The organism is Sphingomonas sp. AX6, assembly GCF_902506605.1.
Classification (GTDB): domain Bacteria; phylum Pseudomonadota; class Alphaproteobacteria; order Sphingomonadales; family Sphingomonadaceae; genus Sphingomonas.
Genome location: NZ_LR733979.1, coordinates 732395 through 785729 on the forward strand (window position 1 = coordinate 732395; position 53335 = coordinate 785729).

Sequence of the window (53335 nt, forward strand, 5' to 3'; positions counted from 1 at the left end):
ATGGGGTTCAACCACCGGCTGGCGGGGTTCGCAACGGTCGAAGCATATTGGGACGCCATGATGGACAGCGAGCGTGCTCACCTCGACGCATTCGTCGCCTTCATCAGCAACGCCAAACTGGTGAATGCCCTTCGGCAGATCAGCAACGTCCACGCCGCCAACATCCCGTTCGCGCGGGGATATAACGGCACCGGCTACGCCAAGAATCAGTATCATGTGAAAATCGCGAAAGCGCACAAGAAGTGGAGCGGGTCATGACCCTGATGAGGTTCTGGTATCTCCCCGTCATCGCTGCGCTGCTCGCGTTTGGCGCATGGGAGAAAGTGCGGGCGGACAAAGCGACTGCGATTAATGATCGCGCCGTCGAAGCCGTGGCCGTTGTCTACGGATGGTCGGACGGTCGCACCATCGCGCGCGATCAGGTGCCGATCGCGATCCAGCGATTAGGCACAACAATCACAGATACGCGGCGCGCGCGCGAACAGGCCGCCCGCCTCGATGCCGAGAATATCAACCGCGTCCGCAATGCGCAGGATGCGATTACGAAGGATGTCGTCGATGATTATGAAGCCCGCATTGCCGCTGCTCGGGGCCGCGCTGACGCTCTCCGCCTGCAACTCGACGCCCAAGCCCGCGCCGATCCCGGTGGTGGCGGAGACGCGCCAGTGCCCGGCCTTCGCGACGCCGCCGCGCGAATTGATGAAACCGCCGGAGAAGGTGGACTATCTGTCGCCGAGCGGCTGATCGCCACCGAAACCGCACTCCGCCTTATTGCACTTCAGGCTTGGATTGAGGCGCAGGCGGGGCTTCACCCTGACGGTATGGGTTCTTCTTCCCCTGCCCGGTGATCGTGGTCAGGCGCTCGAACGTCGCGCGCCACACAATCCACATGTCTTCATCCCGGTGCGGGATGCGGAGGTGTGCGTGGATCGCCCTATGACTGTTTTCGAGCGCGATGCCGCGGGATACCGACCCTTCCGATAGCGCACGCCAGAAGTCGTCGAAAACGCGCCGGTCGCTCGGCTGGATCGAATGCAGATAGGCGAGCGCAAACTTCACCGCGTAGCTTTGCGGGTTCTGAAGATAGCGGGCGGTGTGTACGGCTTCTTCGAGGGTCAATAGCGCCGCGCGGGTAAGGACCGGGTCGCTCATTGCAGTGGTGGGGTCCACGGATCCCGCGCACCCAATTCGCGCTCGTCGATATCCAGACATATGGCCAGATGCCGGCGCTCGTCTTCGGGCAGACGTCTGGGCGTGCCCCGCCGAAGGTACTGTTGCAGATAGGCGGGGTTGCGGCCGATCAGGGTCGAAAGCTCTGTCAGGCTCTTGCCGCGCTGGCCTGCGCGTTGCTCCAGCTGGTGGCGGGGGTCGCATTGGTGCACCGAATCACTCCTTGTCCGAACCAGAACAGGGAGAGAACAAAACCCAACATTGCAAGGGTGGTGCTTGTTAAGGCGCGTGTGAATCGACGTTTTCGGACGAACGTTTGTGCTGGACCCTTCGCGCCATGTCGGCGAGCCGCTCGAATGACGCAGCGGCCTTGTTGTACCGCTCTCGCTCCTTTGCCAAGTCCGTCGATGCGGCTTGTTTGCGGCAGGATGCGGCCTGTTCCAGATAATGATCCAAGTTTTCGAGTAAGCTTTTTGGCATGCTCACCTGATAGCCGATTTTCGCTTCGAGGAGAACCGACGAGCTGCTTGAGCGCCCTTATCGCACAACCATTAGCTGCGACGGAAACGGCTGCGCGAGCGCGACGGCTCCCTCATAATCAGTAGTCAGCCAGTGATCGTAATCGGCCTCGTCGAGGATCACCGGCATCGCCTTTGGATGCAGGGGCGCAACCAGTGGGTTGGGATCGGTCGTCAAGAAGGCGAACGCATCGCCTTCCTCGGTCGGCCGCCAGATCCCGGCGAACGCCGCGACTGGGCGATCGGACACGTCGAACCAGTGTTCTTCGCGGCCCTGGCCGATCTTGGGCTCGGCAAACTCGGTGAACGGCACCAGGCACCGCCGTGCAGGCGTGGTGAGCATTGACTTCCAGAAGCTGCTGGTCAGGTTGCGGACGTTGGTGATCCGTTTGGTGACCGTCGTGCCGGGACGTTTGCCGGCGGTCGTCAGCGGCACGCCCCATTGCATGGTTTCGATGATGCGTGCGCCGTCCTCAATGCGCGCGATTGCCGCCTGCCGGCGCGGCCATGCGTCGGTCTCGGGCGCCGTCGCACGAACGGTGAAGCCAGCATATTCAGCCCAGGTAGGGATCGCGTCCGGGTTCAGGCGATAGTGGTTGCACATCGCCGGATCAGAATTCGAGGTCGCGCCGCTGCATCTCTGGGATCAGGCGTTCGACCTCTGGGTCGCCAACTTCCTGCGACGTCGCGAGATACACAGCCAGCAGCTGCGTATCGGTGAGTTGCTCGATCTGATCTGCGCTAAGTGGTTCGGGACTCGTCATCGGGTGAACATAGCCCCAGCCGCGTGCGAGGCCAACGCACTCACCACGGTCAATTTAGAGACACGTCCGCCACCGGCATCGGCAAACCGATATCGGCCAGAGCGGGGGTGCCGTGCGTCAACACGGCAACCGACGAGGGGGGCCTCGTCACGCGCGGCTGGCCAAGCCGCTAACGCCCCGCACCCGTCGAGCGGGTGGGGCTACCTAGAGCAAGAAAACCTATGGACACCTTAACGACCGTTCGGCCGACGAATCCGGCAGCCCCGTACTTGGGGGGCAAGCGCAACCTGGCAGCGCGCTTGATCAAGATCATCGCTGCCACTCCGCACGAAAGCTATGTTGAACCGTTCGTGGGGATGGGTGGCGTGTTTCTGCGCCGACCGTTTCAGGCGCGCGCGGAGGTGATCAACGACATCTCCCGCGACGTCTCGAACCTCTCCCGCATCCTGCAACGCCACTATGTGCCGCTGATGGACATGCTCCGCTGGCAATTGACCAGCCGCGCAGAGTTTGACCGTCTGAAGGCTGCGAACGCTGACACGCTCACCGATCTGGAGCGCGCCGCGCGCTTCCTATACCTCCAGCGCATCAGCTTTGGCGGGAAGGTCAGTGGCCGGCACTTCGGTGTCGATCGCCGGACGCCTGCCCGGTTCGATGTGACAAAGCTCGAGCAAACGCTTGCCGATATTCATGAACGGCTGGCGCGCGTGACGATCGAATGCCTGCCCTATGCCGACCTGATGCGCCGCTATGATGGGCCGGGGACGCTGTTTTATCTCGATCCGCCCTATTGGGGCTGCGAGCGGGACTATGGCGAAGGCGTATTTGATCGCGATGATTTCGAGCGGCTGGCGGGGCAACTGTCCCAAATCAGCGGTCGGTTTATTTTGTCGATTAATGCGACGCCTGGCGCGCGGGAAGTATTTGGTCGGTTCGCGATCGAGGACGTCACCACCACGTACACGATCGGCTCCGCCAGCGGTGCAGGAAAGAAGGTCGGCGAATTGATTGTTAGCAACAGCCTCTAACGTTGAAGGCTCAGACCCAGCCGTCACACCTTCGTGTCGATGGCGGCTGGGCTAGCCCCAGCATGAACCGAATCGGTATTTGTACACTCTGGAACGACAGCGTTCGGTGCGGGGACTAAATGGCCGGAACTGGGTGGGAAGCGGTCAATGCGGGCTCAGTCCTCAAAGCCGCCCTTCCGGTAGCGCCACATGTACCGTAGTCGCGTCCAATCGCCGACGAACGATTCAACGATAGTGGGTAAACCGATGAGTATGTAGACGGGCAGAAACCATTGCCCCACCCTCTCTAACGCGCCGGTAGGCAACATTATCAGGCATGCGACTGTAAGAACGACTGTGGGCCAAAAGGTCCATCGCGCCAACAGTTCGATTTTGCTTTCCGCCACGGGTTCACCATCGGCCATGAAGCATTTCTGTCCTAACTGCCGAATGTCTGCAATGGGGTCGTTTGCGGAATGACCGCTTTTACGGCTCTTGGACCTAGGCCGATCCGTTCCGACAATCAGCGTAAGCCATTGATATGCCCACAAGGCAAAAAAGAGCGAACCTGTCGGAACGCGAGCTGACAAAAGGAGAGAAATCACGGACTTTTAATCCGTGGAGTGAAAACGCCCCCGCAGTCGATGCGGGGGCGCAGTAGTCATTTCTTCGGTTTGGCCGGCGGGCGTTTGATGGTTTCAACCACCGCGCCCTTCTTGTTTGCTCGCGCTGCGCTCACTTTCATGAACTTGCCGGTACCTGCGTTACGTCCGATCTTCATCATAGCCTCCATATTGATGGTGAGGCTTTCACGCGCTTTCCCGAGGGTACCGGCCGCAGCCGAAGCTGCGACCGGGAGTGAATGTGCTACTCGTCGTCAACGAGCCAGCAGAACGCGCGCTTGCCATATTGGCGAGCGAAAATGCGAGTTCCGTCCGGCAGCGTTTTCCACGGGCGACACACCCACCGCTTACCGCGGGGGGGTGGCGACATGAACGCCTCCGTTTGTCAGCTGCCCGATGATCTTTGCGTCGCGAATCTCGTTGTGCTATGCACAAGCTGCTAAGCTGAGCTTCGATACGCGCACCTACACAGGGGCAGCGGTTCTGAGCAGGAAAAAAGAAGGGGTCCGACTAATACTCGGGCCCCTTTTTTATTGTTTAGGCAGCCTCCATCTGAGCTTCTTCCCAAAAGTGGTTATGTTTGAAGCTTATCGGACGCTCAGGACCTTCATCCAAATCGTCCAAATTCTTCGGCATTTCCATAATGAGCTGCGCGAAAGCGTCAGGTTCGGTCACTCCAAGAATCGTTGTAATTCTAAGCAGTCGGTCCTCGGGTCCTGGAATGTTCACTTTATCCTTCTCCCAGCGAGCAACTGTTTGGACCCCAGTTCCCAACCGATGGGCCAACTCTCCCTGTGTCATGTCAAGTGCGCGACGAATGAAGCGCACCTCTCGGCCCATTAACCCCTTACGATGACAAACAATATGGCGCGCGATAGCCTTATGAAGGCCTTCAACGTCTTCAGGCTCGATCAAATCCTCGCCATTGCGATGGACGATCGTAAAGCCGTCAACGAGCCAAATGTTATCCAGACCACAGTCTTCATACAGATGTGGCCTCTTGGTCTGCTCCTTACCTCTAGAACAAAAAAGTTCGTTATTCATGACTGTTGATCCCATAGGATGTCTTCTACGAATGCCCTCCCTTCACTTATAGCGACTGTTATGATCCCGCCTTCGCGAAATCCCTTGACGCTGAATGTTATACCGCATCGCCACTCTCCCCTTTTATCGCCTCGTTTAACCTGGCCGACTAACTGCCCTCGGCGAAGGGCGCGAATGATTAGAATGTCAGTTAGGTCGTGGCGCTTCATTGAACGCCGAGCACTACCCATCATAACCACCCGACCAGCTTCAGCAGCCCCACGCACCCGATCTTGCACCCCCTCGAAAGGAAGCGAAAATTGGAAAAGCCTGGCCTCACTCGACTGCATGACGCCTATCATTATGATAGGTTCCCTCCGCCGTCAACAAATTCTTAACCGTCAAAATTAGCGTAACGGTCCGCACTAAGCACGCAGCAAGGTCCTCGCCTCCGGCATCGCTCCCATCAGCAAATCGGACCATACACGCGCCAGCTCCCAGCGGCGGTCCATATGCGCCGCACGATTATAGGCGCCCTCGACCTTATCCTCGACGACGTGCGCCAGCATGAGGTTGATCACCTCGCGATCGTCGGCCCGGCCGTGCTGTCGTCGCCACTCGTTCATGATGGTCGAAAAGGACGAGCGCCAACCGTGAGTGGTGTGCCGCTTGTAATAGCGCTCGCGACCAGCCGTTATGATCAGCTTGCGCACCGCGTTCTCTGACATCGGCTGATGCGACCGCCATGCGTTCGGGAACACATAAGGCAGGTTGCCGGTCAGGTTGCGGATCGTCTCGAATATCTCGACGGCGGCCGGCACCAGAGGCACGATGTGCTCGAACGCCTCGTCGTCCTTTCGCTCTAGCGACAGCTTCATAGTTGCGGCCGGGATGCGCCAGGTCGGGTTTGGCCCGTCCAGACCCTCCAGCTGATCCCATTTGCAGTGTCGCTGCACCGCCGACCGGACGGCCGTCAGCGCGACCAGCCGATGCGCCAGCTTCGTGATTGGGCTGCCCGGCTCCGCCTCGGCGTCGCGCATCAACTGGCGAAGTTCATCGATGTCGGTGATCGCCGGTTGCTTAGTCGACTTCGGCTTCGGCTTCAGCAGCGACTTGATCACCGCAGCTGGATCGCCTGTGCGCAGGCCGCCAGCCGCGGCGTATGCGAACACGCCCGACGCGCGCTGCCGGATCCGGTGCGCCGTCTCGATCGCCCCCCTGCCCTCTACCTTCCGCAGCGCCTGGAGAAGGAGCGCCTCGGTTACGTCCGCCACCGGTAGAGCGCCGATCGCGGGGAACAGGTCGTCTTCCATGCTCTCGATAACATTGCGGGCGTGATGCGCGCTCCATCGCGGCTGGTTCAGTTCGTGCCAGGCACGCGCGACCGCCTCGAAAGTGTGGTCGGCGCTGAAGGCCCGCTGCGCCGCCGCGACCTTCTTTTCGACGCTGGGGTCGCGGCCTTCGCGGAGCAGGCGCTTCGCTTCGTCACGCTTCTCGCGCGCGGTGGACAATGACACATCGGGATAGCTGCCGAAGGTCAGCAGCTTTTCTTTCGGGCCAACACGGTATTTCAGGCGCCAGCTGCGATGGCCGCTAGGCGAAATGAGCAAGAACAGGCCGCCCGAATCCGACAGCTTGTACGCCTTCTCCCGCGGCTGGGCCTTCTTGATCTCGACGTTGGTCAGCATCGGCAGTCCCCGGTCTGGGGGTATCGATACCCCCATGTGCGTTCGCTACCCCCGTGCCGACCCCCGAATCGGGGGTACTAGCGCCGGTTTCGACCGGACAGTCCCGGACGATCCAGCGAGGATAGTCCGGGTTTCTTTAGCTGATTTCGGATGGTGCCGGAAGCGCTCGGCGGAACATATGGTGGACAGGGCTGGATTCGAACCAGCGTACGCTTGCACGGGCAGATTTACAGTCTGCTGCCTTTAACCACTCGGCCACCTGTCCATTGGGGCCGCCATCTGGGCGAGCGGCGTCCATTGCCGATGCGCCCGGCATGTGTCAACGCCTGACGCGCGCCTTTTCAACCCTTTTCCAAGGATAGCTCCCCATGTCGCGTCGCGGTCACCGTCCCAGCAAGCCCCAGTCGGGGCGTCCGCGTTTCTGGGGAAAACATGCCGTCACCGCGGCGCTCGCCAATCCCGAACGCGTGGTCCGCAAGATCTGGGGCACGAAAGAGGCGCTGGGCGCGCTCGACCTGCCGCCGGTGCTGCCGATCGTCTATGCCGATGCCGCCGATCTGGGGCGGCTGGTGCCGGGCGACGCGCCGCATCAGGGGCTGGTCGCCGAAGTCGATGCGTTGGAAGACGTGTGGCTCGCCGACCTGATCGAACAGGGCCGCGACGATATGCGCCCGCTGGTCGTGCTGGATCAGGTCACCGATCCGCACAATGTCGGCGCAATCCTGCGTTCCGCCGCCGCCTTCGACGCGCTGGGCATCGTCACCCAGGATCGCCATTCGCCACCCGAATCGGGTGCGCTGGCCAAGGCTGCATCGGGTACGCTGGAAGTCGTGCCATGGGTGCGCGTCGTCAATCTGGCGCGCGCGATGGAGGAAATGGCGGAAGCCGGGTTCTGGCGCATCGGCCTGACCGGCGATACCGATCTGGCGCTGAAGGACGCGCTGGGCGAGGCGCGCGTCGCACTGGTGCTGGGGGCCGAGGGCGAAGGCATGCGCCATAATACCCAGGTCCACTGCGATCAGCTTGCCAAGTTGCCGATCGGGCCGAAGGTCGAAAGCCTGAACGTGTCGAATGCCGCGGCGATCGCGCTCTATGCGGTGGCGTCGCGGGGGTAGAACACACCCGTCACCCCGGCCAAAGTGCCGGGGTCCACCGGGCGGCCCGGTTCGCGCTCTGAGGATTGGACGCAGCGCAAGCGGCTGAGTGGACCCCGGCACTTCGGCCGGGGTGACAAAAAGAGTTAGGGGTCGGCCCTCAATCCTCCGCGGCGATCTTCACCCGCAACCCGTTCAATGCGCTCGTGAACTGGATCTGGCACGCCAGCCGCGACGTTTCATCCCGGTCCATCGACGAATCGAGCAGGTCGTTCTCATCCTCGCTCATGGCGACCAGTTTGCCCGCAAATTCCGGGTCGACATGGACGTGGCAGGTCGCGCACGAACAGCAACCGCCGCACAGCGCCAGCAATTCGTCGAAGCCATTGTCCCGGATCACTTCCATCACCGACAGTCCGACTTCGCCCTCGACGGTGCGTTCTTCCCCATCGCGGGTGACGACGATAAGCTGCGGCATATAATCCCTCCACTGGTTCGCCCGCCGCCATGCCGCGCGGACGCGTCAAACTCAAGAGAAACGCCGATGGGCCTGACCGCAGACCATTTGAAGACCGCGCTCGATGCGCTGGCCACGCGCGAGCCCGCCTTCGCCGCCGGACTGGCGCGCGCTGGCTATCCCGAACCCCGCATCCGCGAACCCGGCTATGCCACCTTGCTGCGCACCATCGTCGGCCAGCAAGTCAGCGTGGCGGCAGCGGCATCGGTGTGGAACAAGCTCGATGCGATTCTGGACGGTCGCGCCGAAGACCCGCACGCGCTGCTTGCCGCCAGCGACGAAGCACTGAAATCGGCGGGACTGTCGCGCCAGAAGCTCGGCTATGCGCGCAGTCTGGCCGGGCTAGTGACGAACGGCGAACTCGATCTCCACAATCTGCCCACAGACGACGAGGAAGCGATTGCCGAGCTGACCCGGATCAAGGGCATCGGGCGCTGGTCGGCGGAAATCTATCTGTTGTTCGCCGAAGGACGCACCGACATCTGGCCCGCGGGCGACCTGGCGGTGCAGATCGAGGTCGGGCGGTTGCTGGGCCATGCCGACCGCCCCAACGAGAAGCTGACCCGCGAAGTCGCGGAAGGCTGGCGTCCGCATCGCGGCGCGGCGGCGATCTTTGCCTGGCACCATTACCGCGTCGATATGGACGTCATCTGAGCAACCGTTCGTCGCAAAGCCGCACGAACCCCTCCCCTTGTCCCGCCCAAACTGATATAGCGCGCTAATACACCGAAGGGAGGCGCCTATGCATACAATAGGGGGCGCACCGAACGGGCTGGCAGCGATCCTCTGCCTCAGCTTCGACCACCGAGCCGAACTGGCGGGTCTGCGCGCGTTCAAAGCGGCGCTGGCCGACTTGCCGTTCGTCGTCAGCGCGGTCGAGGTGTCGGGCGCCTGCGACCTGATCGTGGAGGTCCGTTTTGCCGACATGGCCGATTATCGCGCGCGGCTGGACGCGCTGTCCGAGCCGCTCGCGCACTATGTGACGCGGATCGAAACCAGCTTCGTCTGTGCGCCGATCGACGTGCCGCAACCCTCGGGTGCCGATCCCGACCCGGTATTCTGGGTCCGCTGCGACGACGGCCATCGCCGGATCGCCGCGCGCGATATCGACCGGGTAACGGCGGAGCGCGATTATGTGCGGTTGCATGTGGGAATTTCGAGCTGGCTCTATCATGGGCGCATTCACGAATTGGCGGACCGGCTGTGTCCGTCCCCCTTCATCCGACTGCATCGCTCCGCATTGGTGCGGCACGATCATATCGACCGCTTCGTCCACCACGGACGGCGCTGGACCGCGCGACTGGTGGACGGAGCCGAACAACCGGTTTCGCGTGGCTGTGTCCCTGACATGCTGCGAATGATCGGCGACCGTTCGTCGATGCACGCGCCGCCTTCGTCGATTTCGGTACGCCCGGTCGAACCGCGACCGACGGCGGTCGAAAACCTCGTGCGTTAGTCGCACAATACACCCAGTCTCCCTCCATGGTCGCGGATTCGAGCATGTGGAGGAGAGAGAAGATGACTGCCGAACATATGAAATTCATGGTCCGGTTCGTGACCGCGATCGGTGCCGTACTCGCAACCGGGCTGGTATTGTCCCCGGCGATCGGCGCGGAAAAGCCCCAACAGAAAAAAGTTGTCGTAACGAGCGAGCGATTGCCCACGCGAGTCGTCCAGACCATCGACCTGAACTTGGCGTCGGATCAAGGACGCGAGCGGTTGCAGTGGCGAATCACAGGGGCAGTGCGTTCGCTGTGCGGCGATAGAGGCCGTGAACCGCTGACGATCGAGTTGGATCGGCGCAACTGCCGCAGCTTCGCCTTTGCCAGCGCAAAGCCGCAAGTCGAAGCCGCCATCGCCCGCGCGCAATATGCCGGACGGAGCGCAGGGCCGATCGTGGTCGCCGCGCGCTAACCCCCGGTTCCCGAGCGCCGGTGGCCGTCCTATTCGGCCGCCGGCATCGGGCCTGCGAGCAGCAGCGGGTCAATCCGCGCATCCCACCATTTCATGCCCCAGTGCATGTGCGGTCCGGTCGCGCGTCCGGTGCTGCCGACGGTGCCGAGGCGCTGGCCGCGACGAACGGTGTCGCCTTCGCGCACGTCGATCCGGTCCATGTGCAGGAACGCGCTGTTCAACCCCATGCCGTGGTCGATCATCAGCAACCGGCCCTCCAACGTGAACTCGCCCGGCGTTGCCAGCACCACCACGCCGTCGGCGGGTGCCATCAGCGGCGTGCCGGTGGGGCGGGCGACATCGACCCCCGAGTGATAGCTGCCGGGCTCGCCGCGATAGATGCGTTGCGCGCCGAATAGCCCCGATAGGCGCCCCGTCACCGGCCACAGGAATTGCTGACGCCAGCCTTGCGCGCCCGTATCCTTCGCCCGTGCGGCGTTGATCTGGGCGAGTTCGGGGGCGCGGCGGCGTTGGAATTCGGCGCTGGGTTGGGAAATGCGGGCAAGCGAATTGAGCCGCTCGATCCGCCAGGCCCGCGGGGCGACCGCAATGGCCTGGGTCACGCGGCTGCCGTCGCGACGCTCGGCGACCAAGGTCGCGGTCGCGGTCGCATCGCGATCGAAAGCCAGGACGAAGCGGCCATCGCTTGCGAACCGCACCGGCGTCGCGTTCAGCGTCAGTCGGGTCGTCCCCGTCGGCACGTTGCCCAGCATCAGACCGCCCTGGATCGCCTGACCCTCGAGCGCGATTCGGGTGGCTCGGGGCAGGCGCGCGGGCGTCGTCAGCGCGACCGGCGTGACTGCAACCGGCGTCGCTGGGGCGACCGCCGGGCTCCACGATGCGCGCCGCACGGGGGAAGGCAGCGCCGATGCGCAACCAATCAACAACAGCGAAATGGCGGCGCCCGCCCCCCAGCGCGCCCAGTTCATCACGCGGCGGCCATCGCTTTGGTCGCAATCTCGGCGCTGGCATAGGGTTGCTGCGTCTCGACACTCCAATAGCGGAGTTCATCAAGGGGGATTTGCTCGCCGCTGACCGCGCACACGACATGGTCGCCGCTTGCCAGCATCCGAAAGCCGTTGGCCATATAATGGAGCCGCGCCGCGCGGCTGTTGTTCGACATGAGCATGGATTTCGTCCGTTCGATTTCGGGTCAGAACAGGTCGGGCTGTTCGGGCACGGTCCCAGCATAGGATTTGCCGCCCGCGCGCTCAACCTTTGCATCGACCTCACCGTCCCTGAAGTGGAGACGGAGCGCACCGGCTGCGCGCGCTTCGGCGGCAGTCGCGGCGACCTTGCCGCTGGTCCGCGCCTCGACCCAGGCATAGCCACGCTCCAGAGGACGGTTGGGATGCGCCGCCACCAGCAGCCGCTCCATGTCCGCCAGCCGCTGCCGCGCCGACCCCAGCCTTGCCTCAAGCGCAGCGGGTCGCAATGCGCCCGCCACCCGGTCGAGCTGCCGCCGCGCCACATCCGCGCGCCGTTCCAGCCCGCGCCCCAGCCGCTGGGCGGCATCATCCACCCGCTGGCGTTGCGGCCCCAACAGCGCGTCACGCTTCGGCATGACGCGCACCAATGCGGCAAGCTGTTCTGCTCCGCGTTCCCGATACCGGATCGCGCAACGCTCGGTCCGCGCGCCCAACGTCGTCAGCGTGTAGGTGAGGTCCGCGAGCACCGGCACCGCGATTTCCGCCGCCGCGGTCGGCGTCGGCGCGCGAAGGTCGGCGGCGTAATCGCCCAGCGTCGTGTCGGTCTCATGCCCGACCGCCGAGATGATCGGGATCGAGCATTCGGCGATGGCGCGCACCACCGCTTCCTCGTTGAACGCCCACAAATCCTCGATCGACCCGCCGCCGCGCGCGACGATCACCAGATCGGGCCGCGCCACCGGACCACCCGGCGCAATCGCGTCGAAGCCGCGGATGGCCGCCGCGATCTGTCCCGCCGCGCTCTCGCCCTGCACCTGTACCGGCCAGACGATGACATGGCTGGGAAAACGGTCCTCCAGCCGGTGGAGGATGTCGCGGATGACCGCGCCTGTCGGCGACGTCACCACCCCGATCACACGCGGCAGATAGGGGAGCGGGCGGCGCGCCTTGCCCTTGGCGAACAGCCCTTCGGCCTCGAAGCGCGCCTTGTTCTTCTCAAGCAGCGCCATCAGCGCGCCTTCGCCCGCCACCTCCATCTTGTCGATGACGATCTGGTATTTCGAACGTCCCGGATAGGTCGTGACCCTGCCGGTCGCCACCACCTCGATCCCGTCCTGCGGCACGAACGCCAGCGCGCCCGCAGCACCCCGCCACATCACCCCGTCGATGACCGCATCGGCATCCTTCAGCGTCAGATAGACATGGCCCGATGCTGCGCGCTTGTACCCCGAAATCTCGCCCTTCACCCGGACATGGCCGAATTCGCGCTCGACCATCCGTTTCAGATTGCCCGAAAGCTCGCCCACGCTCAGCGGCGCGGCGTTGTCGCCGGGCGAACTCTCGGCTAGCAGGCGCGCAGTCGTATCAAACAGGGGATCCGCCATGAACGTCCTTCTGATCGGGTCGGGGGGCCGTGAACATGCGCTGGCGTGGAAGCTGGCGCAATCGCCGACCCTGACTAAGCTTTACGCCGCGCCGGGCAACCCCGGCATCGCGAACCATGCCGAAATCGCAGACATCGCGGCGACCGACCAGCGTGGGATCATTGATTTCTGTCTGAGAAATTCGATCGAATTCGTGGTCATCGGCCCCGAGGCGCCGTTGGTCGAGGGGCTCGGCGACAATCTGCGCACCATGGGCATCGGCGTGTTCGGCCCCGACAAGGCGCCCGCGCAGTTGGAGGGGTCGAAGGGCTTCACCAAGGATCTCTGCCGCCGCGCCGATATCCCCACCGCAGGCTATGCGCGGGTCACCTCGCTGGACGGTGCCCGCGCCGCGCTCGGCGATTTCGGGCTGCCGGTGGTCATCAAGGCCGACGGTCTGGCTGCGGGCAAGGGCGTCACCATCGCCATGTCGCACGCGGAAGCCGAGAAAGCGATCGCCGCCCTGTTCGACCGCCCCGGCGGCGAAGCGGTGATCGAGGAATTTCTGGACGGCGAGGAAGCCAGCCTCTTCGTGCTGACCGACGGCACCAACCTGATGCCGTTCGGATCGGCACAGGATCACAAGCGCGTGGGCGAAGGCGACACCGGCCCCAATACCGGCGGCATGGGCGCATACAGCCCCGCCCCCGTGCTGACCCCTGCGCTGGAGCAACAGGCGATCGACGAGATCGTGCGGCCGACGGTACAGGCGCTGGCCGACATGGGCATGCCCTATTCGGGGGTGCTCTATGCCGGGCTGATGCTCACCAATACGGGTCCGAAGCTGATCGAATATAACGCCCGGTTCGGCGATCCCGAATGTCAGGTGCTGATGGCGCGGCTCGACGACGACCTGCTCGACATCATGGTCGCGACCGCGACCGGCAAGCTGGGCGAGCGCGCGTCTGCAAAGTTCAGCGATCACCATGCAATGACCGTGGTGGTCGCCGCCAAAGGCTATCCCGGAACACCCATAGCGGGCGGTGCGATCACCGGCATCGATGCGGCCGAAGCCAGCGGATCGGTGACGGTGTTCCAGGCCGGGACCAAAGCCGATGGCGATACGCTGCGCGCACAGGGTGGCCGCGTGCTGACCGTCACCGCGACCGGCCCCGATCTGCGTGCGGCACGCGACTCCGCTTATCGGGGCGTCGCGGCGATCGGGTTCGATGACGGCTTTTGCCGCAGCGACATCGGCTGGCGCGAACTGGCGCGGGGCTGAACGTCATTTGGTTGTCGCGCCCTGCCGGTCTATCACCGCAGCGGGGCCGATCATGCGTAAGGGTGCATCATGGAAGAAAAATCGCTGCAATCGACCTCACCGCTCGGCGCTGTCGACGTGATGGGGACCATCACCACGGTCCATCTGATCCTGATCGCGCTATTTGCGGTCGCGGCAGTGATGGTCATCGTCTGGGGTGCCAAACGCCGCCGCGCGAAGCGGCACGCGCTGGCCGAACTCGAATCCGAAGGTCGCCTGCAAACGGTCGATAGCGATGCGCCCGCGGCGCCCGCCGAAACGCTAACCGAACCGGCACGCCAGGCACCGCAGCCGGTCGAGCGGGTAGCCGAGCCCGCAGCCTCCTCGCCGGTCATCGCGCCCGTATCCGAAGCGATTTCGCAGCCGGTGCCCGTCGCACCGCCGCCGCCGCCGATCGTGGAGACGCCGGTCGAGATCATCGCTGCCCCGGTCGCGGCACCCGAGCCTTCAGCCAACGCTGGCGATCTGACCCGGCTAAAGGGACTGGGTCCGAAAGTCGCCGCGCGGCTGGCCGAATTGAACGTCACCCGCATCGCTGACCTCGCCGCGCTGAACGATGCGCAGGCCGCGGACCTCGACGCGCAACTGGGCAATTTCAGGGGCCGCATGGCTCGCGACAAATGGATCGAACAGGCGCGGCTGCTGGATGCAGGCGACATCGCCGGTTACGAAGCTCAGTTCGGGAAATTGGGCTGAGCCCGAACGCGACTTTACCCCATCGCGCCGTCTATCAACCCAATCCGTTTGGGGGTACATCGCAAGACCGGGCCTCGGCCGAACCAATTAATCCCGCTGTTCGACCAGCAACTTATCGATCTTGCGTCCGTCCATATCGACGATCTCGAAACGCCAGCCCTGCTCGGTGAAATGATCGCCTTCCTCGGGCAACCGCTTGATCACCGACAGCGCCAGTCCCGCCACGGTCGCGAAATCGCGGTCTTCGGGCAGGTCGATGCCGATGCGTTCGGCGAGTGCGTCGGCGGGCATCTGACCCGACACCAGCAGCGATCCGTCCTCGCGCTTCACGACATGCGGCACGTCGTCGGCATCTGCGTCCGACGCGAAATTGCCCGCGATCGCCGCCAAAAGGTCTGCCGGCGTCACGATCCCTTCGAAATGGCCATATTCGTCATGGACCATGCCCATCGGCACGCCCGATCGACGCAGCACGGTCAACGCGTCCATCGCATCGACCTGATCGGGCAGTACGGGCGCCTCGCGCATCAACGCGCGCAGCGACAGGGTTTCGCGCTTCACTAGCGCGGCAACGATATCGCGTGCCTCGACCACGCCCAGCACCGCATCGATCGATCCTTCGGCGACGATCAGCCGGGTATGCGGCGTTACCGCCAGCCGCGCGAACAGCGCGTCACTGTCGAGATCGGCATCGACCCATTCGACGTCGGTGCGCGGGGTCATCACTTCGCGCACGGGGCGATCCGCCAGCCGCACCACGCCCGAGATGATCGAGCGTTCATGCTCCTCGATCACGCCCGATTTCGTCGCCTCGGCGACCAGCAGATGCAGTTCCTCCGCGGTAATCCGGTCCTCGGATTCGCGGTTCATGCGCAGCAGGCGGAAGACGAGGCCGGTCGATTTGTCGAGCAGCCAGACGAGCGGTGCCGCGACTTTCGACAAAAAGATCATCGGCAGCGAAATCAGCACCGCGATCGGCTCGGGCGAACGCAGCGCGAATTGCTTGGGCACCAACTCGCCGATGATCAGCGAGGCGTAGGTAGTGAGGCCGATGACTAGCGACAGGCCCAGCACATTCGCGGTCGGATCGGACAGCCCGAGCCATAATTCCAGTCGCTCGGCGACCGGCTGGCCCAGGCTTGCCCCCGAATAGGCACCGTTGATGATGCCGATCAGCGTAATGCCGATCTGGACCGTGGACAGGAACTTACCGGGGTCTTCGGACAGCGCGATCGCGGCAGCCGCGCCCTTGCTCCCCTTTTGTGCAGCGCCCTCTAGCCGGGCTTTGCGTGCGGAAACGATGGCGAGTTCGGACATAGCGAACACGCCGTTCATCGCCACCAGACCAAGGATGATCGCGACGTCGAGCCAGGGGAAAGGGAGAGGGTCTGTCATGGGTGACTGTGCGAACCCTTAGCCGCAAGCGGGCTTCGCGTACAACCGGCAATCACCACCTGTCCCGAATGAACAACGGGTCAGCTTCGATGCGAAGGTGGAACAACTCTGCGCGGCGCGGGTTGGGTGGGCATCTCTGGCGGGTGTAACCCCGAAAGACGCCAGCGTAAAAGGAGGACCGAATTTATGAAGATGATCCAGAAACTGTCGATGACCGCCGCGATCGGCGCGCTGACCCTGACCGCTGCCTGCGTCACCGATCCGGTGACCGGCGAGCGCAGCATTTCGAAGACCGCGCTGGGCGGCGTCGGCGGCGCACTGGGCGGGTATCTGCTCGGCGATCTGGTCGGCGGTCGCAACGATCGTACCGCAAAGATCATCGGTGCCGGTATCGGCGGCCTCGCAGGTGCCGGGATCGGCAACTACATGGACCGTCAGGAACGCGCGATGCGTGAACGGACGGCCGGCAGCGATATCGACGTCGTTCGCCAGGGCGACGATCTGTTACTACGCATGCCGTCTGGCATCACCTTTGCCACCGACAGCGCGAATGTCGCACCCCAATTCCGCCCAACGCTGAACGAAGTCGCGGCAGTTCTCGCCGAATATCCCAACACCTATGTCGATGTTTATGGCCACACCGATTCGACCGGTTCGGACGCTTATAACCAGGGCCTGTCGGAACGTCGCGCCGCGGCAGTCGCCAATTACCTGTCGTCGCAGGGCGTGGCCTCGGCTCGCCTCGGCACGCGTGGCTTTGGCGAAACCCAGCCGATCGCATCGAACGACACCGAAGCGGGTCGCGCGGAAAACCGCCGCGTCGAAATCAAGGTCGTGCCGATCGCCGAGAGCGACTTGCGCTGATCTGATACCGAAGCGGTGAAAATGTGCGCGCGGGGCATGCCTCGCGCGCCCATTTTCATGATACCGTCCGCTCGAATCATAACCGGGAGCGGATGCATGAAGACCGAACGGATCGCCCTTTCCACCGGCATCACGCTGAACGTCGCGACCGCAGGCGAGTCAGGCGCACCGCCGCTGATCTTCCTCCACGGCTTTCCCGAATCTCACCGCACCTGGTGCCACCAGATCGCCGAATTCGCGAAGGACCATTTCGTGATCGCCCCCGACCAGCGCGGCTTCGGCGCGTCGGACCAGCCGCAGGACGTGGCGCAATACACGCCCGACAAGCCGGTCGCCGACCTGATCGCACTCGCCGACCATCTCGGCATCGACCGATTTACGCTGGTCGGCCACGACTGGGGTGGCGCCATCGCGTGGATGGCGGCGCTGAACCGGCCCGACCGCATCGAGCGGCTAATTATCGTCAACGCGCCCCACCCGCTCGTTTTTCAGAAATCGCTGATCGACGACCCCGCCCAGCGCGCCGCCAGCCAATATATCACCGCGTTCCGATCGCCGGGTATCGAGGTGCATATCGCCAATATGGGCGTCGAGACCTTTTTCGACACCAGCTTCGCCAAACATGCCGACCCGGCGCTGTTGACGGAGGAAAAGCAGCATTACATCACCGACTGGTCGCGCCCCGGCGCGATAACCGCGATGCTCAACTGGTATCGCGCGAGCGCGATTACCGTGCCCGCGATGGACGAGGACGCGGCGATGCCCGCCTTCGTCACTACCCCCTTCCCGCCCGTCCAGCCGCCGACGCTCGTCATCTGGGGAATGCAGGACAAGGCGCTTCTGCCCGTCCAGCTTGAGGGGCTAGGGGATTACGTCCCCGACCTGACCATCACGCGGATCGGCGACGCCGGGCATTTCGTGCCGTGGGAAAAACCGGAAGCCGTCAACGCGGCGATGCGCGACTGGCTCGCCGCGCACTGACGCGCGTCAGTCGATCCGGTTAAACGTGCCGAAATCGGGACGCGGGCTGCGGTCGAAGATGGTTGAGGGATCGCCCTTGCCGAAGGTCGCGATGAAATTGGCGGTCACGCCCGGCTGATCGGCGAAGAAGGCGGCATTGACCTTATCGCCATCGAACCCCGACATCGGCCCGGTGTCCCAGCCCAATGCGCGCGCGGCGATGATGAAATAGGCACCCTGAAGCGTGCCGTTGCGAAACGCGCTGGTCTTGCGCGCGGCCTTTGCGTCGGCGCTGTCGCCGTCGAACCAGGATTTGGCGTCGGTATGCGGAAACAGCCAGGGGAGCTGTTCGTGGAAATTCTCGTCCATGCCGATGACGACGGCCGCGGGCGCGGCGCGGATCTTGTCCGGATTGGTGCCGGTGGCGGCGTCGGCAAGCCTGTCCTTCGCATCCTGCGACAAACACCAGACGAAGCGCGCAGGCTGCTGGTTGGCGGAAGTCGGCCCCATCTTCACCAATTCGTAGATCGCGCGGATATCCGCCTCGGTGACCGGCGTATGGTCATACCCATTGTAGGTGCGCGCAGTGCGAAAGATCATGTCGAGCGCGGTGTCGTCGAGCGGCTGGGGCATCGGCAGTTCCTGTAAGTTAGCTAGGGTCGCAGACGGCTCAGACCGCGCGGACTTCGGTCACTTCGGGGACGTAATGGCGAAGCAACTGCTCGATCCCGCTTTTCAGCGTCATCGTCGAGGACGGACACCCAGAGCACGCACCCTGCATCTGGAGATAGACCTTGCCCTGGTCGAAGCCGCGAAACACGATGTCGCCGCCGTCATTGGCAACCGCCGGGCGGACGCGGGTTTCGATCAATTCCTTGATCTGCGCGACGATCTCGGCGTCTTCCGGGTTTTCGGCGAACTGAGCATCGGCTGAGGGCACCGCGATCCCGGCGGCCGATCCTGCGCGGAACAGCGGCATGTTGGCCGAGAAATGCTCCATCAATATGCCCAGCACATCGGGCTTCAGGTCGGGCCAATTCACCCCCGGTGCGGCCGTCACCGAAATGAAGTCGCGTCCGAAGAACACGCCGGTCACGTCGCCGAGCGAGAACAATGCTTCGGCCAGCGGCGACGCTTCGGCTTCCTCGGGCGCGGCGAAATCGCGGGTGCCCGCCTCCATCACGACCTGACCGGGCAGGAATTTTAGGGTGGAGGGGTTGGGCGTGGCTTCGGTTTCGATAAGCATGGATGGCATGTGGCGTGAGCGGGCGGTGGGATCAAGGCAAGCGACGGCAACGAAGCGTTTTCCAACCTCCTCGTTCAGCAAGGCGCAAGGTGGGCGCGTCATCCTCGCGTGCCAAATCATTGCCGCTGGCGACACCGTGCTTCACCGCCTAGATTGGACCTTATGAATAGCCTTTCCCGGCGTCTCTCGCGCCTTTCGCTCGTTTCCCTGCTCGCGCTTTCGGTCGCGACCCATGCGCAGACGGTGCAAACCGCGCCGCAATCCGCAGCTGTCGCCGCGCCGCAATCGTCGGGCACGCCCTGGCTGTTCCAGGGCAGCGACATTCCGCCCGATCCCGCCTGGACGTTCGGCGTGCTGCCCAATGGTGTGCGTTATGCCGTGCGCCGCAACGGGGTGCCGCCGGGCCAAGTGTCGATCCGCGTTCGCGTCGATGCCGGATCGCTGATGGAGCGCGAAAGCGAGCTGGGCTATGCGCATCTGCTCGAACATCTCGCCTTTCGCGGTTCCGAACATGTGCCCGACGGCGAATCGAAGCGGGTGTGGCAGCGGCTGGGCGTGACCTTTGGGTCGGACAGCAATGCTTCGACCACGCCGACCAACACCGTCTATAAGCTCGACCTACCGACCGCGACCGACCAGGGGCTGGACGAATCGATGAAGATCGTCGCCGGGATGCTGGAGCGCCCGTCGATAACGAACGCTGCGCTGACTGCCGAGCGTCCGGTGGTGCTGGCCGAACAGCGCGAGCAGCCGGGACCGCAGATGCGTTTCGGCGAAGCGCTGCGCGGGCTGTTCTTCGGTGGCCAGCCGCTCGCCGAACGATCCCCCATCGGCAATATCGAAACGCTGGAGGCGGCGACCGAACAAAGCGTGCGGGCGTTCCACCAGCGCTGGTATCGCCCCGACCGCACCGTCGTCGTGATTGCGGGCGACAAGGACGCCAAGCTGCTCGAACAGATGGTGGTCAAGCACTTTTCCGACTGGAAGCCGACCGGCGCGGCGACCCCGACCCCGGATTTCGGCGATCCCGATCCGTCGCAGCCGACGACCGCGGCGACGGCGGAGTCGTCGTTGCCCCCCGCGGTCAGCTTCGCTTGGCTGCGGCCCTGGTCGATCACCGCCGATACGATCCTGTTCAATCAGGAACGCCTGACCGACCTGCTCGCGTCGCGCATCGTCAACCGGCGGCTCGAAAGCCGCGCGCGCGCCGGGGGAAGCTTCCTGCGTGCGGGTGTCAGCCTGGACGACATTTCCCGCTCGACCAACCTGACCTCGGTCTCGGTCTATCCGCTGGGCGACGATTGGGAAGCGGCGCTCAAGGATGTGCGCGCGGTGATCGCCGCCGCGACGACGCGCGCGCCGACCCAGGCCGAAATCGACCGCGAACTCGCCGAAATCGAAAACGCGATGAACCAGGGGGTCGCTACCGCGCCGGTCGAACCGGGATCGCGGCTGGCCGACACGATGGTCGAGGCGGTGGACATCAACGAGACCGTGGCGTCGGCGCAGGTCAGCTACGACATTTTCAACGAGGCCCGGACCAAGGGCATGTTCTCGCCCGAGCGGGTGCTCGCATCGTCGAAGAAGATCTTCGACGGCGCAGCGCTGCGCGGCATCGTCAACACCCGAACCCCCGACAATACCGCCACCGCCAAGCTCGGCGCGGCGCTCAAGGCCGAAGTCAGCGGTGCCGAGGCGCTTGCCAGTGCCGAGCCAGTGTCGATCGACGACCTTCCGCCGCTGGGCACCCCCGGCACGATAGAAGTGCGTCAGCCGGTGCTGAGCAATCCCGAAATCAATATCGAAGCAATCCGCCTGTCGAACGGCGTCAGCGTCCTGATGTTTCCCAACGATGCGGAAACCAACCGCGTCTATGTCCGGGTGCGGTTCGGCACCGGCCTGCGCGGGCTACCCGCCAAGCAACAGACCGTCGCCTGGGCCGGACCGATGGCGCTGATGCAGTCGGGAATCGGCGACCTCGACCAGGAGAAGCTCGACCGGCTGGTTGGCAATCGCAACATCGGGCTGAGCTTTTCGCCCGACGACGACGCCTGGATCCTGGGCGGGCAGACGACCGCGGCGGACCTGCCCGATCAGTTGCGGCTGCTCGCGGCCAAGCTCCAATATCCGCACTGGGACGCCAATCCGGTGGTTCGCGCGCGCGCCGAAATGCTGGCGGGCTATGCGGCGATGGAGGCATCGCCCGATGGTATATTGGCGCGCGATCTCGAAGGCTTGCTCCGCGATGGCGACTTGCGCTGGGCGACCCCCAGCCGCGCCGCGGTCGAGGCGCTCGATCCGGCGAGTTTCCGCGCCTTCTGGGAACCGATCCTGAAGACCGGCCCCATCGAGGTTCAGATTTTCGGCAATATCGACGGCGAAGCTGCCGCTAAAGCCGTGGCCGCAACTTTTGGCGCGCTCCCGCCACGCGCACCTGCAACCACGACCGGATCGCCGGTGGTATCGGCCACCCCCAATGACGCACCCGTCATCCGCCGTCACACCGGCCAGCCCAATCAGGCGGCGGCCGTCATCGCCTGGCCGACATCGGGCGGTAGCGGCGCGATCTCCGAAAGCCGCAAGCTCGAAATCCTCGCGGCAGTATTCCGCGACCGCGTGCTCGACGAACTGCGCGAACGCACCGGCACCAGCTATTCGCCGACCGTGCTCAGCCAGTGGCCGGTCGGGCTCGACGCCGGTGGGCGCATTATGGCGCTCGCCTCGGTCGCGCCCGATCAGACCAAGTTCTTTTTTGAAGCCGCGCGAAAGATCGCCGCCGATCTGGTCGCCACCCCGATCACCCCGGACGAACTCCAGCGTGCGGTTCTGCCGACCGTGCAACAGACGATGCGCATGTCGAGCGGCAACAGCTTCTGGATGCAGCAGACTGCGGGCGGCACCCGCGATCCTGCGCGGATACAGGCTGTGACGACGCTGGTGCCCGATTATCAGCAGACGACGCCTGCCGAAATTCAGGCACTGGCAGCCAAATATCTGGGCGCGGACAAGGATTGGTCGATGGTGGTGCTGCCGGAGGAGGATACGAACTAACCGTGGATCGCCACCTTGCTCCCCAACAGCGCGGACAATTGCCGCGCCATTCGCTCCATCGCCTCCACCACTGCGGCGACGGCGACCGAATGGGGCCGCGGGTCGATCGCGCATAAGGTGCCGAAAAAGCGTCCATCCTCAAGAAAGATCGGAAAGGACGCATAGCTTTCGAAGCCGTAGAGCATCGGCACCGGGTGGGTGCGCCAATCCGCATGACCGCGCACATCGTCGATCACCACCGCCTGGCCCGACTGGCGGATATCGTTGCAGATGGTGGTGTTGATATCGAGTTCGTCGCCGGGGTTCATGCCGAATTCGATGCGATCGACCACCTGGCATGCGATCCAGCGTTCTTCGGTGACGCGTGCCATCGCGGCAAAGCCCATGCCGGTCACCCGGCAGACTTCCTCCAGTATCGCGCGGATCGCCGGTTCGTCCCCCAGCGCCGCCGACTCGCTAGAAAGCTCGTCGCGCATCTCTGCCCCCAGTAGCGGGAGCATGACATAAGTTGCGCGCGACGCAATATGCCGAACACACGAGGGATTCCGGGCAACAATCGCAGTCGATCCGGACGCGTGTTTGCACCCGGCAGCGCCATCACCCCTGTTTGTAAAGCGCGTCCAGCCGCTCGCCATATGCCGCACGCAACACATGGCGGCGGATTTTAAGGCTGGGGGTCAGTTGCTCGTTCTCGATCCCGAACGGTGCGTCGGCCAGGATGAAGCGGCGAACGCGTTCGGTGACCGACAAATCCTTGTTCACCCGCTCGACCGCGGCATTCAGCGCGGCGCGATACCCAGGGTTCTGCGCCAGGCTCACGAAATCGCATTTCGCGCCCCCTTCGGCACACCATTCCTGCGTCCATTCGGGATCCGGCACCAGTACCGCGGTCATATAGGGCTTGCGGTCGCCATAGATCATCGCCTGGATAATCTCGTTCTGGAGCGTCAGCATCCCTTCGATCTTTTGCGGCGCGACATTGTCGCCCTTGTCGTTGACGATGATGTCCTTCTTGCGATCGGTGATCTTGATCCGGCCCTTGTCGTCGATCAGGCCGATATCGCCGGTGTGCAGCCAGCCGTCTTTCAGGACGCGGGCCGTCTCCTCATCGTTGCGCCAGTAACCGTGCATGACCAGTTCACCGCGCACCAGGATTTCGCCGTCTTCGGCGATGCGAACCTCGGTATTTTTGAGCGGCGGGCCGACCGTATCCATCTTCAGCCCCGCCGACGGGCGATTGCACGAAATCACCGGCGCGGCTTCGGTCTGGCCGTACCCCTGCAAGAACGTCAGCCCCAGCGACTGGAAGAAATTGCCGACCTCGGGTGTCAGCGGCGCGCCGCCCGATACCATCGCCTTCATCCGCCCGCCGAAGCGCTTCGAAATCTTGGGTTTGAGCAGGCGGTTGACAATCAGGTTCATCGGCATGTCGCCGACCGCGACCCTACCCGTCTCCGCTCTCTTGCTGCCGATCGAGACGGCACGGTCGAGCAGATAGGCGGAGACTTTACCCTGTTTCTCCACCGCTTTGCTGATCCGAGTGCGCAACACCTCGAACAGCCGCGGGACGACGACCATGATCGTCGGGCGCGTCTCCTCGATATTCGACGCCAGCTTGTCGAGCCCTTCGGAATAATAGATTTGCCCGCCCAGTCCGATCGGGAAATGCTGGCCGCCGCTATGTTCATATGCGTGGGACAGCGGCAGGAACGACAGGAACACCTCGTCCCCCCAGCCGAAATCCTCGCTGATGACGGTCACGCAGCCCTCGACATTGTGCAGGATCGCGCCGTGATGCTGCCGCACCCCACGCGGCGCACCGCCCGTGCCCGAGGTATAGATGATGCACGCCAGATCCTCACGCTTGAACTGCGCGCGCGCGGCGGCCGCTTCGGGTTCGGTCGGATGATCGGCGATCAATTTGGACCAGTTGTGGAAATCGAGCGTCCCCGATTGCCCGATCTTCAAATCCTCCATGCCGATGACATGGTGAAGCGTGTCCGAATGGAGCGCGGCGGGCAGCAGCACCCGCGCAAGCTTCGCGGTCGATACGATCACCGCTGCCGCGCCCGAATTCTCGATGATGTGGGTATGGTCGCGCTCGGTATTGGTGACATAGGTGGGCACGGTGACGCAGCTCGCCGCCATGATCGCCAGATCGGACATGCACCATTCGGGGCGGTTTTCGCTGACCAGCATCACGCGGTCGCCGGGCTTTAGCCCGATCGCGGTCAGCCCGGCGGCAAGCGATGCGACCTGACGCGCGGCATCGGCCCAACTGGTCGATACCCATGCCCCGCCCTGCTTCCCCCACAGGAACGGCTTGTCGCCATTCTCGCGCGCGCGGGTGAAGAACATGGTGACCAGATTGGGGAAATGTTCGAGCTGCCGCATGGGGCCGTTTGCCTCTCACCGATTATCTTTGGCGAAAGGACTAAACCGTAATCGAAAGGGCGCAAGGCCGTAACGTCAGTCCGCGCTTCCCGGCATGGGATGACGATGGACGAGAATGTCGAGAAATTTTCGCGGTGTCATCCGGGCATTCCACGCTTTCTCATGAAAATAATAGGCCACAGCGTTGCACAACGGTTCGACCAGCGCGATGCCACTCGCGATCGCCAGCGACCCGGTAAACAGATAGGCGACGGTGAAGCCGATCCCGAGATGGATCACCAGATAGCTGAGTGTTTTCGCCAGATCGCGCGACATGCCTATGCTCCTCGACCCCCTCAATGCATGGGCGCAGCATATCGATCCAGTCGGTTGTCGCGGGCAGTGTAATCGGACGGGGCGATCAGCGCAGCGTGATCACAGCCCGTTCGCGATCCGGCGCGCCAGGCCTGGCCCTTCGAACACCAGTGCGGAATAGAGCTGGACCAGGCTGGCCCCCATATCGAGCCGCCGACGCGCTTCGTCGGCGTTGTCGATCCCGCCTGCCGAGATTAGAGGGATCGCCCCGCTAGCGATCGCCACCACCTCGCCCAACTTTTCGCGCGCAAGAAGTTGCAATGGCTTCCCCGACAACCCGCCCGCCTGCCCGCGATCGCGCGACCGCAATTCGGGGCGCGAGATCGTGGTGTTCGACACGATCAGCGCATCGATCCCGCCGTCGATCACCGTACGCACGATCGGCTCCAGCGCCTTGGCGTCGAGGTCGGGGGCGATCTTCAGGAATAGCGGCACGCGCCTGCCCCCGATCATGCGCGCCCCGTCGCACGCCGCCAGCAGATCGGCGAGCATCGCGGGATCCTGCAAATCGCGTAAATTCGGCGTGTTGGGTGAAGAGACGTTGATCGTCACATGATCGGCAAGCGGCGCAGCCTTTGCCACGCCGATCGCGTAATCGGCGATGCGGTCGCCCGAGTCCTTGTTGGCGCCGACATTGATGCCGATCACGCCGCGCCTCTTGGTACCCGCCACGCGCGGCAACGCGGCGTCGATGCCGCCATTGTTGAACCCCATGCGGTTGATGACGCCGCGGTCCTCGGCCAGCCGGAACAAGCGGGGCTTCGGATTGCCCATCTGCGGTCGCGGCGTCAGCGTGCCGACTTCGATCCCGGCAAAGCCCAGCGCGTGGCACGCGTCGATCGCCTCGGCGTCCTTGTCGAACCCCGCCGCCAGACAGACGGGATGGGCAAATTCGATCCCCGCGACCATCACCGGACTACGTTTTGGTGCGGAAGGTGCCCCAGGACACCCGACCGCCTGCCAAGCAGCCAGGCTGCGGATCGTCAAACGATGCGCCGACTCGGGATTGATGCGGAACAGGAGCGGGCGAAGCGTGCGAAACATGGCGTTTGCGCATGGCGCAATGGCGGATATTCGTCAAAGCCTGTGCCATTTCGATCCGAAATGGCGATTCCATCCAATACGGAACGGATGCGAATCGACTATCCATTCCTTGCGACCCGAAGCGGACGTCATCGACGAACGCTTAACCCTAATGGCTCCGCGGCCTTTCAGGCTGCGGGGCCATTTCTTTCAGGCGCGAAACGAGCTACAGTCGGCCAACGTCAACAGGGGGACGTGCGCATGTCGATTACGCTCGACTATGCGGTGCCTGGCGCTGGTGCCGCCGAGATATTCACATTATTCTATCATTTCCGCGCCGATGTGCCGCGGTTTGAGGATACCGAGCGGGCCGACCACGCGCAGTTGCGGTTCCGATTGTCGCCCGGCGGTGCGACCTATCATTTCGCCGACGGCAGCGTGCAGGAAGCGCCCGCCCACCATGTCGTCGGCCCGACCAGCGGCGCGATGCGCGTGGTGGCCGAAGGCCCGGTACATGTGTTCGGCGCAGGCATCACGCCCGCTGGCTGGGCCGCGATCACCGGTGCGAGTGCCTCCGCCTTTTTGAACCGGGTCGTCGATGCGCACGCATTGCTAGGCTGCGCGGTCGGAGAAGCGGCGGCGGCGTTGGGGCGGGCCACCGACACCACGGAGATGGTCGCTATCATCGAGTCCATGATCGGCGGATGGGTTGCGGATGCCCGGCGTCAGTCCAGTTTCGTCGCGCAGGTCGATGCCTGGCTGGCGGACAGCCATTCTCCCGAGGTGAATGATCTGGTTGCCGCCACCGGCCAGTCGCGCCGCCAGGTCGAACGGCGCTGCAACGCGTTATACGGCGCACCGCCCAAATTGCTGGCGCGCAAATATCGCGCATTGAAGGCAGCGGTCTCGCTCGCCGCACATGAAGCCGACACGGACGCACTGATCGAGCGTGGCTTTTACGACCAGTCGCATTTCATTCGCGAGGTAAAACAATTTACCGGACTCACGCCATCACAGCTGCGCGAACAGCCTAATCTGCTCGCACAACTCACCATCGCCGGACGCCATGCGTTGACCGGCCAAGTCAGCCCGATGATCTCCGAAACCTGAAGCGCCAGCGGTTGACGCAAGCAGCGAACGCCCCCATCTGCCCAATCGGAACGATTCGATCCGATTTGAGAACCATTCGCACATGCGCCTTTCCGCCCAGGCAGATTATGCCGTCGTCATGCTCAGCGCTGCGGCCCGCCATTGCGGCGGCGTCGCGCGGCTGAACGCGACGTTGATGGCGGAGGAAACCGGCTTGCCGCTACCCACAGTTCAGAAACTGGTCAGCCGATTGTCGTCCGCGGGCCTGATCGAATCGACGCGAGGCACCGGCGGTGGTTTCCGCCTGTCGCGTCCGCCCGCCGCGATCAGTCTTGCCGACATCGTCGAGGCTATCGAGGGGCCGATCGCGCTGACGACGTGTGTCGATGCGGGTAAGCATGATTGTGCGATCGAGGGTAATTGCCGGGTCAAGCCGCATGCTAATGCCGTCAACGGCGCCGTGCGCGGCGCGCTGGCGGCGATCAGCCTCTCACAACTTTCCTTGCATCCCGGCGGGCCGACGCCGCGCGCAGCGCGTGCTACCGATCCCCTCCCCAACTGGACCCCGGCCTCCGCCGGGGTACGGAGCTTGTAATCATGGCTACCAAGAACGCAGAGGCGCTCGCCGCCGCGAACAAGAAATACGAGTGGGGGTTCAGCTCCGACATCGAACAGGACTTCGCCCCGAAAGGCCTGAGCGAAGACACCGTCCGCTTCATCTCGGCCAAGAAGGGTGAGCCCGAATGGATGCTCGACTGGCGGCTGAAGGCGTTCCGCCTGTGGGAAACGATGGAAGCGCCCGACTGGGCCAAGTTGAACATCGACCCGATCGATTATCAGGACGCCTATTATTACGCAGAGCCCAAGGCGAAGCCTAAATTGGGCTCGCTGGACGAGGTCGATCCGGAAATCCTGCGCGTCTACGAGAAACTCGGCATCCCGATCGAGGAGCAGAAAGTGCTCGCTGGGGTAGAGGGCGCGCGCAAGGTTGCGGTGGACGCAGTGTTCGACAGCGTGTCGGTCGCGACCACCTTCCGCAAGGAACTGGAGGCCGCGGGCGTCATCTTTCGCTCGATCAGCGAGGCGATTAAGGAATATCCCGATCTCGTCCGCAAATGGCTAGGCAAGGTCGTGCCGATGCACGACAATTACTTCGCGACGTTGAATTGCGCGGTCTTTAGCGACGGGACGTTCGTTTATATTCCCGAGGGCGTGCGCTGCCCGATGGAACTCAGCACCTATTTCCGCATCAATGCCGAAAATACCGGCCAGTTCGAACGCACGCTAATCGTCGCCGACAAGGGGTCGTACGTCTCGTACCTCGAAGGCTGCACCGCGCCGATGCGCGACGAAAACCAGCTCCACGCCGCGGTGGTCGAACTGATCGCGCTCGACGATGCCGAAATCAAATATTCGACCGTCCAGAACTGGTATCCCGGCGACGAGAACGGCAAGGGCGGCATCTATAACTTCGTCACCAAGCGCGCCTTGTGTCAGGGAAAAAATAGCAAGGTGTCGTGGACGCAGGTCGAAACCGGCAGTGCGATCACCTGGAAATACCCAAGCTGCGTGCTGAACGGCGAAAACAGCGTCGGCGAATTCTATTCGGTCGCGGTCACCAACAACCTTCAGCAAGCCGATACCGGCACCAAGATGATCCACAACGGCAAGGGTTCGCGCTCGACCATCGTGTCGAAGGGGATTTCCGCCGGGCGTTCCGACAATACCTATCGCGGGCTGGTGCGCGTCGGCCCGAATGCCGAGGGCGTCCGCAACTTCACCCAGTGCGATAGCTTGCTGCTGGGCGATCAATGCGGCGCGCACACCGTCCCCTATATCGAGGTCCGCAACCCGTCCGCCCAGATCGAGCATGAGGCGACGACCTCGAAGATCAGCGACGACCAGATGTTCTACGCCATGCAACGCGGGCTGGACGCGGAAAGCGCGGTCGCGCTCATCGTCAACGGGTTCGCCAAAGAGGTGTTACAGCAACTCCCGATGGAATTCGCGGTGGAAGCGCAGAAGCTGCTGGGCATTTCGCTTGAGGGGAGTGTGGGATGAATCTGACTCCCACCGAAGACGCACGACGCCTAAACATCCCTCCCCTTCAGGGGAGGGGCCGGGGGTGGGGCCTGTCCGCAGAGCGCCTCGCTCTGCTGCACCGGCGCGCCGCCGAGATGCGAAACAATCCCACCGAACCTGAAAAACGGCTCTGGCGAGCATTGTTGGACGGACATAAATTCCGCCGCCAGGCGGTAATCGCGCCCTTCATCGCGGATTTCCTGTGCCCCAGAAAGGCGCTGATCGTCGAAGTCGATGGCGACACCCATGACGAAGCCAAGGATCGGCTGCGTGACGATCTGCTTGAGGAGCGCGGCTACCGGGTCGTGCGGATTACCAATGGCGACGTGATGACCAATGCCGAAGGGGTATTGCGGCTGATCGCAAGCGCGCTAGCCGATATGGCGGATCGCTGGGAAAAGCCCCACCCCAACCCCTCCCCTGAAGGGAAGGGGCTTGAAGGATGACTATGCTCAATATTGAAAACCTCCACGCCGAAATCGACGGCAAGCCGATCCTCAAGGGCCTGTCGCTCACCATCAACGCGGGTGAAGTCCATGCGATCATGGGGCCAAACGGCGCGGGCAAATCGACGCTCGGCTATGTCCTCGGCGGGCGGCCCGGTTACGAAGTGACCGGCGGGACCGCCACGTTCGATGGCAAGGATCTGCTCGATCTCGAACCGCATGAACGCGCTGCGCTCGGGCTGTTCCTGGGGTTCCAGTATCCGGTCGAAATCCCCGGCATCTCCAACGTCCAGTTCCTGCGCGAGGCGCTCAACGCGCAGCGCAAGGTTCGCGGCGAGGGACCGCTGTCGGGGGCGGAATTCCTGAAGATCGCGCGCGCGCAGGCCGATGCGCTGGGCATGGATCAGGACATGCTCAAACGCCCGGTCAATGTCGGCTTTTCGGGCGGCGAGAAGAAGCGCAACGAAATGGTGCAGATGGGGATCATCGCGCCCCGTCTCGCGATCCTCGACGAAACCGACAGCGGGCTCGACATCGATGCGTTGAAGGCGGTCGGCGACGGCATCAACCGCATCATGCGCAGCGCGGACAAGGCGGTGCTGCTGATCACCCATTACCAGCGGCTGCTCGATTATGTGGAGCCCGATTTCGTCCATGTGCTGGCGGACGGAAAGATCGTCGCGAGCGGTGGGCCGGAACTTGCCAAGACGCTGGAACGCGAAGGCTATGCGGCGGTGGCGGCTTGAACGCGATGAACGCGATCACCATCCCCCGCGACCTGCGCGAAGACTGGCGCTGGGCTAACCTACCGACGCTTGAAGCTGCGGCGGTCGCACCGTCTGCCGACACGGGTGTTGATATCCCCGCGCAGTTCCTCGACCTCGACGGCCCGCGCCTGACCTTCGTCGATGGCCAGTTCGAGCCCGCGCACAGCCGCCCCGGCAAGGTCGCGGTCGAACGCCTGTCGCTCGACACCGCCCACCCGCTCGGCGCGCGCGCGATGGGCGAAGGCTGGTCGCTGACGCTCGGCGACGAACATGCAATCGGTCCGGTGCAGATCGTCCATGTTTCGACCGGAGGCGAGAACCATCTGCCCGCGCGCATCGTACTCGCAAAGGACGCGGTCGCCGAAGTCGTGGAGACTTATGTCGGTCACGGATGGGCCAACCGCCTCACGCAAATCACGCTGGGCGAAGGCGCGCGGCTGATGCGATCGGTGCGCCTGCTGCAATCGGACGGCTTCGTATCGATCCGCGACGAGGCAGAGGTGGGCAAGGCTGCAAGCCTGGTGTCGATCTTCCTCGGCGCAGGCGGCATGGGCACGCGCATCGACGGCGCGATCCGCGTTACCGGCGAAGGCGGCTTTGCGGAGATGGGCGGCGCGCTGCTGACCAGCGGCGACCAACGCCAGGAAGCCGCAGTCGCGCTCCGCCACGAAGCCGAATATGGCACCAGCAAACAGATTTGGCGCGCAGTCGCCGCCGATCGCTCGACCGCCAGCCTCGCGGCGCGGGTCGAAGTCGCGCGGGGCGCACAGAAAACCGATGGCGAGCAATCGCTTCGCGGCCTGCTGCTCAAACGCACGGCCACCATCAACCTGAAACCCGAACTCGAGATTTTCGCCGACGACGTGAAATGCGCGCACGGCGCGACGGTCGGCGAACTCGACAAACGCGCGATGTTCTACCTGCAATCGCGCGGGATCGAAGAGGCGCGTGCGACCGCGCTGATGACTCGCGCCTTCGTAGCCGACGCGATCGACCGGATCGGCGATGAGACGGTCCGCGCGGCGTTTGCAGCGGATGCGGAAAGCTGGTTGGAGCGGGCGTTGTGAGTGGATCAACCCATTCCTCCCCTGGAAGGGGAGGGGAACCGCGTAGCGGTGGAGGGGTAATCTCCATTCGCGACGGCGTTCCTTTGGCCAGCTACCCCACCACCATCCTGCGGATGGTCCCCCTCCCCTTCCAGGGGAGGAATTCATGACCGTCGCGCTCGACACCCGTCCCCTCGACCTGCTCGCGGACTTTCCCGCGATCCCCGACGGCTGGGCGTATCTCGACACCGCCGCAACCGCGCAGAAACCGCAGTCGGTCATCGACGCGATCACCCGCGGCTACGACACGACCTATGCCACGGTGCATCGCGGCGTGTATCAGCGCTCGGCCGACATGACGCTCGCTTACGAAGCCGCACGCCGCCGCGTTGCGACCTTCCTCAAAGCCCCCTCCCCCGACGAGGTCGTGTTCGTCCGCGGCGCGACCGAGGGGATCAATCTCATCGCGCAAGGCTGGGCTGCGCATCACCTGAAATCCGGCGACCGCATCCTGCTGTCCGCGCTCGAGCATCACTCCAACATCGTCCCTTGGCAGATGGTGGCAGAACGGATCGGTGCGCACGTCGACGTCGTGCCGCTGACCAACGACCACCGCATCGACCTCGATGCGATGGAGGCCATGCTCACGCCGCAGCACAAGCTGGTCGCGCTCGCGCATGTGTCGAACGTGCTCGGCTCGGCTCTCGACGCCCGCCGTGCCGCGGACCTTGCGCACGGCGTTGGCGCTAAGCTGCTACTCGACGGCTGCCAGGCGGTCCCGCGCATCGCGGTCGACGTGCAGGCACTCGACTGCGATTTCTACGTCTTCTCCGGCCACAAGCTTTACGGCCCGACCGGCATCGGCGTGCTGTGGGGCCGCGGTGAGCTGCTGGAGGCGACGATGCCCGTACAGGGCGGCGGCGCGATGATCGACCGGGTGACCTTCGAAAAGACGACCTACGCCCCGCCGCCTGCGCGGTTCGAGGCCGGAACGCCGCACATCGTTGGTGTGCTCGGGCTCCACGCCGCAATCGATTATGTCGACACGATCGGGCTCGACCGCATCCACGCGCACGAAACGGCGCTCGTCGCGAAGACCCGTGACGCGCTGTCCTCACTTAACAGCATCCGCCTGTTCGGACCGGAGGATGCGGCGGGCATCGTCAGCTTCGCGGTGGAGGGGGTTCATCCCCACGATGTCGGCACCATATTGGACGAGGAGCGCGTCGCGATCCGCGCGGGGCACCACTGCGCGCAACCGCTGATGGACTTGCTCGGCGTTTCCGCGACCGCGCGGGCAAGCTTCGGCGTGTATAACGACGAAAATGACATCGACCGGCTTGTCGCCGGACTGGAACGAGTACGAAAGATTTTCGGATGAATGAGCAGAGCAAAATCGCTGTCGAGGAAGTCGATGCCGTTACCGCCCCGCCCAGGGCGCGGGTCGAGGATGCGGCGCGCGAGACGTTCGAGCGCAAGCGCGACTATCTTGAAGGCTTCCTCGCCAAGAAGCCCGAACCGCTCGACGGCACCGAACCCGGCGGCGAGCTCTACGAAGCGGTAATCGCGGCGATCAAGGAAATCTACGACCCCGAAATCCCGGTCAACATCTATGATCTGGGCCTGATCTACGGGGTCGAAATCGGCCCCGACAATCACGCGATCGTGACGATGACGCTGACGACCCCGCATTGCCCGGTCGCCGAATCGATGCCCGCCGAGGTGGAATTGCGCGTCGGCGCAGTGCCCGGCGTCGGCGCGTCGGAAGTCAATTTGGTCTGGGATCCGCCCTGGGATCCGCAAAAGATGTCGGACGACGCGAAGCTGGAATTGGGAATGCTTTGAAAAGTCCGATCCGGCGGCGAATTGGGTGCATTGCTCCGCCACCGGATCGGGATGAGGAACCCCGCCATGCCCACAGGGGGGGTAGTGTTGGCGGCGTGGCCCAGGCTCCTCTTTGGGGCACATGGAGAAGACGATGACGACAACGCAGACCCGTAACCGTCCGGCAGCGATTATTCTGACGCCTTCGTCGGAAGCGCGGATCGCCGACCTGATGGCGCGCGCACCCGAAGGGGCGATCGGAGTAAAGCTGTCGACGCCGCGCCGGGGTTGTTCGGGCCTCGCCTATTCGGTCGATTACGTGACTCAGGCCAACCCGATGGACGAACGCATCGAGACGCCCGGGGGCACGTTCTTCGTCGATGGTGCATCGGTGCTCTATCTGATCGGATCGACGATGGACTGGGTCGAGGATGATTTCACCGCCGGCTTCGTCTTCACCAACCCCAACGCCAAGGGCGCGTGCGGCTGCGGCGAGAGCTTCACCGTCTGAGCTATATCGCCCCGTCGATCATCACGTCGCCATCGATGATCCGCGCGCCCACCCCGTAAACCTGCGCGATCCGCTCCACCGTCATCGTATCGCGAACCGATCCCTCGGCGACGACGCGGCCGTCTTTCATCCAAACCAGCCGATCGGCATAGGTCGCCGCCAGCGCCAGGTCGTGCAACACCGCCAGCGCCCCGCCGCCGCCGCGCACGAAATCGCGGAGCAGGCCCATCACCCGGTGCTGATGCCGCGGATCGAGCGCCGCGACCGGCTCGTCGGCGACGATCAACGCGGCCTGTGCCGCCAGCGCGCGCGCCAGATGAACCCGCGCCAGCTCGCCCCCCGACAGCGTGTCGGTCGCGCGGTCGGCCAGTGCGTTCAGGTCGCATCGCGTCAGCGCTCGATCGACCGCATCCGCATCGCGCACCGCCAGCCTGCCCAGTGTCACGCCATGTGCGAACCGCCCCAGCGCGACCACGTCGCGAACGCGAGCGGGCCAGGCAAGCGGGCGGGCCTGCGGCAGATAGGATAATGCGCGTGCGCGGATTGCGCGGGCCATCGTCGCGGTCGGCATGCCGTCCAGTGTCGCAGTGCCGCTCGCTGGAATCAGCCCGATCGCGGCGCGCAAAAGGCTGGTCTTGCCCGCGCCATTGGGGCCGAGCAGCACGACCAGTTCGCCCGGCGCGACCGTCAGCGTGGCATCCGCGACCAAGGTGGCGCCACCCGCCTCGACGCTGATTCCTTGCGCGATCAGGTTCATGCCAGCCCCCGTCGCCGCACCGCGATCAACAGGAAGATAGGTGCCCCGACCAGTGCCGCCACCACGCCCAATTTCAGTTCGTTCTCGCCCGGCATCACCCGCACGAGGATATCGGCAAACACCAGGAAGAGTCCCGCCAACAAGGCCGATGGAACCAGGCTGCGCGCCGGATCATGCCCGACGCAGGGACGGATCAGATGCGGCGCGACGATCCCGACAAACCCAATCGCGCCTGCAATCGCCACCGATGCGCCCGTCGCAACCCCTGCGCCAAACACCACCGCCAATCGCTGGCGACGGACGTTGAGGCCGATTCCTTCTGCCGCTTCTTCCCCCAGGGTCAGCGCCGACAATCCGCGCCGTGTGGCATAAAGCAGCCCCAGCCCTAGGACCAGGAACGGCAACCCCAGCGCGATGTCGGGCAGTCCCCGATTGGCGACCGATCCCATCATCCAGTTGACCATGTCGGCCAGCGTGAACGGATTGGGCGCTAGGTTCATCAGCAGCGACATCAACGCCGCAGCAAAGCTCGACAGCCCGACCCCAATCAGGATCAGCGTCGTCATCGATTGTGCCCGGATCGCGGCGGCGGCCAGCAACGCCGTCGCCGCGCAGGCACCCCCGATCGCCGCAAGCGGCAGGAGGAACGGCGACAGCGCGGCGAAGCCGAAATGGAGCGTGATGGTGGCGGCAAGCGCACTCGATGCGCTCACCCCCAGAACACCGGGTTCGGCGAGCGGATTGCGGAGCAGGCCCTGGAGCGCCGCGCCACTCGCGCCCAATGCGATCCCGACCAGCCAGGCGGCCAGCGCACGCGGCAGGCGGATTTCCCAGACGATGACGCGGTCGGCTACCTCGCCCATCCCGACCACCGCAGCCAGCATCCGGCCGGGCGGCAGCGGTGTCGATCCCAGCAGGCACGCCGCCAGGATCGCGACCAGCCCGGCGGCAAAGAGCCACAGGTTGAGCCCGCGCATCATCGCCTTCTCGGCTCCGTTCGCGCTTGGGCCAGCGCCTCGACCGCATCGACCAGGAACCAGCCACCGCAAGCCGTCCACGCGCCTTCGATTCCCACGACCGGCCGATCCTTCATGTGACGCGCGACGATCGGATGCCGCGCGGCGCTCCAACGATCGGGCGGAGCATTCCAGAAACTGGCGCTCGCGATCAGATCGGGGCCTTCCTTCGCCAGCCGTTCGAGCGGCAGCGTGCGCCAGCCCGGCTCGCCCTCGAAATTCACGTAACCCGCGGCCCGCAACATCTCGTCCACCAGCCCGCCCGGGCCGGAGGTGACTCCACCCGGCGTGACATAGAGCGCACTCGGGCGTTGCGGCGACGATACGGGGATCGCGGCAAGGCGGCGGTCCATCTCAACCGCCAACACCTCACCCTTTGCACCCTCGTCCAGCCCGCGTGCGGTATCGACCAACACCTGCCGCACCGCCGTAAGGTCGTTCGCATAGCCGATCTGGAGCACCGGCACGCCCGCGCGCGCAAACATCGCTGCCGCATCCGCCCCGCCGCCATAGGATCGGATGACGAGATCGGGCTTGAGCACCAGCACATCCTCCGCACGCGGACGCACGCTCGGCAGACCGACCGCGGCGGCGCGCATATAGCTGAAGTCGCGGTCCGCATCGGGAGAGACCGCGGCGATCCGGTCGCGACCGACCAACTTCAGCACATATTGGTCGGCACAATAATCCAGACTGACGATCCGCATCGGGCGTTCGGGCGCGTTCGGTGCGACCGATGGTTGCGGGGCGCAAGCAGTTAGCATCGTTGCCATCACCCCAACCCACACCATGCTCCCGCGGAGGCGGGAGCCCAAGGTAGCGAGCGCAACGCCCATGACCCTGGGCCCCCGCCTGCGCGGGAGCACGGAGTCGCTTTGGACGATGCGCTCGCGATTATTCACAACTTGATCCGCACCCCTCCGAACGCCGCTCGGCCCGGCGTGCCATAGGTCGCGACGACCTCATAGCGTTCGTCGAACAGATTCTCGACGCGGCCATAGACTTCGATCCGCTCGGTCACCGGGAAACTCGCCCGGAGATCGACCAACGCATAGCCATCGACCCGCGTCGTATTGGCGGCATTGTCGAACCGGTCGCCGATATGGGTGATCGTCGCGCCGGTGCTCAACCCGAATGGCCACGCATAGTCGACCAGCGCGCTGACCGAATGGCGCGGACGGCGGGCGAGTTCGTTGCCGGTTTCGCGGTCCTTCGCATCGACGAAACTGTATTGCCCGACCACCGACAAGCGATCGACGGGCTTAAGCTCCAGCGTGAATTCGACCCCTTCGGCACGCGTGAGCCGCAGATTGTCGTAATAGCCGAACCGGTCCGGCGCGCCGTCGCAGATCGGCGGCGGGCTGGCGGTGAAGCATGACACGTAATCGATCTGGTTTTCGGTATCGCGCCGGAAATAGACCGCGCCGACCTCGACTGCGCCATCCATGAACCGCTGGTCGATGCCGACTTCCCAGCTTTCCGACGTTTCGGGCTGGAGCGCGTCATTCCCGACATTGCTGTAGAGCTGATAGAGCGACGGCACCTTGAATCCCTCGCCGTAACTCGCACGGATGCGAGTCGCGCCATCATTGGGGGTGAACACGCCGCCTGCCGACACCGTCGTCGCGCCGCCGAAGCGGTTATGTTCGTCGTGGCGCACGCCGCCCGACATGGTGAGCCCCGCAACCGGCTTCGCGGTTAGTTCGCCATAGAAGCTGTCGAGCGTCGCCCGTCCGCTGCCCACTGTGCCGAAGCTTTCCGAATCGAACCGCGACCATTCGCGCTCCGCCCCGAACACGGCCTCCGCCCAGTCGAACGTCGCCACGCCCTGATATTCCAGCCGCTCGTTGGTGCCGACGGAATCGTAAGTGATGGGGAGGAAGCCCTCAGGATCGTAATCCGTCCGCTCGACGCGCGTCACCGCATAGCCGAGCCGGTTTTTCAGCGGCCCGAACGCAAAATTGACGCCCGCATAGCCGGTGATGTCGCGCTGATCGCCATATTGGAGCGTGTCGCCGAACGTGAAACTCGGCGTAAATCCGTCGATATCGGTGCGACCATCGGCAATCGATCCGCGCAGGTCGATCCCCGCATTCTCGCCCAGCGCGACCGCGACACGGCCATTGGCGTGCCATTGTTCGTACCCGTCGCGCTCGATGCCACCACGGTCTTCGCTGAACGCGGAGAAGCCGTCGGTCCTGTACCAGCCGCCGCCCAGGCTCACCGCAACTGGCCCGACCGAGGCGGCGACATTGCCGACCGCGTTATAGGTTTCGCGCCCGCCCGCTTCCGCACGCGCGTTGATGACCACGCCGTCACCCGGTTGCGGCGCGCGAGTGATGAGATTGACGACACCGCCAATCGCCTGGCTGCCGTAGAGCACCGAACGCGGCCCGCGCACCACCTCGATCCGCTCGATATTGCCGGTCAGCAGCGTGCCGAAATTATAGCCGCCGCCGGTGGAGGCCGGATCGTTGATCTTGACCCCGTCGATCAGGACGAGCGTATGGTCGCTTTCGGCACCGCGAATATTGACGGTGCCGATCGCGCCGGGGCCACCGCTGGTGGTCGTGGTCAGGCCGGGCAGCGTACGTAATAGGTCGAGGACCGTGGCCGACTGGCGCGTCTCGATGGCTTCCAGCACGCTGACCGATTGCGGGGTTTCGTCGGTGTCGCGCGCGGTGCGCGCGGCGGTGACGGTCACGGTCTGGTCATCGCGCCAGCCTTCGCTAACGGGTTGGGCGGATGCGATGGAGGGGAACAGCGCCGCGACGGGCAGCGCGAACAGGGAAATATGCTTCACTTGTGACTTCCTTCGCCCCGTCCGCGGTCGAGACGGCGGGGCAGCAACGACGATGCTCGGCCCACCGGTTGCCCGGTGCGACTGCGGCCATGACTGTCGTTTCGAAGGATGCGCGAACGCTCCGTCCCCAAATGGCTGAACCCGGCCACGGGTGAACGACGCGATGGCAGGTCTCCTGGCTCACCGATCGTCGCTTTGCGGCCGTCTTCCCGGTGTTTGGGCACCAGTGACTAAGTGGCCGTAAGCTCCTGGCTTACAGTTGCGGGCACAGCGCCGGTATCGCACCGGCTTCCCTCTTCGCTCCCCGTAAAGGGAGAACCATCTGATCGCGCCCCTAGGGCCGCGGGACGGTCCGTGTCAATTCAGCGATTGAGGGAGAATTCAGCGAAGCGCGGCATCGGTCGCAACCGACGCAAGCCGATCACGCTCGGCGACCAGTGTCGCAGACGCTTCCGCCGTGCCGGCATCGGGCATGTGGTATCCGTAATAAACACGGTGCGTGTCGCGCCCGACGGCAAAGCCGCCCAGCACATAGCCGGTACTCAGCCCGATCAACGAAATACCGATCAACCAGATCGCAGCCTTGGCGGCCCAGCCGGTCATGGTTCACTCCTGTCACTGCGCAAGGCAAGAATGCGGGGCGGTGGTTCGAGTTCCCCGCCCTCTGAAACACCCCATCCCGTTTGTTTCGAGCGCAGTCGAGAAACGTGTTGCAGGAGTTGTCCCAAGCGTTTCTCGACTTCGCTCGAAACAAACGGGGATTGGTGACTGACCCGAAATCTATTTCAGCAACTTGGTCCCATTATCCGCCAGCTTCTCGCGTATCTTGTTCGCGAACATCGCCAGGAACGGCGGCAGGTCCACCGTCGCCTTCACCACATCTTCGGCCACATCCAGCCGGCTCGCCACGCGCTGGCCCATGCCTTCGATCGTGAAGTACAGCGTGTCGCCTTCCCAGCGATTGTCGGTCAGCGCGCCGCCGGGGATCAGGTCGGCGATCTTGCCCACCCCGCCCGAGATCCGCGCGCGCGCGCCTTCGCGGCCCAATTTGTGGGGAATATCGACACTGATCGGCTCGGCCATGACGGGCTCCTGGGTGGATTAAGCGACTAATACGCTTAGGTAGGGCGTCGGCTCCCGCGCGCCAAGCCTTGCCTCGCGCCCGCTTCCCGGCGATAGCGCCAGCCATGCGTCGATCCTGGACTGCTCCGCTGCTCGCCATCGCCTCGGGCTTCGCCTCCGCGCTGGGATTCGCGCCGACCGACTGGTGGCCGGTCACGCTGGTCGCGGTCGCGGTGTTGCTGTGGCTGGTCCATGACGCACCCAGCTTCAAACGCGCGCTGCTGATCGGCTGGTTGTTCGGCGTCGCGCATTTCACGCTGGGCAATAGCTGGATTCAGCACGCCTTCGACTATCAGCAGGAAATGCCGCCGGAGCTTGGCTATGGCGCGGTCGTCCTGCTTGCTCTGTACCTTGCGGTCTATCCGGCCGCCGCTGCGGGGCTCGCCTGGCGCTGGGGCCGCGTGACGGGAGGCCCGCCCGACGAACGCTATGTGCTGGTGTTCGCAAGCGCGTGGATCGTCACCGAATGGCTGCGCGCGACGATGTTCACGGGGTATAGTTGGAATCCGCTGGGCATGGTCTGGCTTGCCCCCGGCGTCGCGCAGATCGCGAGTTTCATCGGCACCTATGCACTTTCCGGCCTGGTCGTGCTGGCGAGCGGCGCGGGGCTGTTGCTGGCGGCGGGGCTTCGCTGGCGATTGGGCGCGATCGTTGCGGTCCCGGTCATCGCCTCGCTCTTCCTTCAGCCCGGCGCGCAGCCGGATTACGCCACCGATCATCCGCGCGTTCGCATTGTCCAGCCCAATATCGGCCAGGAATTCGTCGGCACCGACGGCTACAAGGAAGCCGTCTTCCAGAAGCTGCTGAGCCTCAGCGGCGGCCCCGCCCCCTATCCCCGCATCCTCGCCTGGCCCGAAGGGACGGTGAATTTCTACCTAGAGGACGATTACCCGTTCGAATGGTATGAAGGCGTCTCCCCCGCCGTCACCCGCGCGCGCATCGCCGCGCGGCTGGGGGAGCGGGACATCGCGCTGGTTGGTGGCACCGCGCTGATCTTCGGTGCCGACGGTGAACTCGCGGGCGCGGGCAATTCCGTGTTCGCGATTGCACCCTCGGGCGAACTGGCGGGCCGCTATGACAAGGCGCATCTGGTGCCGTACGGCGAATATCTGCCGATGCGGTCAATCCTCCAGCCGCTCGGCCTGTCGCGGCTCGTCATGGGCGACATCGATTTCCTCCCCAGCCCCGGCCCATCGAACCTGTCGATCCCCGGCATCGGGCTGGCGGGGATGCAGATTTGCTACGAGATCATCTTTTCGGGCCAGGTCGTGAACGACACACAGCGCCCGCAATTCCTGTTCAACCCGTCGAACGACGCCTGGTTCGGCTATACCGGCCCGCCCCAGCATCTGTCGCAGGCGCGGATGCGCGCGATTGAGGAGGGGCTGCCGATCCTGCGCTCCACCCCCACTGGCATCTCGGCGGTGATCGGCGCAAAGGGCGAGCTGATTGCGACCATCCCCGGCGGTGTCGAGGGCGCGATCGAAGTCCCCCTGCCCGCGCCCCGCGAACCCACTTTCTTCGCGCGTGTCGGCAACTGGATGGTGATCCTGTCGGCACTCCTGCTGATCGCAATCGCATTTGCGTTCCGCCGCGCAAGGCGCTAGGGACGCCATATAAGGAAAGCTTTATATCAGGCATGGCAACGGCCCGGCTTTCCTGCTGTCCCACAAAGGAAAACACATGCGTTCCAATTATCTCTTTACGTCCGAATCGGTTTCCGAAGGTCATCCGGACAAGGTTTCCGACCAGATTTCGGACGCGATCGTCGATCTATTCCTGGGCATCGATCCCGAAGCGCGCGTCGCGTGCGAAACGCTGACCACCACGCAGCTTGTGGTTCTGGCCGGTGAAATCCGCGGCAAGGGCATTTACGAAAACAACGAATGGGCGCCCGGCATTCTCGACCGCGTCGAACAGACGGTTCGCGATACGGTAAAGCGCATCGGGTACGAGCAGGACGGCTTTCACTGGCAGACGCTGCGCTTTGAAAACAACCTTCATGGGCAATCCGCGCACATCGCGCAGGGCGTGGACGCATCGGGTAACAAGGACGAAGGTGCGGGCGATCAGGGGATCATGTTCGGCTATGCCGCCAACGACACCCCCGACCTGATGCCCGCGACGCTCGATTACAGCCACAAGATCCTGCAAACGATGGCCACCGACCGCCATTCGGGCGCGGCCCCCTTCCTCGAACCCGACGCCAAGAGCCAGGTGACGTTGCGTTACGAAGGCAGCAAGGCCGTCGCCTGCACCGCCATCGTCGTCTCGACCCAGCATGCCGAAGGATACGACCAGGGCGAGCAGGAAGCCGAGCTGAAAGCCTATGTGAAGGCGGTCGTCGCCAAGGTGATTCCGGTCGAATTGCTGTCGGACGAAACCGAGTATCACATCAACCCGACGGGCAGCTTCGTGATCGGTGGACCGGACGGCGACGCCGGGCTGACCGGGCGCAAGATCATCGTCGACACTTACGGCGGTGCAGCCCCTCACGGCGGCGGCGCGTTCAGCGGCAAGGACCCGACCAAGGTCGATCGCTCGGCGGCGTACATCACCCGCTATCTGGCGAAGAACATCGTCGCGGCGGGCCTGGCCCAGCGCTGCACGATCCAGCTCGCCTATGCCATCGGCGTGTCGAAGCCGCTGTCGCTCTATGTCGACACCCACGGCACCGGCACCGTCGGCGACGACAAGATCGAGGAAGCGATCGCCCGCATCGAAAAGCTGGGCGGCCTGACCCCACGCGGCATCCGCCTGCACCTCGGCCTCAACAAGCCGATCTACGCCCGCACCGCCGCCTATGGCCATTTCGGTCGCAAGGCGGACGGCGATTTCTTCCCTTGGGAAAAGACCGATCTGGTGGATGATCTTAAGGCTGCGCTGGCGGCGTAAGCCTCACGCATCCGGCCGAAACAAAACGGCCTGCGCTCCCGGTTCCAAAACCGCCGGAGCGCAGGCCTTTTTCGTGCGCGCGAAACATAGACTTGCCACCCGGACTTGTTCTGGAGTCCCTCGGACCGCTTACGACCCATAGCGGCCGCTTGGCTCGGCGGTCTGCGAGCCCATATGCGGTCATTCGTAACACGTGATCGCTTCGGTTTTCCCCAACTGCGATCGGCAATTTTGGCACCGAGCAATCGGAAATAGGCAGCAGAGCGAACAGCCAAGCCGATAACCTGCGTCAATCGCCCCAGCCAACGACCTCGTGCCCACCATAGATCATGCGGCGGATCATCGGTGAGGTGAGCCCAGTGGTGAATCCCATTTGCGGCGTACTTGCCTCATTCAGACGTGCAAGTTGCGCGTCTTCGAACTGAATGTCCGTTGCGGCGATGTTGTTGTCGAGTTGCGATACCTTGCTCGCGCCTACCAGCGTCGATCCGACGCCCCTTCGCTTCAGCGTCCAGGCAAGTGCCACCTGCGCCACCGGCCGGCCAAGCTCCTTTGCCACCTGTTCGACCGCTTCTAGGATCGCCCAATTTCGGTCAGTGAACTTGCTGTCGCCGAACGGATTTGCGCCGCTGAGCCGACCCTTGCCGGCCACGTCTCCACGTTGGTACTTGCCTGACAGGAAGCCGCCAGCCAGCGGACTCCACGGCATGATGCTCATCCCGCCTTCGCGAGCCGCCGGGAAATGCTCGGCTTCCACGTCTCGTGCTACCAGCGAATACTCGACCTGCAGGGCGATCGGACCAGGCAAACGGCGCTCAGCTGCAATCGTGGCCGCCTTCATCGCCAGCCACGCCGGCATGTCGGACAGACCATAGTAGCGGATCTTGCCGATACGCACGAGGTCGCCGAGCGTCTGAACAATTTCCTCGATCGGAGTAACGCCGTCCCAGATATGCATCCAATACAAGTCGATATAGTCGGTCCGCAGCCGCCTGAGCGAGGCATCGAGCGCACGGTGAATGTTTTTTGCTCCGGCCCCACCCGCGTTCGGGTTGCCTCTGCCGGCGTGGGTCGCGGTCAAGGGGCTCGACGACCCGTTGAAGGCGAACTTGGTCGCCAGCACGAGGTCGTCGCGCTCTCTTCTATCGGCGATGAACTTGCCGACCAGCGTCTCGCTCTCTCCGTCCGAATAGATGTCGGCCGTGTCGATGAAATTGCCCCCGGATGCGCGGTAGGCGTCGAACACCGCCCGCGAGGTCGCTTCGTCCGATCCCCATTCACCGGGGCCGAAGGTCATCGTCCCCAACGCTAGCGGGCTTACGATCAAGCCGGAACGGCCCAATGAACGGAAGGCGGTCAGGGGCATGAATACGGCCTTTCGTAGCGTTCGATATAGAACCCATGCTACGTTGCAGCTCGACCGTCAATGACTTTCAGAGTGACTGCTATGAAAATAGGCCAACCTTCTGCCTCTCGAGCAGGTAAGACAGGCCGCCCTCTATCTTTCAACCGCCATCTGGCGCTCGAACAGGCGATGCTGGTTTTCTGGCGGCACGGCTATGAGACGACCTCGATCATCGACCTCACTGCGGCAATGGGGATCAGCACGCCCAGCCTCTATGGTGCCTTCGGCGACAAGAGGCGCCTGTTTCTGGAGGCGATGCAACTCTATGCTGGCAATCGCGACGCGATGGCGGATGCGATCGACGCTGCGCCGACTGCGCGCGATGCGGCGCGTGACATGCTGGAAGGCGCTGTCGTTGGCTACACTGGCGAGACGACGCCGAAAGGGTGTCTTCTCGCCAGCGCCACGGCCAGCGGTTCGGCCGCTTCCTCCGACGTGCAGCGCGCAGTGGCGGACATCCGCAGCTTCTTCATGGAACGGCTCCGCCATCGCATCGCTCGCGATGTTTCTGCCGGGGTTCTGCCGGGAACTACGGACGCGCATGCTTTGGCCGGGTTAGTAATAACTATGATGCAAGGTTTGTCGGTTCTCGCGCGCGACGGGATCGGCAGGGCATCCTTGCGGGCAATTGCCATAACTGCGCTACAAGCTTGGCCTCGAGACGCGGGTTGAAGCCCGCTTGCGCCGCTGTGACCGGCACCGCATCCTCATTTTTTGCCAAATCTCAGACAATGCGAGCTTCCCGAAACTCGATTTTTCTCGGGAAGGGCGCTAACGCCACGAATGTCAGCTTTCACAACTCGCCCTCCCGTAAGCGAACTGGCAGCTAACCACCCAGAACCTGTCATTCCGCTGGAAATGTAGGATTCGAACTGATCTACAATCCCGGATGTGCGCCCACAAACTCCGGTGGCCGATCGACCTGTCGCGAAGGCCCGCGTCGTTCTTTTACGGCGGCTCGTCGTCGATGCAAACGGCCCACGCACAAAACGTGCGAACGTGTAAACCTTGTCAACTTGTCCAGGAAACGCTCCCGCCTTTTGAGCGCACCGAACCGTGCCTTCACCGCCGCCGGCTACGCCCCGTCGTCATCGGATCGGGCTTCTTCGGTGGCTTCCACCCTTCCGGCGCATCACGCTTGGGGCGTTCCGATCCGATGCCCATGGCACCGGGCTGCTGGCGTTTCAGTCCGGCGAAATCGGCGTCGGCGGCGTCGCCACCCGCCGCTTGCCGTCGCACCGCGATTTCGTTGCGGAGCGCCGCCGCACGTTCGAAATCCTGCGCTTCCGCTGCCGCCGCCATTTCGGCGGTCAGGCGAGCGATGATGTCATGGCTTGCCATCGATCCCTGCCTTTTCGAACGCACGAGCAACGATCCATTCGGACGTCACCCCGATCGCTGCGCCCACGACGATGTCGATCGGGAAATGCGCGCCGACCATCGGGCGCGTAACCGCAATCGCGGCGGACGCGGTCGCACCGGGCACCACTGTCGCCGGATATTCGCGCGCTATCGCCTGGGTCACCGCGAGGGCGCCCGCGGTGTGGCCGGAGGGAAAGCTGTTCATCGGCCCATCGTCGGTGTCGCCCGGGGTGATCCGATGTTGGTGATGCGTGGTGAACAGTCCGGGTCGCGCACGATCGACGCGCTGTTTGATCAGCGTCTTGATCGCGGTCGCGACCAGATGGCTCGCGAGCATCCGCGCACCCGTTCGCGCCAGCCGCGCATCGTCGCGCACCAGCCCCACACCCAATGTCGCCATCGAAAGCGCGATCAGCGGCGGTTGATCGGCAATCTCGCTGACGGCACCCAGCGCTCTGACCGACGGGTGATCCTTGTAGCGTGCAGCCGCATGACCGATGGCGATATCGGCTTTTTCCACACGCGTGGCGGCGCGCCTGGTATCGCGCGCCGCCTTTTCCGCCCTGGTCTTTTTCGTCACGCGAGCATGCGCACGCCAGGCTCGCGATCGTAGAAGCGATGTTTCGCCGCCTCGACGAAGCCACCCAGATCGGTGACGCCCGCATCCGGCTCGACACCTGCCTTGTCGAGCAGCGCCTGCGCGCCGTCATTGGCACCAATCGCCTTCAGATGCCCGAAGGCGTCCATCGCGAACTGCACCGCCGCGCCTTCCTTGGTCAGCGCCTTGGCACCGTCCGCCGACAGGATAATCGCCACCGCGTCGAAAATCTGGCTGGGCGTGCCCGCCAATTGCCCGTCGGCTGCGCGCATCTTTCCGTCAGCCAGCTTCGCGCCGCCGACCTTGGGCGCGACGATCATCACCGTGCCGCCCGCCTTTTCGACGGCGGCCTTTACCGTGTCGATCTCCGCACCGTCGGAACCATCGGCGATCAGAATGCCGACCTTGCGGCCCTCCAGCGTCGCCTTCATGTTCTTGTGGATCGACAGCGCGTCGCTCGGCTTCATGTCCACCGGCTCGCGCGCCGCCTTGGCCTTGGCGGGCAAATCGATGCCGAGGCCATCCGCGACGCGCTTCGCCAGTTCCTCATCGACGTTGCGCAAATTGGCGACGACACGTGGGCGGACCTGTTCAAGCCCGACCTTCGACAGTTCGAACACGAAGGACGACGCGATGTGCGCCTTTTCGTGCCCATCCTGCGATTTCCAGAACAGCCGAGCCTGGCTGTAATGATCGGCGAACAGTTCGGCACGCACGCGCAGCTTTTCGCCGCTCTCGTCCGATCCGGTCGCGGCATCGACGGTCACGAAGCCCTTGGCCGCACTCTCACGCGGGCCACCCTCTTCGCCATGCTCGGCCAGGCTGTTGGGTTCATAGTTCGCCCTCCCCTTGGGCACCATCGTCTGCATCATCCCGTCACGCTGGAAATTGTGCATCGGGCATTTGGGCGCATTGACCGGGATCTGGTGGAAATTGGTCGTTCCCAGCCGCGACTTCTGCGTGTCGAGATAGCTGAACAGCCGTCCCTGAAGCAGCGGATCGTTCGAAAAATCGATGCCGGGCACGATGTTCGACGGCAGGAACGCGACCTGTTCGGTTTCCGCAAAGAAATTGTCGACATTGCGGTTGAGCGTCATCTTGCCGATGATCCGCACGGGGATATCGTCTTCGGGGATCAGCTTGGTCGCGTCGAGCACGTCATAGGGCTGAGCCTCGGCGAACGCTTCGTCGAACACCTGAATGCCCAGTTCCCATTCCGGAAAGTCGCCGCCGTCGATCGCCTCGAACAGATCGCGGCGGTGATAGTCGTTGTCGGCGGCCTGCAATTTCAGCGCCTCGTCCCAGATCGTCGATTGGATGCCGAGCACCGGTTTCCAGTGGAATTTGACGAAACTCGCCTTGCCCTTCTCGTTCACCAGTTTGAACGTATGGACGCCGAACCCCTCCATCATCCGCAACGAACGCGGCAGCGTGCGATCCGACATCGCCCACATCAGCATGTGGGTCGTCTCCGGCATCAGGCTGGCCCAATCCCAGAAAGTGTCGTGCGCGCTACCCGCCTGCGGATAGGCGCGGTCGGCCTCCATCTTTACCGAATGGACCAGGTCGGGGAACTTGATCGCATCCTGGATGAAGAAGACGGGGATGTTGTTCCCGACCAGATCCCAATTACCTTCCTTGGTATAGAATTTGACCGCAAACCCGCGAACGTCGCGCGGCGTATCAACCGATCCGGCACCGCCCGCGACCGTCGAGAAGCGCACGAACACCTCGGTCTTCTCACCCTTCTTGAACACCGCCGCGCGGCTTAGGTCCGAAATATCGTCGGTCGCTTCGAACACGCCGTGCGCGCCCGATCCGCGGGCATGGACGATGCGTTCGGGAATGCGCTCGTGATCGAAGTGAAAGATTTTTTCGCGCAGCACGAAGTCTTCGAGCAGCGTCGGCCCCCGCGCGCCCGATTTCAGGCTGTTCTGATTGTCGCTGATCGGGACGCCGTGATTGGTCGTCAGCACCGGTGCGTCTCCGCTCGCCTGCTGATGCGTTTCGCCGCCATTGCCCTTGGTCGTCTTGAATGCGTCGTCGGCCATGATGCCCTCCTGAAGATGATGTCCAAGGCGCAACCGTTCGCGGGGCACAAAGGTCCGCTGCAATTTTACGATGGTCAGTGATCGCCTGCGTCGCGCGTGAAATCGATGGCGATCAACGACTTGTGCGTGTCATAACCCCGTGCGACGCTGTTCGGATCGTCGTTGGGAGATTGCCGATGCGCCTTGCCATGATCGCGGGCGTGGCCCTGCTCGCCACCCCGGTCGCAGCACGCGCACAGACCGCACAGGAAGCACCGCTGGTCGCCGCCGCGCAGGCGCGCGGACAGTTGATGTTTGCTTATGATCGCGCCGCCTGGATCGGGACCGATGCGTTTCTGAAACAGGTGAAGGATCCCGCAAGCCGCGTCGCCGGTTATCAAGCCGCGTCGCCGGTTATATCGTCGACGGCCCCGCGGCATCCCCGCGGCTGACCTTTTACGACAAGGACGCCGCCAATCCGCAAGCCGTCTATGTCGCGCGGTTCGAACGCGGCAAGCTGATCGAGGAACGATTACTCGTGAGTGGCGACGACCGCACGCTCGATGCCACCCAGCGGCGGATGATCGACGCACGCGCCCGCGCCATCGCTTATATCGTCCGCGAAGGGGCAAAGCCTTGCGCGCCCAAAAGCTTCAACAGCGTCGTCATCCCGCCCGCGACCGCCGATGCGCCGATCGACGTTTATCTACTAACGCCGCAGACCACCGCAGAGAAATTGCCCTTTGGAGGCCATTACCGCGTCACCGTCGCACCCGACGGCAGCGCCGCGTCGCGCGCCTTCACCAGAAGCTGCATCGAGCTTCCGCGCACACCGCCTGTCGATCCGCAAGGACGCAAGCCGGTCGGTGCATTCTTCAATCATATCATGGACCCGGTCCCGACCGAACTGCACGTCTTTTCCTCGCTCTACATGCAAACGCCATTGATGGTCGCGACGCAACGGCCTGCGGCGCGTGTATGGCCGATCGTACAAGGCCGCATCCTTCCGCCCGCCAACGAATCGCGCGACAGGTGACGTAGGCGACACGGCGCGCTAGAGCGCGCGCCATCATGAACGATCCGACCACCATCCGCCGCCTCTATGGACGACGACAAGGCCATAAACTGCGCACCGGTCAGGCAGCGCTGGTCGAGGAACTGCTGCCGCAACTCGAAGTGCCGGAGACCGGCTCGATCGACGCGACGCTGCTGTTCGGAGACGACCGTCCACTGGAATTCGAAATCGGTTTTGGCAGCGGCGAGCATCTCGCAGGGCAAGCCGAGGCGCGTCCCGACCACGGCTTCATCGGCTGCGAACCATTCATCAACGGCGTGGTCGGCGCACTGACCCATGTCCGCGACCGCGACCTGACCAATGTCCGCATCCATATGGGCGACGCGCTGGAAGTGCTCGAACGCTTTCCCGATGCGAGCCTCAGCCGCGTCTATCTGCTCCACCCCGATCCCTGGCCCAAGGCGCGGCATGCAAAGCGCCGGATGATGAATCATGGTCCGATGGATCTGATCGCCGCCAAGCTGAAACCGGGCTGCGAGTTCCGGCTGGGCACCGACGACCCCACCTATTGCCGCTGGTCGATGATGGTGATGGACCAGCGCCGCGATTTCGAATGGCAGGCGGGCGGCGCGCAGGATTTTCTGACCCGCCCCGACGACTGGCCCCAGACGCGGTACGAACGCAAGGCGCGGCGCAAGGGGCACGAGGTCTGGTATTTCCGCTACGTGCGGGTCTGATCTTTTTCGAGCCTGACGCGCCCACGAGCCTGACGCGCCCAAAAGCCTTCCCAGTGCTACTGCGCAAGCAGGAGCGCTGGCCGCCAGAGGTTCGCGAGCAAGCCAGGACTCCTGCTTTCGCAGAAGCACGGATCGTTCGAACGACAACCCTACTAACATTGCTACCGAGCGGCACCATTCCCGCTGCGCGACCACGCCCATCCAATCACCGACGCCACATAGGCCGTAATTCCCGGCCGCACGAACAACCAGTCGCGAATTGCCGGGCCGTCTTCCGCCCCGATCGTGCGTTTGTAACCGCTGTCGCCCGCGCCCCAATCGACGCGGGTGATGCCGTCTTCGATCGCGCGAACCAGATTGCGGTAATAGAGAAGTTTCCCCGGAGAATGCTTTCCGAACGCGGGAAGGTAGCTGTTGGCGATGGCGTATTTGAGGACGCCTGCGTTCAAATCGAACGAGAATGCGGCGGGCTTGCCGTCGACGCGTAGCACCGCTGCCCACATCGCGTCGGCGATGACCGGATCGATCGACGCCAGCCGCCAGAAGCGGCCATGCGCGTCGCTGGCGAATTTGGCATCGCTGCCATCGGTGCGGTCGCCGATCCAGCTACCGTGTTCGATGTCCGAAAGTGCTTCGAACGCCGGCTCGTCCCATGCCTTGCCCTGTACGAAGCGCCAATCGAGCGCGCCGTGTTCGCCCAGATGCTTTTCGTGAAAGCGGTTCTTGCGCAGCGTCGAATTGCGGGGCCATGTGCCCTCGGCACGCAACGCCTCCATGTCGAGCAGGAAGCTTTCGGCGACGAAGCGCGGCAGGGCGCGCCACCCGTGCCGTTCGGCGGCAGCGCGAAGCCCCGCCAGCGCAGGGTCGTCGTCATAGACCGGACCCATCCGCACGACCCGCACATCGCGTCCCGCCGCGTCCAGCAGCGCGTCGAACGATGCCGGATCGGCGTCCCCCGCCACCGGAAAGCTGCGAAACGGCCAATAGCTGCCCGCGACCTGCACCATGCCTAGGGACTGCGGCCCGACCGTCACGACAGGCAAGGCGATGACAGGCACGCCCGCGCGTTCGACCACCCAGGTCCGCGCACGGCCGCCATAGGCCTGGAGCGCGGCGGCGAACCACGCATGGCGCAGGAACCGGTGCGTCGGCACACCGCATTCGGCCACCGCGTCGATCGCGCTGGACAGCCCTTCGCAGGACAGCACCGCATGTCGGGATGCGAGGGTGGCGTGGTCGCCGACGACGATGGGTGCGTTCATCACCCGACGCCTCTACCCCGCAATGCGTTACCAACCGGTGGAAATCGCGAGCCGACCGGCATGGTGCGCATCAAGCCGCTTGCAGCGCACGATGCCCAAGCGCCATAGTTGCATGATGGAATTTTCCCCCGGCATCTCCACCGTCGCCGCGACGATCCAGTCCGCGATCGCGCCCGTGTTCCTGCTGGCGGGGATCGGTGCGATCCTGAACGTGCTGGCCGGACGGCTGGCGCGAATCATCGATCGGGCGCGCACGCTGGAAAAACTGCATCCCAGCTCGACGGGACCGGAACATGACCGCCATGTCTGGGAGCTCAGACTGCTCGACCGGCGGATCTCGGTCATCAACGCGGCGCTGGCGCTGTGCGTGATGAGCGCGGTGGCGATCTGCATGGTCGTCGCCCTGTTGTTCGTCGGCACGCTGACCGACCTGTCGATCGGCCGGATCGTCGCGGTCGCGTTCATCCTGTCGATGCTGGTGCTGACGATCGGCCTGATCCTGTTCCTGATCGAGGTTCAGATGTCGCTGAAAGCGATCCATGTCCGCGCCGAATTGCTGGAGCGCGACCGCAAGTGACACTGTCGGTCGAACGCCGGTTGCTCCAAGCCGTGATCGCCGCGACCTGCACCGTCTCGCTTTCGGCCTCGATCACGTCGATCCTCGATGGACCGGGATGGCTGATGGCCGACGGAGATGTCGCGACCGATCTCGACAGCCATTTTCGTTACCTCTCGGGCCTGCTGCTCGCCATCGCGATCGGCTTTCTGAGTTGCATGCGCGGGATCGAGCAAAAGGGGCCAAGGCTGCGGCTGTTGGCGCTGATCGTCGTCGTTGGTGGCCTGTCACGCGCTTACAGTGCGGGCGTTGTGGGGATGCCGTCGTTCGGCCATCTCGGCGGCCTGACGATCGAACTGGTCATCGTGCCCATTGTCACCGCATGGCAATGGTCCTTCGCGCGGCGGGCGAACCGGGAAGCGGCTGCGCTGCTTTAACGACCTTCTCCCCGTTCGTTTCGAGCGAAGTCGAGAAACGTGGTCATGGCGCGCGCAAGCGTTTCTCGACTTCGCTCGAAACGAACGGGTTGGGGAAGTATTAGCGCACCCCTTCCAACCCCGCGCCCGCCTCCACGCTCGGCAGATAGCGCGGTGGCTGGCGCAACATGCCCGCGCGTTCGAACACATGCCCTGCGCGCAGCAGCAACCCGTCGCTATGCGCGGGGCCAATGAACGAAATCCCGACCGGCAGCCCGTCGACCAGTCCCATCGGCACGGTCAGGTGCGGATAGCCCGATACCGCCGCCAATCGGCTGGCGCTCGGCCCTCCGAAATTGTCGCCATGCACCGGGTCGCTGAGCCAGGCCGGACCGTTGGACGGCGCGACATAAAATGACGCGTTCGCGGTCTTCAGGATCGCGTCGATCCCCTCCGGCCCCGCCTGTCGCCGCGCCTTGGCCAGTGCCGTTTTGTATGCCGGATCGTCCAACCCCTTGGTGTCTTGCGCCATCGCAAAGATTTCCTGCCCGAAATAAGGCATCTCGCGCGGGGCTTCACGCATGTTGAAAGCCATCACATCGCCCAGCGTACGCGTCTTCACCGAAGCTGGCGTCGTCGCGAGATAGGTGTTGAGGTCGGTCTTCAATTCGGTCAGCAGCACCGCGAATTCGGCATCGCCCAATCCGGGCAAGGCGGGCATTTTCGCGTCAACAAGCACCGCACCTTGCGCCTTCAACACGGCAAGCGCGTTGTCGTAGCGCGCCTCGATCTCGTCCGACATCTCGGGGCGCAGGACCGCAATCCGCACGCCCTTGAGCGACGCGGTCGATAGCCCGGTCGCATAGTCGCGCTGGTGGCGATCGGCGTTCTTGGTCGCCGCATCCGCAGGATCGCTTCCGATCATCGCGGAAAACAGTGCCGCGACATCGGCGACGCTGCGCCCCATCGGTCCGGCAATGTCCTGGCTGTGGCTGATCGGCACGATGTGCGTGCGGCTGATCAGGCCCACGGTCGGCTTCAATCCGACCAGCCCATTAATCGCGGCGGGACAGGTGATCGATCCGTCGGTCTCGGTCCCGACGCCGACCGCAGCAAAGCTCGCCGCGATCGCAGCCCCCGTCCCCGACGATGATCCGCACGCCGATCGATCGAAGGCATAGGGATTCTTTACCAGCCCGCCGACCGCGCTCCATCCGCTCATCGATTGCGTCGAGCGGATATTGGCCCATTCGCTGAGATTGGTCTTGCCCAGGATCACCGCACCCGCCGCCCGCAGCCGCGCCACCACCGGTGCGTCGCGGCGGGTGACGTTCGCTGACAGCGCCAAACTCCCCGCCGTCGTCGGCAGACCACCGCGGGTTTCGATATTGTCCTTCACCACCACCGGTACGCCGTGCAGCGG

59 protein-coding genes, 1 tRNA gene and 1 riboswitch (2 of these 61 cut by a window edge) are annotated in these 53335 nt (G+C 64.1%); of the genes, 29 read left to right on the forward strand and 31 right to left on the reverse strand.

The window, feature by feature from the left end:
• Together ENHY17A_RS03625 and ENHY17A_RS03630 are read left to right on the forward strand one after the other, a co-directional pair.
• Positions 1 to 258, forward strand: the 3' end of a protein-coding gene (locus ENHY17A_RS03625) for an N-acetylmuramidase family protein (protein WP_201296334.1). It extends 516 nt beyond the left edge of the window; the window shows 258 of its 774 coding nt (coding positions 517-774); its start codon lies off the left edge, out of view; it ends in the stop codon at positions 256 to 258.
• Positions 255 to 848, forward strand: coding sequence for a hypothetical protein (locus ENHY17A_RS03630; protein WP_159710166.1), 594 nt, complete (start codon positions 255 to 257; stop codon positions 846 to 848). Before ENHY17A_RS03625 ends, ENHY17A_RS03630 begins: the two co-directional genes overlap by 4 nt.
• Here ENHY17A_RS03630 and ENHY17A_RS03635 read toward each other — a convergent pair.
• The 4 genes from ENHY17A_RS03635 to ENHY17A_RS03650 all read right to left on the reverse strand — a co-directional run bounded on the left by ENHY17A_RS03635 (position 769) and on the right by ENHY17A_RS03650 (position 2452).
• On the reverse strand, positions 769 to 1152 hold the full coding sequence (locus tag ENHY17A_RS03635; protein ID WP_159710168.1) for a hypothetical protein: 384 nt from the start codon (positions 1150 to 1152) through the stop codon (positions 769 to 771). The genes ENHY17A_RS03630 and ENHY17A_RS03635 overlap by 80 nt on opposite strands.
• Complete coding sequence (locus ENHY17A_RS03640; protein ID WP_159710170.1) at positions 1149 to 1382, reverse strand: hypothetical protein; 234 nt, start codon at positions 1380 to 1382, stop codon at positions 1149 to 1151. Before ENHY17A_RS03640 ends, ENHY17A_RS03635 begins: the two co-directional genes overlap by 4 nt.
• A gap of 325 nt (positions 1383 to 1707) precedes the next feature.
• Positions 1708 to 2292 carry an SOS response-associated peptidase family protein gene (locus ENHY17A_RS03645; RefSeq protein ID WP_159710172.1) on the reverse strand — a complete coding sequence of 195 codons (585 nt, stop codon included), beginning with the start codon at positions 2290 to 2292 and terminating at the stop codon, positions 1708 to 1710.
• A gap of 7 nt (positions 2293 to 2299) precedes the next feature.
• Positions 2300 to 2452: a hypothetical protein gene (locus ENHY17A_RS03650; RefSeq protein WP_159710174.1), complete on the reverse strand. Its 153-nt coding sequence runs from the start codon at positions 2450 to 2452 to the stop codon at positions 2300 to 2302.
• Positions 2453 to 2673: 221 nt separating this feature from the next.
• Here ENHY17A_RS03650 and ENHY17A_RS03655 point away from each other — a divergent pair, with 221 nt between their 5' ends.
• A complete protein-coding gene (locus ENHY17A_RS03655) occupies positions 2674 to 3480 on the forward strand; it encodes a DNA adenine methylase (protein WP_159714084.1) in 807 nt (268 codons plus the stop codon).
• 640 nt (positions 3481 to 4120) lie between these two features.
• Here ENHY17A_RS03655 and ENHY17A_RS14810 read toward each other — a convergent pair.
• The 4 genes from ENHY17A_RS14810 to ENHY17A_RS03670 form a co-directional block, all read right to left on the reverse strand.
• Positions 4121 to 4243 carry a hypothetical protein gene (locus ENHY17A_RS14810; RefSeq protein ID WP_268893986.1) on the reverse strand — a complete coding sequence of 41 codons (123 nt, stop codon included), beginning with the start codon at positions 4241 to 4243 and terminating at the stop codon, positions 4121 to 4123.
• Between the two features lie 376 nt (positions 4244 to 4619).
• Complete coding sequence (locus ENHY17A_RS03660) at positions 4620 to 5126, reverse strand: helix-turn-helix domain-containing protein (protein WP_159710176.1); 507 nt, start codon at positions 5124 to 5126, stop codon at positions 4620 to 4622.
• Positions 5127 to 5530: 404 nt separating this feature from the next.
• Entirely contained in the window at positions 5531 to 6793 is a 1263-nt protein-coding gene (locus tag ENHY17A_RS03665) for a tyrosine-type recombinase/integrase (protein ID WP_159710178.1), read from the reverse strand.
• Positions 6794 to 6972: 179 nt separating this feature from the next.
• Positions 6973 to 7058, reverse strand: a tRNA-Tyr gene (locus tag ENHY17A_RS03670).
• Between the two features lie 103 nt (positions 7059 to 7161).
• Here ENHY17A_RS03670 and rlmB point away from each other — a divergent pair.
• Positions 7162 to 7908, forward strand: a complete 747-nt coding sequence (rlmB, locus tag ENHY17A_RS03675) for a 23S rRNA (guanosine(2251)-2'-O)-methyltransferase RlmB (protein ID WP_159710180.1) — start codon at positions 7162 to 7164, stop codon at positions 7906 to 7908.
• Positions 7909 to 8047: 139 nt separating this feature from the next.
• On the opposite strand, the gene ENHY17A_RS03680 is transcribed toward rlmB, so the two are convergent.
• Positions 8048 to 8365, reverse strand: a complete 318-nt coding sequence (locus ENHY17A_RS03680; protein ID WP_159710182.1) for a 2Fe-2S iron-sulfur cluster-binding protein — start codon at positions 8363 to 8365, stop codon at positions 8048 to 8050.
• A 66-nt stretch (positions 8366 to 8431) separates the two neighbouring features.
• Here ENHY17A_RS03680 and ENHY17A_RS03685 point away from each other — a divergent pair, with 66 nt between their 5' ends.
• The 3 genes from ENHY17A_RS03685 to ENHY17A_RS03695 all read left to right on the forward strand — a co-directional run bounded on the left by ENHY17A_RS03685 (position 8432) and on the right by ENHY17A_RS03695 (position 10318).
• A complete protein-coding gene (locus tag ENHY17A_RS03685; RefSeq protein ID WP_159710184.1) occupies positions 8432 to 9058 on the forward strand; it encodes a DNA-3-methyladenine glycosylase family protein in 627 nt (208 codons plus the stop codon).
• Between the two features lie 88 nt (positions 9059 to 9146).
• Positions 9147 to 9860: a LytTR family transcriptional regulator DNA-binding domain-containing protein gene (locus ENHY17A_RS03690; RefSeq protein WP_236547731.1), complete on the forward strand. Its 714-nt coding sequence runs from the start codon at positions 9147 to 9149 to the stop codon at positions 9858 to 9860.
• A gap of 62 nt (positions 9861 to 9922) precedes the next feature.
• Positions 9923 to 10318 (forward strand): UrcA family protein, encoded by a 396-nt coding sequence (locus tag ENHY17A_RS03695; RefSeq protein WP_159710186.1) that lies wholly within the window; start codon positions 9923 to 9925, stop codon positions 10316 to 10318.
• Positions 10319 to 10347: 29 nt separating this feature from the next.
• Here ENHY17A_RS03695 and ENHY17A_RS03700 read toward each other — a convergent pair whose 3' ends face one another.
• From ENHY17A_RS03700 to xseA, 3 genes are read right to left on the reverse strand one after another with little or no spacing between them, the layout of a single operon-like run.
• Complete coding sequence (locus tag ENHY17A_RS03700) at positions 10348 to 11286, reverse strand: M23 family metallopeptidase (RefSeq protein ID WP_159710188.1); 939 nt, start codon at positions 11284 to 11286, stop codon at positions 10348 to 10350.
• Positions 11286 to 11486 (reverse strand): DUF2093 domain-containing protein, encoded by a 201-nt coding sequence (locus ENHY17A_RS03705; RefSeq protein ID WP_159710190.1) that lies wholly within the window; start codon positions 11484 to 11486, stop codon positions 11286 to 11288. Before ENHY17A_RS03705 ends, ENHY17A_RS03700 begins: the two co-directional genes overlap by 1 nt.
• A gap of 24 nt (positions 11487 to 11510) precedes the next feature.
• Positions 11511 to 12890 (reverse strand): exodeoxyribonuclease VII large subunit, encoded by a 1380-nt coding sequence (gene xseA, locus ENHY17A_RS03710; RefSeq protein ID WP_159710192.1) that lies wholly within the window; start codon positions 12888 to 12890, stop codon positions 11511 to 11513.
• On the opposite strand from xseA, the gene purD reads away from it, so the two are divergent.
• Entirely contained in the window at positions 12889 to 14151 is a 1263-nt protein-coding gene (gene purD / locus ENHY17A_RS03715) for a phosphoribosylamine--glycine ligase (protein WP_159710194.1), read from the forward strand. The genes xseA and purD overlap by 2 nt on opposite strands.
• 69 nt (positions 14152 to 14220) lie before the next feature.
• Positions 14221 to 14886: a hypothetical protein gene (locus tag ENHY17A_RS03720; protein WP_236547732.1), complete on the forward strand. Its 666-nt coding sequence runs from the start codon at positions 14221 to 14223 to the stop codon at positions 14884 to 14886.
• An 87-nt stretch (positions 14887 to 14973) separates the two neighbouring features.
• Here the strand turns inward: ENHY17A_RS03720 and ENHY17A_RS03725 are convergent, their stop codons facing one another.
• Positions 14974 to 16281, reverse strand: coding sequence for a hemolysin family protein (locus ENHY17A_RS03725; RefSeq protein ID WP_159710196.1), 1308 nt, complete (start codon positions 16279 to 16281; stop codon positions 14974 to 14976).
• 186 nt (positions 16282 to 16467) lie between these two features.
• On the opposite strand from ENHY17A_RS03725, the gene ENHY17A_RS03730 reads away from it, so the two are divergent.
• On the forward strand, positions 16468 to 17145 hold the full coding sequence (locus ENHY17A_RS03730) for an OmpA family protein (protein ID WP_159710198.1): 678 nt from the start codon (positions 16468 to 16470) through the stop codon (positions 17143 to 17145).
• 96 nt (positions 17146 to 17241) lie between these two features.
• Positions 17242 to 18126: an alpha/beta fold hydrolase gene (locus ENHY17A_RS03735; protein ID WP_159710200.1), complete on the forward strand. Its 885-nt coding sequence runs from the start codon at positions 17242 to 17244 to the stop codon at positions 18124 to 18126.
• Positions 18127 to 18132: 6 nt separating this feature from the next.
• Here the strand turns inward: ENHY17A_RS03735 and ENHY17A_RS03740 are convergent, their stop codons facing one another.
• Positions 18133 to 18738 (reverse strand): malonic semialdehyde reductase, encoded by a 606-nt coding sequence (locus tag ENHY17A_RS03740; protein ID WP_159710202.1) that lies wholly within the window; start codon positions 18736 to 18738, stop codon positions 18133 to 18135.
• 37 nt (positions 18739 to 18775) lie between these two features.
• Entirely contained in the window at positions 18776 to 19351 is a 576-nt protein-coding gene (locus tag ENHY17A_RS03745; RefSeq protein ID WP_159710204.1) for a NifU family protein, read from the reverse strand.
• A 162-nt stretch (positions 19352 to 19513) separates the two neighbouring features.
• On the opposite strand from ENHY17A_RS03745, the gene ENHY17A_RS03750 reads away from it, so the two are divergent.
• On the forward strand, positions 19514 to 22402 hold the full coding sequence (locus tag ENHY17A_RS03750; protein ID WP_159710206.1) for a M16 family metallopeptidase: 2889 nt from the start codon (positions 19514 to 19516) through the stop codon (positions 22400 to 22402).
• Here the strand turns inward: ENHY17A_RS03750 and ENHY17A_RS03755 are convergent.
• From ENHY17A_RS03755 to ENHY17A_RS03770, 4 genes are all read right to left on the reverse strand, one after another.
• The gene (locus tag ENHY17A_RS03755) at positions 22399 to 22902 is read right to left on the reverse strand and encodes a GAF domain-containing protein (protein WP_236547733.1); all 504 of its coding nucleotides are present in this window, start codon (positions 22900 to 22902) and stop codon (positions 22399 to 22401) included. The two genes, ENHY17A_RS03750 and ENHY17A_RS03755, sit on opposite strands and share 4 nt — an antisense overlap.
• A gap of 97 nt (positions 22903 to 22999) precedes the next feature.
• A complete protein-coding gene (locus tag ENHY17A_RS03760) occupies positions 23000 to 24796 on the reverse strand; it encodes an AMP-dependent synthetase/ligase (RefSeq protein ID WP_159710208.1) in 1797 nt (598 codons plus the stop codon).
• Positions 24797 to 24871: 75 nt separating this feature from the next.
• Positions 24872 to 25111: a DUF2061 domain-containing protein gene (locus tag ENHY17A_RS03765; RefSeq protein ID WP_159710210.1), complete on the reverse strand. Its 240-nt coding sequence runs from the start codon at positions 25109 to 25111 to the stop codon at positions 24872 to 24874.
• Between the two features lie 99 nt (positions 25112 to 25210).
• Complete coding sequence (locus tag ENHY17A_RS03770; protein WP_159710212.1) at positions 25211 to 26194, reverse strand: quinone-dependent dihydroorotate dehydrogenase; 984 nt, start codon at positions 26192 to 26194, stop codon at positions 25211 to 25213.
• 240 nt (positions 26195 to 26434) lie between these two features.
• On the opposite strand from ENHY17A_RS03770, the gene ENHY17A_RS03775 reads away from it, so the two are divergent.
• The 9 genes from ENHY17A_RS03775 to ENHY17A_RS03815 all read left to right on the forward strand — a co-directional run bounded on the left by ENHY17A_RS03775 (position 26435) and on the right by ENHY17A_RS03815 (position 33938).
• On the forward strand, positions 26435 to 27283 hold the full coding sequence (locus ENHY17A_RS03775) for an AraC family transcriptional regulator (RefSeq protein WP_159710214.1): 849 nt from the start codon (positions 26435 to 26437) through the stop codon (positions 27281 to 27283).
• An 82-nt stretch (positions 27284 to 27365) separates the two neighbouring features.
• Positions 27366 to 27857: an RrF2 family transcriptional regulator gene (locus ENHY17A_RS03780; protein WP_159710216.1), complete on the forward strand. Its 492-nt coding sequence runs from the start codon at positions 27366 to 27368 to the stop codon at positions 27855 to 27857.
• Positions 27858 to 27859: 2 nt separating this feature from the next.
• Positions 27860 to 29323 carry a Fe-S cluster assembly protein SufB gene (sufB, locus tag ENHY17A_RS03785; protein WP_159710218.1) on the forward strand — a complete coding sequence of 488 codons (1464 nt, stop codon included), beginning with the start codon at positions 27860 to 27862 and terminating at the stop codon, positions 29321 to 29323.
• Positions 29320 to 29790, forward strand: coding sequence for an endonuclease domain-containing protein (locus ENHY17A_RS03790; RefSeq protein WP_159710220.1), 471 nt, complete (start codon positions 29320 to 29322; stop codon positions 29788 to 29790). The genes sufB and ENHY17A_RS03790 overlap by 4 nt, the downstream gene beginning before the upstream one ends.
• 2 nt (positions 29791 to 29792) lie before the next feature.
• Positions 29793 to 30536 carry a Fe-S cluster assembly ATPase SufC gene (gene sufC, locus ENHY17A_RS03795; protein WP_159714092.1) on the forward strand — a complete coding sequence of 248 codons (744 nt, stop codon included), beginning with the start codon at positions 29793 to 29795 and terminating at the stop codon, positions 30534 to 30536.
• A gap of 5 nt (positions 30537 to 30541) precedes the next feature.
• Entirely contained in the window at positions 30542 to 31624 is a 1083-nt protein-coding gene (locus ENHY17A_RS03800) for a SufB/SufD family protein (RefSeq protein WP_159714094.1), read from the forward strand.
• A gap of 145 nt (positions 31625 to 31769) precedes the next feature.
• Complete coding sequence (locus ENHY17A_RS03805; RefSeq protein WP_159710222.1) at positions 31770 to 32984, forward strand: cysteine desulfurase; 1215 nt, start codon at positions 31770 to 31772, stop codon at positions 32982 to 32984.
• Positions 32981 to 33448, forward strand: coding sequence for an SUF system Fe-S cluster assembly protein (locus ENHY17A_RS03810; RefSeq protein ID WP_159710224.1), 468 nt, complete (start codon positions 32981 to 32983; stop codon positions 33446 to 33448). Before ENHY17A_RS03805 ends, ENHY17A_RS03810 begins: the two co-directional genes overlap by 4 nt.
• A gap of 133 nt (positions 33449 to 33581) precedes the next feature.
• A complete protein-coding gene (locus ENHY17A_RS03815) occupies positions 33582 to 33938 on the forward strand; it encodes a HesB/IscA family protein (protein WP_159710226.1) in 357 nt (118 codons plus the stop codon).
• Position 33939: 1 nt separating this feature from the next.
• Here the strand turns inward: ENHY17A_RS03815 and ENHY17A_RS03820 are convergent, their stop codons facing one another.
• From ENHY17A_RS03820 to ENHY17A_RS03845, 6 genes are all read right to left on the reverse strand, one after another.
• Positions 33940 to 34695: an ABC transporter ATP-binding protein gene (locus ENHY17A_RS03820; RefSeq protein WP_159710228.1), complete on the reverse strand. Its 756-nt coding sequence runs from the start codon at positions 34693 to 34695 to the stop codon at positions 33940 to 33942.
• Positions 34692 to 35675 carry a FecCD family ABC transporter permease gene (locus ENHY17A_RS03825; protein WP_159710230.1) on the reverse strand — a complete coding sequence of 328 codons (984 nt, stop codon included), beginning with the start codon at positions 35673 to 35675 and terminating at the stop codon, positions 34692 to 34694. Before ENHY17A_RS03825 ends, ENHY17A_RS03820 begins: the two co-directional genes overlap by 4 nt.
• Positions 35672 to 36484 (reverse strand): ABC transporter substrate-binding protein, encoded by an 813-nt coding sequence (locus ENHY17A_RS03830; protein WP_236547735.1) that lies wholly within the window; start codon positions 36482 to 36484, stop codon positions 35672 to 35674. Before ENHY17A_RS03830 ends, ENHY17A_RS03825 begins: the two co-directional genes overlap by 4 nt.
• A gap of 125 nt (positions 36485 to 36609) precedes the next feature.
• Positions 36610 to 38514: a TonB-dependent receptor plug domain-containing protein gene (locus ENHY17A_RS03835; RefSeq protein WP_159710234.1), complete on the reverse strand. Its 1905-nt coding sequence runs from the start codon at positions 38512 to 38514 to the stop codon at positions 36610 to 36612.
• Between the two features lie 148 nt (positions 38515 to 38662).
• Positions 38663 to 38852, reverse strand: a riboswitch (cobalamin riboswitch).
• Positions 38853 to 38895: 43 nt separating this feature from the next.
• Positions 38896 to 39117 carry a hypothetical protein gene (locus ENHY17A_RS03840; protein WP_159710236.1) on the reverse strand — a complete coding sequence of 74 codons (222 nt, stop codon included), beginning with the start codon at positions 39115 to 39117 and terminating at the stop codon, positions 38896 to 38898.
• A 177-nt stretch (positions 39118 to 39294) separates the two neighbouring features.
• A complete protein-coding gene (locus ENHY17A_RS03845; protein ID WP_159710238.1) occupies positions 39295 to 39597 on the reverse strand; it encodes a polyhydroxyalkanoic acid system family protein in 303 nt (100 codons plus the stop codon).
• A gap of 104 nt (positions 39598 to 39701) precedes the next feature.
• Between ENHY17A_RS03845 and lnt the strand changes: the two genes are divergently transcribed.
• Positions 39702 to 41243: an apolipoprotein N-acyltransferase gene (lnt, locus tag ENHY17A_RS03850; protein ID WP_159710240.1), complete on the forward strand. Its 1542-nt coding sequence runs from the start codon at positions 39702 to 39704 to the stop codon at positions 41241 to 41243.
• A gap of 76 nt (positions 41244 to 41319) precedes the next feature.
• The gene (metK, locus tag ENHY17A_RS03855; protein WP_159710242.1) at positions 41320 to 42531 is read left to right on the forward strand and encodes a methionine adenosyltransferase; all 1212 of its coding nucleotides are present in this window, start codon (positions 41320 to 41322) and stop codon (positions 42529 to 42531) included.
• A 289-nt stretch (positions 42532 to 42820) separates the two neighbouring features.
• On the opposite strand, the gene ENHY17A_RS03860 is transcribed toward metK, so the two are convergent.
• A complete protein-coding gene (locus ENHY17A_RS03860; RefSeq protein WP_159710244.1) occupies positions 42821 to 43897 on the reverse strand; it encodes an aldo/keto reductase in 1077 nt (358 codons plus the stop codon).
• 81 nt (positions 43898 to 43978) lie between these two features.
• Here ENHY17A_RS03860 and ENHY17A_RS03865 point away from each other — a divergent pair, with 81 nt between their 5' ends.
• Complete coding sequence (locus tag ENHY17A_RS03865) at positions 43979 to 44608, forward strand: TetR/AcrR family transcriptional regulator (protein ID WP_159710246.1); 630 nt, start codon at positions 43979 to 43981, stop codon at positions 44606 to 44608.
• 390 nt (positions 44609 to 44998) lie between these two features.
• Here ENHY17A_RS03865 and ENHY17A_RS03870 read toward each other — a convergent pair whose 3' ends face one another.
• Genes ENHY17A_RS03870 through ENHY17A_RS03880 form a run of 3 tightly spaced genes read right to left on the reverse strand, consistent with a single transcriptional unit; the run spans position 44999 to position 47947 of the window.
• Positions 44999 to 45277: a UvrB/UvrC motif-containing protein gene (locus tag ENHY17A_RS03870; protein ID WP_159710248.1), complete on the reverse strand. Its 279-nt coding sequence runs from the start codon at positions 45275 to 45277 to the stop codon at positions 44999 to 45001.
• On the reverse strand, positions 45264 to 45878 hold the full coding sequence (locus ENHY17A_RS03875) for a phosphatase PAP2 family protein (RefSeq protein WP_159710250.1): 615 nt from the start codon (positions 45876 to 45878) through the stop codon (positions 45264 to 45266). Before ENHY17A_RS03875 ends, ENHY17A_RS03870 begins: the two co-directional genes overlap by 14 nt.
• Positions 45875 to 47947: a catalase gene (locus ENHY17A_RS03880; protein WP_159710252.1), complete on the reverse strand. Its 2073-nt coding sequence runs from the start codon at positions 47945 to 47947 to the stop codon at positions 45875 to 45877. Before ENHY17A_RS03880 ends, ENHY17A_RS03875 begins: the two co-directional genes overlap by 4 nt.
• Before the next feature lie 176 nt (positions 47948 to 48123).
• Between ENHY17A_RS03880 and ENHY17A_RS03885 the strand changes: the two genes are divergently transcribed.
• From ENHY17A_RS03885 to trmB, 3 genes are all read left to right on the forward strand, one after another.
• On the forward strand, positions 48124 to 48378 hold the full coding sequence (locus ENHY17A_RS03885; RefSeq protein WP_159710254.1) for a hypothetical protein: 255 nt from the start codon (positions 48124 to 48126) through the stop codon (positions 48376 to 48378).
• 86 nt (positions 48379 to 48464) lie between these two features.
• Complete coding sequence (locus tag ENHY17A_RS03890) at positions 48465 to 48962, forward strand: hypothetical protein (RefSeq protein WP_159710256.1); 498 nt, start codon at positions 48465 to 48467, stop codon at positions 48960 to 48962.
• 35 nt (positions 48963 to 48997) lie between these two features.
• Positions 48998 to 49678: a tRNA (guanosine(46)-N7)-methyltransferase TrmB gene (trmB, locus tag ENHY17A_RS03895; protein WP_159710258.1), complete on the forward strand. Its 681-nt coding sequence runs from the start codon at positions 48998 to 49000 to the stop codon at positions 49676 to 49678.
• Between the two features lie 161 nt (positions 49679 to 49839).
• On the opposite strand, the gene ENHY17A_RS03900 is transcribed toward trmB, so the two are convergent.
• Positions 49840 to 50940 (reverse strand): GNAT family N-acetyltransferase, encoded by a 1101-nt coding sequence (locus ENHY17A_RS03900; protein ID WP_159710260.1) that lies wholly within the window; start codon positions 50938 to 50940, stop codon positions 49840 to 49842.
• 112 nt (positions 50941 to 51052) lie between these two features.
• Here ENHY17A_RS03900 and ENHY17A_RS03905 point away from each other — a divergent pair, with 112 nt between their 5' ends.
• Together ENHY17A_RS03905 and ENHY17A_RS03910 are read left to right on the forward strand one after the other, a co-directional pair.
• Positions 51053 to 51517: a DUF2721 domain-containing protein gene (locus ENHY17A_RS03905; RefSeq protein ID WP_443018285.1), complete on the forward strand. Its 465-nt coding sequence runs from the start codon at positions 51053 to 51055 to the stop codon at positions 51515 to 51517.
• A complete protein-coding gene (locus ENHY17A_RS03910) occupies positions 51514 to 51933 on the forward strand; it encodes a DUF4345 domain-containing protein (RefSeq protein ID WP_159710262.1) in 420 nt (139 codons plus the stop codon). Before ENHY17A_RS03905 ends, ENHY17A_RS03910 begins: the two co-directional genes overlap by 4 nt.
• A 100-nt stretch (positions 51934 to 52033) precedes the next feature.
• Here ENHY17A_RS03910 and ENHY17A_RS03915 read toward each other — a convergent pair whose 3' ends face one another.
• On the reverse strand, positions 52034 to 53335 hold the 3' portion of the coding sequence (locus ENHY17A_RS03915) for an amidase (protein ID WP_159710264.1). Its footprint extends 294 nt past the window's final position; 1302 of the gene's 1596 nt are visible here — the last part of the coding sequence; its start codon lies off the right edge, out of view; its stop codon occupies positions 52034 to 52036.

What these genes read in the sequence shown, in the direction of transcription:
- ENHY17A_RS03900 (WP_159710260.1), bottom strand. Translation starts at nt 50,940, where the DNA reads ATGAACGCACCCATCGTCGTCGGCGACCACGCCACCCTCGCATCCCGA.
- ENHY17A_RS03700 (WP_159710188.1), bottom strand. Translation starts at nt 11,286, where the DNA reads ATGAACTGGGCGCGCTGGGGGGCGGGCGCCGCCATTTCGCTGTTGTTG.
- ENHY17A_RS03725 (WP_159710196.1), bottom strand. Translation starts at nt 16,281, where the DNA reads ATGACAGACCCTCTCCCTTTCCCCTGGCTCGACGTCGCGATCATCCTT.
- ENHY17A_RS03765 (WP_159710210.1), bottom strand. Translation starts at nt 25,111, where the DNA reads ATGTCGCGCGATCTGGCGAAAACACTCAGCTATCTGGTGATCCATCTC.
- ENHY17A_RS03800 (WP_159714094.1), top strand. Translation starts at nt 30,542, where the DNA reads ATGAACGCGATCACCATCCCCCGCGACCTGCGCGAAGACTGGCGCTGG.
- ENHY17A_RS03780 (WP_159710216.1), top strand. Translation starts at nt 27,366, where the DNA reads ATGCGCCTTTCCGCCCAGGCAGATTATGCCGTCGTCATGCTCAGCGCT.
- lnt (WP_159710240.1), top strand. Translation starts at nt 39,702, where the DNA reads ATGCGTCGATCCTGGACTGCTCCGCTGCTCGCCATCGCCTCGGGCTTC.
- ENHY17A_RS03635 (WP_159710168.1), bottom strand. Translation starts at nt 1,152, where the DNA reads ATGAGCGACCCGGTCCTTACCCGCGCGGCGCTATTGACCCTCGAAGAA.
- sufB (WP_159710218.1), top strand. Translation starts at nt 27,860, where the DNA reads ATGGCTACCAAGAACGCAGAGGCGCTCGCCGCCGCGAACAAGAAATAC.
- ENHY17A_RS03630 (WP_159710166.1), top strand. Translation starts at nt 255, where the DNA reads ATGACCCTGATGAGGTTCTGGTATCTCCCCGTCATCGCTGCGCTGCTC.
- ENHY17A_RS03690 (WP_236547731.1), top strand. Translation starts at nt 9,147, where the DNA reads ATGCATACAATAGGGGGCGCACCGAACGGGCTGGCAGCGATCCTCTGC.
- ENHY17A_RS03750 (WP_159710206.1), top strand. Translation starts at nt 19,514, where the DNA reads ATGAATAGCCTTTCCCGGCGTCTCTCGCGCCTTTCGCTCGTTTCCCTG.
- ENHY17A_RS03830 (WP_236547735.1), bottom strand. Translation starts at nt 36,484, where the DNA reads ATGGCAACGATGCTAACTGCTTGCGCCCCGCAACCATCGGTCGCACCG.
- ENHY17A_RS03905 (WP_443018285.1), top strand. Translation starts at nt 51,053, where the DNA reads ATGATGGAATTTTCCCCCGGCATCTCCACCGTCGCCGCGACGATCCAG.
- ENHY17A_RS03720 (WP_236547732.1), top strand. Translation starts at nt 14,221, where the DNA reads ATGGAAGAAAAATCGCTGCAATCGACCTCACCGCTCGGCGCTGTCGAC.
- ENHY17A_RS03665 (WP_159710178.1), bottom strand. Translation starts at nt 6,793, where the DNA reads ATGCTGACCAACGTCGAGATCAAGAAGGCCCAGCCGCGGGAGAAGGCG.
- ENHY17A_RS03825 (WP_159710230.1), bottom strand. Translation starts at nt 35,675, where the DNA reads ATGATGCGCGGGCTCAACCTGTGGCTCTTTGCCGCCGGGCTGGTCGCG.
- ENHY17A_RS03730 (WP_159710198.1), top strand. Translation starts at nt 16,468, where the DNA reads ATGAAGATGATCCAGAAACTGTCGATGACCGCCGCGATCGGCGCGCTG.
- ENHY17A_RS03840 (WP_159710236.1), bottom strand. Translation starts at nt 39,117, where the DNA reads ATGACCGGCTGGGCCGCCAAGGCTGCGATCTGGTTGATCGGTATTTCG.
- ENHY17A_RS03775 (WP_159710214.1), top strand. Translation starts at nt 26,435, where the DNA reads ATGTCGATTACGCTCGACTATGCGGTGCCTGGCGCTGGTGCCGCCGAG.
- purD (WP_159710194.1), top strand. Translation starts at nt 12,889, where the DNA reads ATGAACGTCCTTCTGATCGGGTCGGGGGGCCGTGAACATGCGCTGGCG.
- ENHY17A_RS03655 (WP_159714084.1), top strand. Translation starts at nt 2,674, where the DNA reads ATGGACACCTTAACGACCGTTCGGCCGACGAATCCGGCAGCCCCGTAC.
- ENHY17A_RS03645 (WP_159710172.1), bottom strand. Translation starts at nt 2,292, where the DNA reads ATGTGCAACCACTATCGCCTGAACCCGGACGCGATCCCTACCTGGGCT.
- ENHY17A_RS03860 (WP_159710244.1), bottom strand. Translation starts at nt 43,897, where the DNA reads ATGCCCCTGACCGCCTTCCGTTCATTGGGCCGTTCCGGCTTGATCGTA.
- ENHY17A_RS03865 (WP_159710246.1), top strand. Translation starts at nt 43,979, where the DNA reads ATGAAAATAGGCCAACCTTCTGCCTCTCGAGCAGGTAAGACAGGCCGC.
- ENHY17A_RS03685 (WP_159710184.1), top strand. Translation starts at nt 8,432, where the DNA reads ATGGGCCTGACCGCAGACCATTTGAAGACCGCGCTCGATGCGCTGGCC.
- sufC (WP_159714092.1), top strand. Translation starts at nt 29,793, where the DNA reads ATGCTCAATATTGAAAACCTCCACGCCGAAATCGACGGCAAGCCGATC.
- metK (WP_159710242.1), top strand. Translation starts at nt 41,320, where the DNA reads ATGCGTTCCAATTATCTCTTTACGTCCGAATCGGTTTCCGAAGGTCAT.
- ENHY17A_RS03740 (WP_159710202.1), bottom strand. Translation starts at nt 18,738, where the DNA reads ATGCCCCAGCCGCTCGACGACACCGCGCTCGACATGATCTTTCGCACT.
- ENHY17A_RS03695 (WP_159710186.1), top strand. Translation starts at nt 9,923, where the DNA reads ATGACTGCCGAACATATGAAATTCATGGTCCGGTTCGTGACCGCGATC.
- ENHY17A_RS03745 (WP_159710204.1), bottom strand. Translation starts at nt 19,351, where the DNA reads ATGCTTATCGAAACCGAAGCCACGCCCAACCCCTCCACCCTAAAATTC.
- ENHY17A_RS03705 (WP_159710190.1), bottom strand. Translation starts at nt 11,486, where the DNA reads ATGCTCATGTCGAACAACAGCCGCGCGGCGCGGCTCCATTATATGGCC.
- ENHY17A_RS03815 (WP_159710226.1), top strand. Translation starts at nt 33,582, where the DNA reads ATGACGACAACGCAGACCCGTAACCGTCCGGCAGCGATTATTCTGACG.
- xseA (WP_159710192.1), bottom strand. Translation starts at nt 12,890, where the DNA reads ATGGCGGATCCCCTGTTTGATACGACTGCGCGCCTGCTAGCCGAGAGT.
- rlmB (WP_159710180.1), top strand. Translation starts at nt 7,162, where the DNA reads ATGTCGCGTCGCGGTCACCGTCCCAGCAAGCCCCAGTCGGGGCGTCCG.
- ENHY17A_RS03805 (WP_159710222.1), top strand. Translation starts at nt 31,770, where the DNA reads ATGACCGTCGCGCTCGACACCCGTCCCCTCGACCTGCTCGCGGACTTT.
- ENHY17A_RS03755 (WP_236547733.1), bottom strand. Translation starts at nt 22,902, where the DNA reads ATGCTCCCGCTACTGGGGGCAGAGATGCGCGACGAGCTTTCTAGCGAG.
- ENHY17A_RS03845 (WP_159710238.1), bottom strand. Translation starts at nt 39,597, where the DNA reads ATGGCCGAGCCGATCAGTGTCGATATTCCCCACAAATTGGGCCGCGAA.
- trmB (WP_159710258.1), top strand. Translation starts at nt 48,998, where the DNA reads ATGAACGATCCGACCACCATCCGCCGCCTCTATGGACGACGACAAGGC.
- ENHY17A_RS03880 (WP_159710252.1), bottom strand. Translation starts at nt 47,947, where the DNA reads ATGGCCGACGACGCATTCAAGACGACCAAGGGCAATGGCGGCGAAACG.
- ENHY17A_RS03760 (WP_159710208.1), bottom strand. Translation starts at nt 24,796, where the DNA reads ATGCGGCAGCTCGAACATTTCCCCAATCTGGTCACCATGTTCTTCACC.
- ENHY17A_RS03735 (WP_159710200.1), top strand. Translation starts at nt 17,242, where the DNA reads ATGAAGACCGAACGGATCGCCCTTTCCACCGGCATCACGCTGAACGTC.
- ENHY17A_RS03820 (WP_159710228.1), bottom strand. Translation starts at nt 34,695, where the DNA reads ATGAACCTGATCGCGCAAGGAATCAGCGTCGAGGCGGGTGGCGCCACC.
- ENHY17A_RS03790 (WP_159710220.1), top strand. Translation starts at nt 29,320, where the DNA reads ATGAATCTGACTCCCACCGAAGACGCACGACGCCTAAACATCCCTCCC.
- ENHY17A_RS03660 (WP_159710176.1), bottom strand. Translation starts at nt 5,126, where the DNA reads ATGAATAACGAACTTTTTTGTTCTAGAGGTAAGGAGCAGACCAAGAGG.
- ENHY17A_RS03885 (WP_159710254.1), top strand. Translation starts at nt 48,124, where the DNA reads ATGCGCCTTGCCATGATCGCGGGCGTGGCCCTGCTCGCCACCCCGGTC.
- ENHY17A_RS03870 (WP_159710248.1), bottom strand. Translation starts at nt 45,277, where the DNA reads ATGGCAAGCCATGACATCATCGCTCGCCTGACCGCCGAAATGGCGGCG.
- ENHY17A_RS03810 (WP_159710224.1), top strand. Translation starts at nt 32,981, where the DNA reads ATGAATGAGCAGAGCAAAATCGCTGTCGAGGAAGTCGATGCCGTTACC.
- ENHY17A_RS14810 (WP_268893986.1), bottom strand. Translation starts at nt 4,243, where the DNA reads ATGATGAAGATCGGACGTAACGCAGGTACCGGCAAGTTCATGAAAGTG.
- ENHY17A_RS03650 (WP_159710174.1), bottom strand. Translation starts at nt 2,452, where the DNA reads ATGACGAGTCCCGAACCACTTAGCGCAGATCAGATCGAGCAACTCACC.
- ENHY17A_RS03770 (WP_159710212.1), bottom strand. Translation starts at nt 26,194, where the DNA reads ATGTTTCGCACGCTTCGCCCGCTCCTGTTCCGCATCAATCCCGAGTCG.
- ENHY17A_RS03680 (WP_159710182.1), bottom strand. Translation starts at nt 8,365, where the DNA reads ATGCCGCAGCTTATCGTCGTCACCCGCGATGGGGAAGAACGCACCGTC.